The following is a 55,783-nucleotide window of genomic DNA, read 5'->3' as shown; positions in this document are numbered from 1 at the left end:
AGGCGAGCGATAAGCGCCATGCGGACCAGCAATTCAGGCGCTATCGAGGGACGCCCACGGCGACTATAATGCGGCGCGAGCGCATCGCGCAGTTCACCCAGGTCGATCAGTCCGTCTATCCTGCGTAGGATGTGATCGGCGGGGATCATCGCTCCTAGCGCCCGCCAACTTGCGCCCTTGCCGCCTCGCTGTTGCTCACCCATCATGGCCGCTGCTCCCGATGTGTCGAAGCAGGGAACCCGTTAGGAACGCGATCGGCTCACCCGGCCTTTTTCAACAGCCCCGGCCGCTTGCTCTCGGCAAGCGTGCCGTCGAGGTCGAAGGCGATCAGCCACTTCATGCCGCCTTCCCTGCCGGATCGCGGTAGGCGAGCAGCCTGAGCGCATTGATGACGACGAGCAGCGTCGATCCCTCATGAACCGCCACCGCTGGCCCAATGCCGAGGCCGAGGATGGTAGCAGGCACCAGGAAGGCGACGACACCCAGGCTGACGAAGACGTTCTGCCGGATGATTCCACGGGTATGGCGGCTAAGACCGACTGCGAATGGCAGGTGCGCCAGATCGTCGGCCATCAGCGCCACGTCGGCTGTCTCCAGCGCAACGTCCGACCCCGCCGCGCCCATCGCGATGCCGACCGTGGCGCTTGCCATCGCCGGCGCATCGTTCACGCCGTCGCCCACCATCGCGACCTTGTCTTCGCCGGCGAGCTTCTTGATCGCGGCAACCTTGTCTTCGGGCATGAGGTCGCCCCACGCTTCGTCGATCCCGACTTCGTCGGCGATCGCTTCGGCGACTTTCTGGTGATCGCCGGAGATCATTATCATCCGCGACACGCCCATCTCGTGCAGCCGACGCAACGCGGTCTTGGCAGCTTCGCGAGGCGTGTCCATCAGGCCGATCGCGCCCAGGTCGCGGTCCCCCTTGCGGACCACCATTGTCGTGCGGCCGTTCTCGCGCAGCTTCGCGATTGCGTCCTGCGCGCCCTGCCCCAGCGCCGGAATGCCCTCACTTCCGAACATCTCGGCCTTGCCGATCCACACCGTCTCGCCATCCACGCTCGCGGTGACGCCCCGACCGGTCAGGCTCTTGAGGTCGCCGGCAGTCGGCACGGCACGATCGTTCAGACGTTCGCGGCCGTCCTTGACGATCGCTTGGGCCAGGGGATGGTCGCTCAACGCTTCGACGGCGACAGCCAGCGCCAGCAACTCGCCTTCATCGGCGCCATCGACGGGCACGACATCAGTGATGCGCGGACGACCTTCGGTCAGCGTGCCCGTCTTGTCGAAAGCGATCGCTTTGAGCGACCCGAGGTTTTCGAGCGGTGCACCGCCCTTCACGAGCACGCCGCCCCGCGCTGCACGGGCAACGCCCGACAGGACCGCGCTCGGCGTTGCGATCGCGAGCGCGCACGGGCTTGCCGCCACCAGCACCGCCATCGCGCGATAGAAGCTGTCGCGGAACGGCTCGTCGACGACCACCCATGCGAACAGCAGGAGCACTGACAGGACCAGGACGGCGGGCACGAAGATCCGTTCGAACCGGTCGGTGAAGCGCTGCGTCGGCGACTTCTGCGTCTCCGCTTCGCTCACCATCTTCACGACCTTGGCAAGCGCGCTTTCATTGGAACGGCGTGTCACCTCGATCTCGATCGCGCCGCCGCCGTTGATCGTACCCGCAAAAACCCGGCTTTCCGCGTCGACTGCATCGGGCTTGGCGCGTGCCGCTGCGGCATCTGCGACCGGCACCTTGTCGACCGGGATGCTTTCACCCGTGACCGGGGCCTGGTTGATCGCGCTGGTGCCCTTGATGACGAAGCCGTCGGCAGGCAGGCGCTCGTTCGGGCGGACGATGGCAATGTCCCCGACGACCATCTGCTCGACCGGGATTTCGCTGGTCTGCCCGCCGCGTCGCACGGTCGCGGTTTCGGGCGCGAGCTTCGCCAGCGCCTCGATCGCCTTCTTGGCGCGGCCCATTGCATAATGCTCAAGCGCATGGCCGAGGCTGAACAGGAACAGCAGCAGCGCACCTTCGGCCCATGCGCCCAGCGCAGCGGCGCCGGCCGCAGCGACCAACATCAGCGTGTCGATCTCGAACTTCTTCATCCGGAGGTTGTCGATCGCCTCGCGCAGCGTGAAGAATCCGCCGAAGAAATAGGCTGCGATATAGCAGGCGGTCGGCAGCCATTCGGGCGCGCCAGCGACCAGCCTCTCGATCGCGTAGCCGATCCCCAGCAGCGCGCCACAGGCGAGCGCGAAGATCAGCTCGGTATTGGGGCCGAGAAATTCGGCGTGGCTATGGTCGTGGCCATCGCCGGGGCCGTGCTTCTCTTCGCCCGCGCCGTGGCCCCCGGGGCCGTGGTCGTGGCCGGCATGTTCATCGGCAGCGACCCGCTTGCCCACCCTCACCTTCAGCTTGCGAAGCGCAGCGCGCACCTCCTCTTCGGTGGTTTCGCGGCGATCATATTCGACCCGGACAGACCCGCTGGTGCTGGCGCTTGCCTGGACCACGCCGGGCAAGGCGCACAGCGCATCGCTGACCGTGCGCGCCCGACGTTCGTGGTTGATCCCCGTCACCTGCCAGATCGCATGGCCGTAGCGCTCGGTGATTTCGGCACCTGCGGCGCGCACCATTTCGCGCAACCGTGGCAGCGGCAGCTTGGCGGCATCGAAATGGATGCACAGCGCCGCTGGCGTGTTGCCGTCGAGACAGATCACATGCGCCCGCTCGACACCTTCGCGCTTTGACAGGGTTGATACGAGACGGTCCAGGCAGGCATCGGCCGCGTCAGGAAGGTCCGGCAACAACACTGGAATGTCGAGTTCGAGCTTGTCGTTCATGACGACCTCCTTTCGCTTTTCTTGGTTTCGGCGCGCGCGTCGCGCAGGATTTCGACACCGCCCTTGATGGCGATGATGGCGGTGGCGAAGCCGACCAGCAGGTCCGGCCAATTGGTACCCAACCACAGCACCAGCACGCCGGCGATCAGGATGCCGCCGTTGGAAATGAAGTCGTTGAAGCTGAAGGTGGTTGCGGCCCGGAGATTGACGTCCGGATCCTTGAGGCGCTGGAGCAGCCGCAGGCAGAGGTAATTCACGACGCCGGCGATCGCGGACATGACCATCATGGTAGGTCCGATGGGCTCGCTGCCCTGCACGTAGCGCCGTCCGACATCGATCAAGATGCCGCCCGCGAAGATCAGCAGCATGACGCCCGAAGCGACCGCGGCGCGTGTCTTCCATGTCTGGCCCCGGGTGAGCGCCACAAGGCTCAGCGCATACACAGCCGTATCGGACAGGTTGTCGACGCCGTTGGCGATCAGCGCGCTCGAGTCCGCGAAGAAGCCGGAAACGAAGAAGCCCGCAGCGATCGCCGCGTTCAGCAGCAGGACGATCCACAGTGTGCGGCGCTCCTGCCCGCCATTGTTGTCGTTGCCCGGGATCATCCCATCATCTCCTCAAGTGTCAGCAGGGCCAGGAAGCCGACGAAAAACATCGAGCTGATGAGCGGGGTGTCGGGTTTCTCGTGCGCCTCGACCAGCAACTCCTCCGTGACGAGGTAGAGCAGCGCCATCAGCCCGAAGCTGAGGAAGCCGGCGATCATCACCGGCGACAGCGCGGCGACCGGCACGGCAGCGAGCGCGCCGATCGGCAGCAGCAGGGCCAATGCCGAGACGATCACGATGATGCGCAAGCGCGAGCGATAGGTTTCCGCCAGCTCGTCGGTCAGCGTCAGTCCCAGAAATAACACTTCCAGAGTGAGCGCGATCGTCAGCAGGAGACCTGCCTTCTCGCCCGCCACGAAAGCGAGGCCGAGCACCAGGCCGTCGACCAGAATGTCGATGCCGATCGCGGCGAGTAGCGCCATCGGCCCCTTGAAGCGGGCCTCAAGAGCCTTGAGCCCCAGCATGGTCGCGACGCCCGCCGCCCCGCCGATCAACGTCGCGCTGGGCGATGCCTCATGCTTGACCTGCGGCAGGATTTCGGTCGCTGCCGCCGCGAACACGACGCCGGCAGCGAGATGCTGTAGGCCCGCCACGAGGCCAGGTTTCAACTTGGTGCGGCTCGCGACAATCGCGCCGAGCACGACCGCCAGCACAGGCGCAAGCGTATAGAGCAGTGCCTGCATTTCCTAGGACTCCTCCGGGGTTCGGTGGCAGACGCGGATCTTCCCGCGTCGCGTGAACGCGATCGATCCGCCCGCCACGACAGCCCGCGAATGGTCGCCGCGAAACTCGTCACCGGTTCGCTGCGCGCGCAGGATCTCGGTCCTGCCCTTCGGCAGCCAGGTGACGGCCATTTTCAAGCCGTCATCGATGAAGTCGACATCGGCGCGTGTGCCGTCGTCGCAGTACATGATGCGCTGCGCGATTAGTTTCGACGTCAGATGCTTTTCATGCGCCGGCTCGGTAGGCTGGGTCGGCGCTGGATTACACGCCCCTATAACCGCCCCGGAGACGAGAACGACGCCGAGGCGCGCGATCGCCAGACCGGCCCGATTCAGGCCGCACAAGGTTGTCACATTTGAAATCGACGTGTCAGACATCGGTCTCTTCCGACGAAGCGCCCTGTGGCGTTCGAAGGCAGGGCAGTTCATCGCGTGCCTTCCCGCTCGCAGATCCGGGTACGGCCATCGCCTTCCACGATGGTGAGCTGCGACCCCTTGAAGGTCGCGGTGGCTGTTTCGCCGACATATTGCAGGCCCTGCGCTGGCGCGGTCAGCATCATCGGCGGTCCCCCGTTGGAGCGCCGCAAATCGATCTGCAGGCCGTTGTCCTTGTAATCGACGAACAGCGGTTCCCCGTCGGAACAGCGATATCTATGCCGCCCCATTTCCCCGGTCGCCACGGCGCTGTCGGACGAATGGATCTGCTGCTCCGTTGGCGGGGCTGGCGGCTTTCTTTCCGAGCACGCCGCGAGCCCGACAACGAGGATGACGGCGGGCAGCACCCGCTTACAGTGCATCATCATCGCGCCTTCCTCCTGTAGCGGAAGGGGACGCGCTGACGATTGATAGCCCGGGCAGGCTGACCTACCCGCCAGCGGAGATAGGTTGCGAGGCGATCGTCAGATTCGACCATCAGGGATCGCAGGCGGCGCAACATCATCGCCGCGAACGGCAGGGAGAGCGCCCCGCGCAGCGTGCAGCTATGCGTTAGCCTGGTGCCGCCATCGTCCCCCGCCAGCTCGTACCGCTCTTCGAGCGTGAACAGATAGGGGATGCCGCAGGACCAAGCGAAGGCGTGCGGTTTATCGAATCGATCAATCCGTGCTGGCGTCCGAATTGGCCGGGTGATGCCCTGGATCGCAAAGGTGCATTCTGTGTCGCCGAGCCGGGACGGATCATCGAGAAATACGAGCGGACTCCACGCCCGGCGATGATCCGGATCGGTGAGTGCCGACCAGATGCGCAGTGGCCCGCCGTGAAGCATCGAGCTGGTTATGGTGCGAGGCATATCCCCATCTCCCAGAGATGGGCGGGGCGATCGCGGATCGCCCCGCCCATCCATCAGGCCAAGTTGTTCACGAAGGTCTGACCGTGGTCGTCCCCTTCATGCTCCTCATTGTAGTGCTCGGGTTTCTCGATCACTTTCTGCCCGAACCGGGCATAGAGTGTCGGCAGCACGAACAGCGTAAGAAGCGTCGCCGAGATCAGACCGCCGATGACGACCGTCGCCAAAGGCTTTTGAACCTCTGCGCCGGCGCCTTCGCCCAGCGCCATCGGCACGAAGCCGAGGCTGGCGACTAGCGCGGTCATGATGACGGGTCGCAGACGCTGCATCGCGCCAACATGCGCGGCTTCCTCGCGGCTCATCCCTGATCGGATCAGATCTTGGATCGAGCTGACCATGACGAGGCCGTTGAGGACCGCGATGCCCGAGAGGGCGATGAAGCCCACTGCCGCCGAGATCGAGAAGTCCATGCCCCGCAGGAACAGCAACAGGACGCCGCCCACCAGCGCGAAAGGCACGCCGGTGAACACGATCGCGGCGTCGCGGACCGATCCCAACGCCCCGTAGAGGAGCAGCAGGATCAAGATGAAGCAAGCCGGAATGACCAGCTTCAGCCGTTCGCTTGCCGATTGGAGGTTCTCGAACTGGCCGCCCCATTCGAGATAGGTGCCGGCAGGCAGCCGGAGTTGGCTGCCGATCGCCGCCTGCGCATCCGCCACGACGGATCCGACGTCGCGGCCACGCACGTTGGCTTGCACCACCACGCGCCGCTTGCCGTTCTCGCGGCTGATCTGGTTCGGACCATCGACCACCTTGATCTCGGCGACGCTGGACAGCGGTACATAGCCGCCGCCTGCCACCGGCACCTGCACCTGTTGGAGCAGGCCGATGTCGGCACGCTGCGCCTCCGACAGGCGGATCACCACGGGGAAGCGACGGTCGCCCTCGAAGATCTGGCCCGATGTTCGCCCGCCGATCGTCGCAGTCACGGTGTCCTGCACATCCTGAGCCGTAACGCCCAACCGCGCCATCGCGTCGCGGTTGACACGAATGTCGAGCATGGGAAGACCGGTCGTCTGCTCCACCTTCACGTCCGCTGCGCCTTGCGTTCTGCGCAGCACCGCCGCGATTTGCTCGGCCGTCCGGTTCATCTGGTTGAAGTCGTCCCCGAACACCTTCACCGCGATGTCGCCGCGCACGCCGGCGATCAGCTCGTTGAAGCGCATCTGGATGGGCTGGGTGATCTCGTAGGCATTTCCCGGAATCTTCGCGAGATTACCCTCGATCCGGCTGACCAGCTCCTCCTTGGGAAGCTCAGGATCCGGCCAATCCTTGCGCGGCTTCAGGATGACGAACATGTCGGTCGCGTTCGGCGGCATCGGGTCGGCCGCCAGCTCGGCGGTGCCCGTCTTGGAATAGACGAATTGCACCTCCGGCTGCTTCGACATCATCCGCTCGATCGGCACCTGCATCGCCTGGCTCTGCTGGACCGACGTTGCCGGAATGCGGAGCGACTGGACCAGCAAATCGCCTTCGTCGAGCTGCGGCAGGAACACCGAGCCGAGCGTAGTGAAAGCAAGCGCCGCCACCACAAGGCTTCCCACACCCGCACCGATCGTCAGCGTCGGGCGCTTCATGGCCCGGTCGAGACCGGGTTCGTAGCGCTTCTTCAGCCACGTGATGATGCGGCCGTCCTTCTCCTCGACCTTCTTCGACAGCCAGATCGCAATCATCGCCGGCACGAAGGTGAGAGAGAGGATGAAGGCGAAGGCGAGCGCGATGATGACGGTCAGCGCCATCGGTCCGAACGTTTTACCCTCCACGCCGGTCAGCGTGAGCAGCGGTACGTAGACGAGGATGATGATTGCCTGCCCGTAAACCGAGGGGCGGATCATCTCGCGAGCGGCGGCTGCCACGGTCGCAAGCCGTTCCTTGACGGTCAGCAAGCGACCTTCATGATGCTGTTGTTCGGCAAGCCGCCTCAGCGCGTTTTCAACGATGATGACGGCGCCGTCGACGATCAGACCGAAGTCCAAAGCCCCAAGGCTCATCAGATTGGCCGAGACCCCAGCGCGCAGCATACCAAAGCCTGTCAGCATCATGGTGATCGGGATGACCAACGCCGCGATCAGGGCCGCACGGAAGTTGCCGAGCAGCAGGAAGAGCACGACGATGACCAGCACTGCGCCTTCGGACAGGTTTTTCGCGACCGTCTTGATCGTCGAATTGACCAGCTCGGTGCGGTTCAGCACCGGCTGAATTACGACGTCAGGAGGCAGCGAAGCGTTGATCGTCTTCAGTTTCTCAGCGACCGCGGTCGACACGATGCGGCTGTTCTCGCCGATCCGCATGATCGCCGTGCCGACGACGACTTCGGTACCGTTCTCCGATGCCGAACCCATGCGGATCGCCTGACCCGTCTTCACAGTCGCAACTTGTTCGACCGTGATCGGCACGCCGTTACGTGTCGCGATCACGGTCCTGGCCAACTCGCTGGCATTGCGAACGAGCGCATCCGAGCGAACAGCCAGACCTTCGCCATTGCGATTGACGAAGCCACCGCCGACGCTGGTGTTATTGCGCTCCAGCGCATTTCCCAGGTCCGTCAGCGTGATGCCGAGCGAGGCCAGCTTCTGCACGTCGGGCACGACGAGGAACTGCTTGGCGTAACCGCCAATCGAGTCGACACCGGCGAGGCCCGGTGTGGTCTTCAGAAGCGGCGTCACGATCCAGTCCTGCGCGGTGCGCAGGTAGGTCGCCTTGTCCTCTTCGGTCGTCAGTCGCTCGCCCTCTGGCGTGATGTAGCTGCCATCGGGCTGTTGGCCCGGTTCACCGGGCTTGTGCTTGTCGTCCTCGCGATGATCGAGACGAACGGTGTACATGTACACCTCGCCCAGGCCTGTCGCGATCGGACCCATTTCAGGGTTCACGCCGTCGGGCAGATTCTCTTGCACGCCCCGCAGACGCTCGCCCACCTGCTGGCGGGCGAAATAGATGTCCGTCGCGTCCGAAAAGACCGCCGTGATCTGCGCGAAGCCGTTGCGGCTCAACGAGCGCGTATATTCCAGGCCGGGGGTGCCGGCGAGCGCGGTTTCGATTGGAAACGACACCTGCTTCTCGACCAGCTCGGGCGAGAGGGCAGGCGCGCGGACGTTGATCTGGACCTGATTGTTGGTGATGTCCGGCACCGCGTCGATCGGTAGCCGGTAGAGGGAAAAGGCGCCGATGGCGGCGACGATGACGGTGAGGAGCAGGACTAGCCAGCGCTTCTCGACCGCCCAGGTTACGATACGGGCGATCATGGCTTAATCCTCGTGGCTCGCTTCGCCCTTGCCGATCTCGGCCTTGAGCGTGAAACTTCCGGTGGTGGCGATCTGTTCGTTGCCGGTCAGGCCCGACCGGACGATCACCGTGTCGCCCGACGCATCGCCGAGCTGGACCGGGGTCGCCTTGAAGCCGGTGGGCGTGCGCACGAACACGACCGACTTGCCCTCGAAACTCTGGACCGCCGTCGTCGGCACGCGGACCGCCCCGCTCCCGCCGCTGCCCGTGAGCTGCACGGCTGCCGTCACAGGCTCGCCGACCCGCCATTCGCCACCGCGATTGTCGAGGGTGGCGAGCGCAGGCACGAGCCGCGTCTGCGGATCAAGCGCCGGCGACACGAAGGTCACGCGGGCGGTCGCCTGACGGCCTGCCGCCTTCACCAGCACCGTATTGCCGGGACGCACCCGGCCCGCATCCTCGGGCTTGAGATTAAGCGCGATCGACACCTGGCTCAGGTTGGCGATGCGATAGAGTTCGGCATCCGCCGCGACCGTTTGTCCCAGCGTCACGGGGCGCGCAATGATCTGGCCCGAGATCGGCGCGGCAATGCCGAGCCGGTTGAGCCCGCCGCCGCCGACACCCGCCGCCGAAACCATGCTCTGCGCCTGCGTCAGGGCGATCCGCGCCTCCGTCGCCGCTGTGCGGGCGGCGATCAGATCCTGTTCAGGGGAGACTCTCTGCGCGAACAGCCGCTGTTCGCGCGCGAGGTTCGAATTAGCGAGCTGAAGCCGCGCCCGCGCCGCCTCGACCTCGCCCTTGATCTGCGCCGCCTCGCGGCTTTCGATGACCGCAATGGTCTGGCCGCGTCCGACCGATTGGCCGAGGTTACGGGTGAGCGCGACCACGCGTCCCGCAATTGCGGCCGAGACGACCTGCGTTCCCTGTGGGTCGCCCTCGATGATCGCGGGCAGCTCGATCGTCCCGGCCCCGCCGATGATCGGCCGTCCGACCTGGACGCCCGCTGTGGCGATCTGGTCGGCACCCAATGTGACGACGCCTTCACCGGCATGACCGCCTTCAGCACCGCCCTTTTCCGTGCCCGCTGCCGTCTCATTGGCAGCTGCGCCTTCGGCAGTTGCCTCGTTTCCGCCATCCTTGCCGCCGCAGGCAGCCAAGAGCAGGGCGAGCGACGCCGCGCCCGCGAGATAAAAGCTCTTCATCACTGATTCCCCCCATTGGGCGCACGAGCGGTCAGTCGCTCCACTTGCGCGCGGGCATTCTGGTAATTGGCAAGCGCGTCGATCGCGGCGACCCGCGTTTCGGCGAGCGTGCGTTCAGCATCGAGCAATTCGAGCTGGCCGAACTTGCCCTCGCGATAGCCGATCCGCGCGATGCGGGCGGCCTCCTGTGCAGCCGCCAGCGCCGGCCCCGACGCCGCACGAGCCGTCGTTGCGGCATTGGCCGCCTGCGCCTGCGCGTCCGTGATCGCCTGTTCGATGTCGAGCGCGGTCACGCGGCGCTGCGCATCCGCCTGGGTCCGCTGCGCGGTCGCCTGCGCAATCGCGGCGCGACCATTGTTGAACACCGGGATCGGGATCGACACGCTGAACACCGCCGCCATGTCGTTGGTCGCTTCCAGGCGGCGGATCGACGGCCCGACGTTCAGGTCAGGCACGCGATTGGCGCGCGCGAGCCGCACGCCGGCTTCGGCAATGGAGAAATCCGCGTTGGCTGCCGCCAGCGCGAGTGTGCCGGTCGTGTTGACCGGTGCCAACGGCCCATAGACGTTCACACCGGGAAGGCGATCGAGCAGCGTGTCATCGAGCAGGCCGTCGATCGGCCGTCCGATCCGACGCGCCAGATTGGCGCGGGCCGCCTCGGCCAAGCGAAGCTGCCGCTCCACATTGGCGTCGGCATTGATACGCGCGACATCCGCGCGCTGTTGCTCGAGTGGCGATGCCCGCCCTGCCTGCACGCGAACGCTCGCGGCCCGCAGCGCATCGCTGGCGATCCGGGCCTGATCGCGGGCTGTCATTACCCGGCGATCGGCCGCGACCGCTTCGACATAGAGCTGCGTTACCTGAAGCCGGACATCCGCCGCGATGATCGCGGCCTGGATCTCGGCCCGGGACAATTGCGCATTGGCGACCGCGACGCGGGCGCCGCGCTTGCCGCCTAGCTCGATCGGGATCGCAAAGCCGACCGTGGTTTCCGCGCTGCGGACCCCCCGATACGGCCCGGAGCCGATGACATTCTCGACTTGGCCTTGAACCACCGGATTGGGCCGCAAGCCGGCGACTGTGCGACCTGCACGGGCCGCGTCGATTCCAGCTGTCGCCGCTTCCGCAGCAGGGGCCGAACCGCCCGCTGCACTGACCGCTTGGTCAAGCGTGTAGACCGGCGCATCCTGCGCAACAGGCGCGGACGGTCCGACCTGCGCCTGCGCCATCGTGGCGCAAGACGCTGCGGCCAGCATGGCCGCGAGGATACGATTCATGAAAATAGGACTCCTGACGATGATCGACAGGGGCGCGCCAACGCACGCCCAAATCGGACGTCAGGCTTGGGGGGGCCTCAAATGGACCATGCCGGTGCGGCCGTCGAGCGACGCAGAGGCGGAGATTGTCGGCTTGGGCACTGTGAGGACGGGGGTATATTCCATCGTCGTGCGCGCAGGCGCGCCGACGTCGTGTCCGTGACAATAATTGTGATGATGCGGGACATTCTTGTCCGAGTCCGATGGCACCTGATCGATGTCACCGGCGGTATGGACCGTGAACTCAACGCCCGCGATGCTTCCCCCCGCCAGATCGGCGGCATGGGCCATGCCGGAGAAGCTGGTCAGGACCAGCATCAGGCATGTCAGGAAAGGCAAAAAGGCTCGCACTAGCTTGCCTCTATCACGGAAGGGTTTTCATGTCATTGCACTAATTCGAACCAAGGGTCACTGAGCCGGAACCCGAGCGGGATCGGTCGCGCCCGTTCCAGGCGAACCCGACCGCAATGGCGACCGCCATCAGGAGTTGCGCCAGCACCGATTGCCAAGTGGGAAACACGCCGAGCATCGACAGCCGTGGCACGTCCGCGAGCGGTGCGATGTTGATAAGGCCGGCTTCCTGGAGCGCGGCGACGCCTTTACCCGCCAGCACGACGGTCAGGACCGCCATGAGCCAGGAGCTATAGCGGAAGAACTGCGCGATCGGCAGCTTGCGACTGTAGCGAAGCATGGCCCAAGCGATCAGGCTGAGCAGTCCAATCGCCGACCCGGCCCCCGCGAGAAGCATCCCGTTGTCACCTTGCGCCGAAAGCGCGGCATAGAACAGGATCGTCTCGAAGACCTCGCGATAAACTACGACGAACGCCAGCCCGAACAGGAACCAGCCCGACCCGCCCGAGAGCGCCCGCGACATCTTCTCGCGAATATAGCGCTGCCACTGATCGGCCTGCGCCTTGCCGTGCATCCAAATCCCGACCGAGAGCAGCACGACCGCGGCGAACAGCGAGCCAAACCCTTCCGTCAGCTCCCGGCTCGCACCGCTGATCCCGATCGCATAGGTGGCGACCGCCCAGGTGATCCCGCCCGCGATGATCGCGCTGACCCAGCCGCCATGCACGTACCGCAGCGCCTCGCCGCGCTCGGCTTTACGCAGGAACGCGATCATGGCGACAACGATGAGCAGGGCTTCGAGCCCTTCACGCAGCAGGATCGTGAACGCGCCCAGGAACGTGGACGCTTCGGTGGCGGCATCAGGCGCGAGCGCCGCTTCCGCATCGTCGAAAAGGCCGCCCAGTACTGCGACCTTCTCCGCGAGATCATCGGGCGACGCGCCCCGGTCGATCGAGGCGCGGAACTCCCCCATCGCGCCCTCGATTCGACCCATCAGCGTCGCGTCGCGCGCGGTGAGTGTTGGCTCGATCGGCTCGAACCCATCGAGATAGGCCGACAGCGCCAGCTCTTTCGCCATGCGCGCATCGCCGCGCCGCGCAGCCGCCACGCTTTCGGCGAGTTTGGCGCGGGCGACCGCGAGCGAGCCGGGAGCCTGTTGTATCACCTGTTCGGGATGACGACGCAGGAACGCGAGCACTGGGTCAGCCTTGGCGTCGCCGATCGCCGCGCCGAGCGCGGCCGGGGTGAGCGCGACCAGGGTTTTCAGGTCCGGAATGCGCCGGCGAAGGGTCGGGTCGGATTTCCAAAGCCGCTCGCCTTCGCGCGCCTGCGCATCCGTGAAGGCGAAGCTCCCGGCTCGGAATGCTAACGCCCAGCGCTGATCGTTGGGCAGATCGGCGAAGCTCTGCATCGCGGTCCCGTCGATGCCTTGCGTCACCACCTGATAGAGCGCGAACACGCTGCGCTGGCGCGCGCGCTCGGCATCGGTGAAAGCAATCGGGGGCGTAGCGAGCTTGGCGGCGTCAGGGCCACGGCCGTTGCCCGTCATCCCGTGGCAGGACGCGCAGGATTGTCGGAACAGGGCATCGCTGGAGACGAGGTTCGGAGCCTTATCGGGCGCGAGCGGCACCGGGTAGGCGCGCAACAGATCGGCCGCGAGCCCGTGCGCCAATGTTGCCACCTGTTCAGTCGGTCCCTTTTCCGCGATCACCGCCTGGAGGTTGGCAGCCCGCTGGATGAGGGCTTGACGCTCCGGCTTCGCCGGCAGGCCCTGAAGCCGTGTCGAGACCGACGCGGCGAACTCCGTCATCTCGGCATATTCCGACGTGCTCTTGATCCGACCGTTGGCGACCGCGCCGCCATAATCGACGGCCATATAGTCGAGCAGCCGCCATGCGGTTTGCACATCGCCGGGTTCGGCGATTGCCGCAGCAGGGATCAGCAGCGCCGCGAGCGCGGAGAGCAGCCGCAACGAGAGCATTGCCCGGATCAACGCGAGCAGACGCACTACCGCTCTCCCAATTCGCGCCGAGCGCCAGTGACGATTTCATAAGCGGAGTGGAGGAACAGGAGGGCGATGAGGCCGGCGACGGCGAGGTCCGGCCAGGCGCTTCCTGTCCACGCCACCAGACCGGCCGCGGCGATCACCGCCACGTTGGCGAGCGCGTCGTTGCGGCTGAACAGCCAGATCGCGCGAACATTGGCGTCCCCTTCCCGGAAACGCGCAAGCACCAAGGCGGACACGACATTGATCGCGAGCGCGACAACGCCGATTGTGCCCATCAGTTCGGCATCGGGCGCGGTTGCGTTCAGGGCGCGCCAAATCGCGAAACCGATTACGCCCACGCCAAGCGCACCGAGAAACAACCCCTGCGTCAGCGCGACCTTTGCCCTCGCCCGTGCGGACCAGGCAAGCGCGAGAAGACCGATAAGGCTGATCGACCCGTCCCCGAGAAAATCGAGGGAATCCGCTTTCAGCGCTTGGCTATCGGCGATGAACCCGCCGAACAGCTCGGCGACTCCGAAGCCGAGGTTGAGCACCACGACGGTCAGCAGCGCACGGCGATAGGCCGGATCGGTTTGCGCGCGCGCGGGCTCCCCGTGGCACCCGCAGCTTTCGGTAGAAGCATTCATGCGGCCTTCCTTACCACCTCCAGTCGCTGTAGAAGCAAGCGAAATGTGCGACACGTTCGCATAAGCAAGGATGGCATGATGAAGCCGGTGATGATTGGGCAGCTCGCCAGCGAGACCTCGACGAAGGTGACGACGATCCGCTTTTATGAGTCGATCGGGTTGCTCCGATCCGCCCCTCGCACGGCGTCGGGTCGCAGAACCTACGATGCCAGTGACATTGAGCGTTTGCACTTCATCCGCAACGGTCGCCGGCTTGGCTTCTCCGTCGACGAGATCCGTTCGTTGATGGGGCTGGCGCAGAACCCGGACCAGGATTGTGGTGCCGCCTCAGCTATCGCTGCTCAGCACCTCAAGGATGTGGAGGAGAGACTGGCGCAACTCGCGGTGTTGCGGGATGAGTTGGCAATGCTCAGCCAGAGCTGCACCAAGGCGCGCATGGCCGATTGTCGGATCATGAAGGCGATCGGCAAAGGCCACCCTCAAGCCGATCAATAATAATCGGCCAGCCTGAGCTCGCGCACATCACCCGAGGCCATCGTCAGCTTTACGAGGGTGCCAGCAGGCCGGGAGCGCACTTGCCAGAGCTCCCCACGCGTATAGTTCGCATCGATCGAATGGCCGTTCACCGCCACGATCCGGTCGCCGACCGCCCAGCCAGCCTTTTCCGCGGGACTGTTCGCCGCCACATGAACAACGGTGAGCGCCGTTGGTGAGGCTGCGAGGCCAAGGCCGCTACGGTCCTTCAGCATCGGCAGGCGACGACGAGGACCGAGTGGCCGGAGCCACACGAATCCGGCGGTCACGTCGAACACCACGTCGAATTGAGCGATCAGCGGTAGGCCGACATTGCCAACCGTGCTGGTGGAGAGCCAAGCTCTCATCCCGAGTGTGGGGACGTTCGAGACGCCAAGCCCTTCGATGTTGATGTTCTGGATCGTGAAAGCATCGTTGATACGCACACCATCGACGCCGCCGATCGCCGCGGTCGAGACGAGCTTCCCGTTCAACAGCCCTTGATCGCGGGCATAGGCCGACGAGAGCATCAGCGCGGCCGAGCTGCCAAGATCGATCATCAAGGGCACGGGAGGCAAACCCGAGACGGAAGCTCGAATGAACAGCTCCTGCTTGGCACCGCGCCCGAGCGCGACAGCGCGCCAGTCGGGACCGGCGAGAAACGTGCCTGACTTGACGACCGCCATACGCCTTTTCGCGAAATCGAGCGCGATGCAGCTACCCGTGAACATATCGGCACCGAGGAGGATATCGATCGGTCGTCCGAAGGCCGCCGACACTGAACTCAGATCACCAACGACGGCAAAGGGTAAGCGACGGGTTTCGCGGGCGAGCTGTACGTCGATGTCGCGGACCAGCAGCACCGGGGCCTTGGCGCTCAGCCCGCTAATCATGCGCCGCTCACCATCGTTCAAGCCGAGCTTCGCCGCGAGCGCCGTGCTCATGATCGACGCGCCGCTGCCACTGTCGAGCACCGCCCGCACCGGCACTCCGCGCACTTGTGCCGAAACAAGGAGGGTATCACCCGTGCCGACTTCCAGCGGCTCCCATTCGAGGTGAGCCGCACCGAAGTTCCACGAGCCCGCAGACCGGGAAGTCTGTCGCGCGAGCGTTGGAGAACCGAGCACCAAGCCGGTTCCACAGGCCACCAGCCGCGCCACTAATGAGCGTCGAGACATACCGATTGCTTCAACACGGGCCGTCAAAAAGCCACCTCCAGCCCCCCGTCCGCAGGAGAGCAAATTGCGGTTACATGCTCCAGCCACTGGAGGAGCAAGTGCTTTTGGTGCGCCCGAAAATCCTCAGAAGCGCTTGGAGAACTTTAGATGAAGGATGGTGCAGACCGCTTAGATGCCTTCCCGATAACGAACGGTTCCGGGGGACGCTGGGCCGATCGGGACCGCAAACGGTGTAAACGCTCGCGCTAAGTGGCGGCATTCTGATCGCGCTATTTGTCGGCGAGCGTCGCTACGCGGCTACCGGCTTGGTCTCGGCCGATCGCACATAGGCGTAGAGTTTTGGCTTGGAGATGCCGAGCATCGAGCAAATCTTGGCGATCGGCATCGTGTTCTCGTGGTAGAGCCTGACGGGCAGGTCGCGCTTTTCCTTGCCGAGTGCGGCCGGCCGGCCACCCTTCTTGCCGCGAGCGCGGGCTGCGGTGAGACCGGCCTGGGTCCGCTCGCGGATCAGGTTGCGCTCGAACTCCGCCAATGCCCCGAACAGGTGGAAGGTAAGCTTGCCCGACGTGGTGGTCGTGTCGATCGCCTCGTGCAGGCTCAGCAGCCCGACCTTTTCCTCGTCGAGGTAGGTCATCCATCCGATCAGATCACGGAGCGAGCGGCCGAGCCTGTCGAGGCGCCAGACCACCAGTGTGTCGCCGGCGCGAAGCAGCTCCTTCACCTTTTCCAATCCAGGGCGAGCGGCAGTCGCCCCGGAGGCCTTGTCGGTGATGACCTTCTCGCAGCCGGCAGCCTTCAGCGCATCACGCTGGAGGTCCAGGTTCTGCTCGGCGGTCGATACGCGGGCGTAACCGATTTTCATGCGTAGGGCCGGTGGCGCCCCGATCGGGCGCGGTTTGGGAAGAAAGTCGTCATCGGCAGGTCTATGTTGCCCTAGTTTTCTTTACCGGGTAGATTTACGTCGAACAGGCCGGTTTGGCAACGCGAGCGGACTCGCATGGCGATGGGCAGGCAAATCTCCGTTTTCCTTACCTGCGACACGGACCGTCGGCGGTGACGCATCCGGCGCTTGTCCCGCCGCTGGCGATCGAGCGCTACCGCGTCCTTGAACCGCACCTCGCCGATGGCATCCCGCTCGCGGACCTCGCCCGCACCGGCACGCTGAGCGAGCGGACGTTGCAGCGCTGGCTCGGGCGCTACCGTGCCGAAGGACTTGCCGGTCTCGCGCGTCTGCCGCGCAACGATCGGGGCAGGCTGCACCTGCCGGAACATCTGGTCGAACTGACCCGCACTCTCGCCACCAAGCGCCCGCGACCCCCGGTCGCCGCCATTCACCGAAAGGTGCAGGAACTCGCCATCGCGCATGGACACCGAACCCCCAGCTATGCGGCCGTCGCGCGTGTCGTCAGGGCGATACCGGCAAGCCAGATCGCCGCAGCCTCCGATCCGGCCGTCTACCGCGACCAGCACGAGCTAGTGCATCGGCGCGAAGCCGCGACCTCGAACGAGATGTGGCAGGCCGATCATACCGTTCTCGACATTCTCGTGCTCGATGATGCCGGAACCCGGTGCGTCCTTGGCTGACCGTCATCGTTGACGATCACAGCCGAGCCATCGCCGGTTACTTCCTCAGCCTCGATGCCCCCAGTGCCCTCAACACGGCGCTCGCCTTGCGGCAGGCGATCTGGCGCAAGCCCAATCCCGAATGGATCGTCAGCGGCATTCCCGAACAGCTTTACGTCGACAACGGCTCGGATTTCATCTCCGAGCATATCGAGCAGGCGTGCATCGCCCTCAAAATCCGCCTCATCCATTCGCTGCCGGGGCGTCCTCGCGGGCGCGGCAAGATCGAGCGGCTGTTCCGCACCATCAACGACATGTTCCTGCCCGACCTGCCCGGCCACCTGATCGCGGGCAAGCCGCTGTCGGCGCCAGTGCTCACGCTCGACGAGCTGCGCGCCCGCTTCGAGGCGTTCGTGTGCGGCGTCTATCATCGTCGCCCGCATGGCAGCACCGGCGAACCGCCGATCACGCGCTGGCAGAAGGGCGGGTTCCTGCCCGCAATGCCCGACAGCCTTGAACAGCTCGACATGCTGCTCGTGCACGTGCCCAAGCCCCGTAAAGTGCTGCGCGACGGCATCCGTCTGATGGGCAGGCGCTATGTCGAACCCACGCTCGCGGCCTTCGTCGGCGAGCAGGTCGAGGCGGTCTATGACCCCCGCGACCTGACCGAGATCCACGTCTACCACCAGGGCCGGTTCGTCTGCCGTGCGCTCAGCTCCGAGCACGCTGGGCACCCGTCGTTGCGCGCGATCCAGCGCGCCCGGCGCGGCGCGAAGGAGCGCGACAAGCAGGTGCCTGCCCCCACGGAGACCTTCGATGGCGACCAAGAGGATACGGCTTCCCGGCCCACCACCTACCGAGGGCTCCGGCTCTACGCCGCTGACGATTGAGTTCCTGGTCGAGCAGCCGTTCCTGGCGACCCGCGAACATGCCCGGTTCGTCGAGTTTGCCGAAGCCTGCGCGCACTACCGCTATATCGGCGTGTGTCATGGCCGGCCGGGCGTCGGAAAGACGCGATCGGCGCGCGAGTTTTCCAGCTTCCCCGACCTGGGGGAATATGCCGCGCTCCGTCCCATTGCCGCGCTCCTTGGCGAAAAGGTCGCTCGCTGCCGCGCCGTCTTCTACACCGTGTCGGTCAGCAACACGCCCAAGACGATCGACGCGGTGTTGGGCCTCAACCTCATTAAGCTGGGCTATGCCCGGCTGACGGTCGCGGGCGGCTCGCAGGACGAAATCACCCATGACGCCGCCCGCATCGCCTGCCCCCTCGTCATCGTCGACGAGGCCGACCGCCTGACCATAAAGTCGCTCGAACATCTCCGCGACATGGCCGATCGCCACGGCTTCGGGCTGATCCTGATGGGTATGCCGGGCTTGGAGAAGCGCCTCGCCCGCTATGCCCAGCTCTACTCGCGGATCGGCTTCGTCCACGAGTTCAAACCGCTTACCGAGACCGAAATGCGGCTGCTGCTCGCGACCCACGCCGGCGATTTCGGGATCAGCTTCGACCCGGCCCAACTCGACGCGATCGAAGCGCAGGCAGCCGTGATCCGCATCACGCGCGGCAACTTCCGGCTCATGGAGCGCCTGTTCGCGCAGATGCGGCGGATCATGACCCTCAACCGCGTCGAGGAGGTCACCGCTGACATCGTTCAGGCCGCGCGCGATTGCCTCGTCATCGGACCCGGCAACTGACAAATAGCGCGATCAGAACGCCGCCATTTAGCGCGAGCGTTTACACAGGATAAGATCCATACCGTTTCCGGAACCACTTTCTTGTTTCCTCTTCGAAATTGGACTGTGCTGATGAGTTTGAGCGATGGTGGCTTCGCTCATACACTACGCGCTACCAGGCCCCTGCCCGTTTCTTAGGCTTAACGTTGTAGCTCAAGACCCCGGGGGCTCAGCCTCCCTTCTCCGGTTCTTGCCGCTGCGCAAATCCCTCGATCTACCTGCCGCCGTCGTGTGGTCGCACGGCATCATCCAAAGACCTATTTAGGCCGTCATGACTAGCCAATCTTCGCCATAAGGCGCCCCGCCGCCCCCTGCTCTGCCGCGAGATTGCGATTATAAGCGAGCGGCATCCGCGGCGACTTCCACCGCAGCGCGTCCATGATGCCGGCCAAATCCTCCCCGCTGGCGAACAGGTCCTGATTGAGCCCGATCCGCGTCGAGTGCGCACTGATCCCCTTCAGCAACCGCGCCAGATCGTCCGCCGTCAAATCGGGCAGCGCGCCACGGTCGAACGCGCGGCCGATGATCGACCGAAAGATTGGTCCGATCGAGCCCGGGTGCAGCGCCACGGCGCCGATGTCATACTCGACCCGCGCCTTCACAGCGGGCTTGGACAGCGTCTTGCGCAGATCCCAGGTCTCCCGGCCCGAGATGCTGTCGATCGAACGACCCTTCACAGCCGCCCGCGCTTTGTAGCGCCGTACCTGCACCCGCCGGAACAACGGCCCCGCGTCGATCCCAGCGGCCTCTCTCCACGCCGCGACAGCCCGCACAGAGCGGGGCGACAAATAGGCTGTGGCTCCCTCGCCCTCCTGATCGCCTTTGCTTCGCGCGATGGCGAGGAGGCGCGCTTCAGGATCAAGCGCCTCGAGAATGTCATTGATGCTGATTGCGACGAGCTCCGATGCACGGAGCCCCGTGTCATAGGCCACCGACAACAGGGCTCGGTCCCGCAAGCCTGGCAGATCGCCCGCGCACGCCTCCAGCAAAGCTCGCACATTCAGTCCGCGAGGACTGTCGCGCTCCACGTCTCGCACTGGCCCCTTGAAGCGCAAGGGACGCGCCTGAGCCTGCGCGGTGCCCTTCTCGCGCCGGATCGCGCGTAGCCGCAGCTTCACGAGATCAGCCTGGGTGGGATCCTTGAGATCAAGCAGCTGATGGATCTTGGCGATCGACGCCTTGTAGCGGCCAAGCGAGGCGGGCTTGGCCCCCTGCCCTGCCCGCGCGTCGAGATAGTCGGCGACGATCTCGGGCGTGGCCGGCAGTGCAATCCGGTTGTTGCGCCGACACCACGCATCGAACGCCTCGACGTCGGACTTGAGCGCACGGATGCTGTGGGGCGATGAAGCGGCCTGATAGGCGGCGATCAGGCCCTCGTTGACGGTGATGCGCTCGCCGGCGCGCATCTGCACGATCGTCCACGCAAGGTCGGCCGGCGCCCTGACGGCCGGCAGGACAGCCTCAGGCGGCGCTACGGGGATTTCTGGCCCTTCCCGGGCGGTTTCGGTGCTCACGACGCGCCTCGCTCCTCAGCCGCGCTTGTAGCCCACCTTATAAAGAACGGTCAAATCTGCTTATGTGATAACTGCAATTATCACATGTTTCTTTAGAGCCATCCGAGCGCTTGTGGAGTTGGCGGCCTTTCACGGCGCATTGCCCATGAAGCCTTTCTACCCGTGAACCGGAGATGCCAACGCCGATCCAGAGAAAAGACATTGTTTTGCTGGATATTTCTGTGGCAGGTGCTCCGCGGCGCCATGTCCCGGGACGGGTTTGCCGATGCCGAGCCACGCTTCGAGGGATGATTCGTCGGCACGAACCGGGCTCCGCAGGAAGACCCCCCTCACCACCTGTCGGCCCAGACGATCATCCGCAACTCGCCAAACTGGCGCGCTGCCCGTGGCGACAACTTGCGAGGCAGCGCTGGTGATTGAGCGATGTGGCATGTTCGCCCCAGAACGGGTGTAGCTGGGCTTGGTCCATGGCAGGATCTGGCTGACTGACGATGGAATTATGCCTGCCGAGCCGGGAGTTTCCAGCAGAAGATCGACGGTGGCCACCCCTTTCAGGGAAACCTAACTGAACGCCCCCCCTCAACGTGCCCTCTTGCAATCCGGACCAAATCCCTCCACATTGCTCATGCGGACCGGGCCCCTCTAGCGCGGCGTTCTGGCCATAGTGGCAGTGCGCTTCGTGATGTCGGACCGCATCGGGTAATGCCGATGTCATGCGGGTCCGGGTCTCTTCCCCTCGTTTCCGACTTTGGCCTCGCGGGCTTCGGCATTCCCGATCGAACGCAACCGTTTCGACAAGGGAACTTTCAATGTCCGATCGTTACTTCCGCCTGATGGAGCGTCACCAGAAGCTGGACGATGCGCTGCGCATCGCACGCGACCCGTTGGATGTGCTGCGGCTGCGCAGCCTCAAGAACGCCGTGAAGGCGCGGCTTGCGGCACTGTTCCTGCGCCGTCCCGAAGCCGCTGGTTTTCCGGCGTCCTTGGCAACAGTCTGACACAGAGGAACGCCCCCGCGCTCCAGGCATTGCCGAGGCAATTGCGGGACGTGCGGGGGCACAAGGAGTCTGACTGATGGAGTTCCTTTTCGCAGACTGGCTGGGCACGCCTGCGTGGTTCTGGCTGGCCTTCCTCGGCCTTGTCGTGGCGCTGACCGCGTTTGACCTTGGCGTCCTCCACAAGGAGGACAAGGCCATGGGCATCGGTGAATCGCTGAAGCTGACGGCGTTCTATATCACCATCGCGCTGCTGTTCGGCGCGTGGGTCTGGGCCGAGAAGGGCGCGGACCTGGGGATGAAGTATTACACCGGCTTCTTCATCGAGAAGGCACTGTCGATCGACAATGTCTTCGTGATCAGCCTGATCTTCACGTTCTTCGCCATTCCGCCCAAGTACCAGTACCGTGCCCTGCTGTGGGGCATCGTCGCCGTGATATTCCTGCGCGGCGCGATGATCGCAGGCGGCGCCGCGCTGGTCGAACAGGCCTACTGGGTTCTGTACATCTTTGCCGCGTTCCTGGTGTTCACCGGCATCAAGATGTTTTTCGCCAACGACCATGACCCGGACATCGGCAACAATCCCGCGGTGCGCTGGATCAGCCGCCACATGCGCGTGACCAAGGAGCTGCATGACCAGCACTTCTTCGTGAAGGTGCCGGACGAGAAGACCGGCAAGATGGTCAACGCCGCTACGCCGCTGTTCCTGGCGCTGGTGGTCATCAACCTTGCCGACCTTGTGTTCGCGGTGGATTCGGTCCCGGCGATCTTTGCGATCACGACCGATACCTTCATCGTCTATACCTCGAACATCATGGCGATCCTCGGCCTGCGCGCGCTCTATTTTGCGCTGGCTGCGATGATCGACCGCTTCGCCTATCTCAAGTATGCGCTGGCCGCCGTGCTGGTGTTCATCGGCTCGAAGATCTTCGTTTCCGATTTCCTGCTTGGCGGTGACAAGTTCCCGCCGGTGCTCAGCCTTGGCGTCACTTTCGCGCTGATTGCGGGCGGCGTCGCCTATTCGCTGTGGAAGACGCGGGGGCAGCCCCTGCACGATCCGGCCGAGCCGATTGCCTCGGGCACGATCAACTGAGCATGCCCCCTCCCCTGACCGGGAGGGGGTTTTGCTTTCAGCTTACCACTGCCGGATCACTTCGAGGAAACGATCGCCATAGGCATCAAGCTTGCGCGAGCCGACACCGCCGATCTGGCCGAGTTCGGTGAGGCTGCCCGGGCGCGTAGCCGCCATCTCGCGCAGCACGGAATCGTGGAAGATGACGTAAGGGGGCACGCCATTTTCGCGCGCGAGATCGCGGCGAAGATTGCGCAGGGCATCGAACAGGGGATCGCCCACAGGGTTCAGTGCCGCCCCTGTACCGCTGCGGCGGCGACCTGAGCGGCCTTCCTTCTTCGGCACGAGGACGAGGGGCACGTCCGCTTCGCCCTTCAGGATGGCGCGGGCATCGCCGCCCAGGGCAAGGCCGCCGTGTTCCGTGGCCACCAAGGCACCTCTTGCCTGCAGGGCGCGGGCGAGCGGGCACAGCAGGGGGGCTTCATCGCCGGTTACGATGCCGAACACGGAAAGCTGGTCGTGCCCGCGCTGGGTCACGCGATCGTCGGCAACACCCGTGAGAACTTTCTCGACGTAGCCGAAGCCAAACGACTGCCCGGTGCGGTAGACGGCGGAGAGCAGCTTGCGGGCAACCTCGGTAGCATCAGTGACGCGCGGGGCTTCCAGGCAGTTGTCGCAATTGCCGCATGACGGTGGCGGGTTTTCGCCGAAGTGGCGCAGCAGCAGGGCGCGGCGACAGTGCGGGGTTTCGACCAAGGACGCGAGCGCATCGATCCGCGTGCGTTCGCCGGCGCGGCGGTGCTCTTCGACTTCGGCGAGGCGCTGGCGGGCGCGCATGAAGTCTTCTGCGCCCCACAGCATGACTGCCACGGAAGGATCGCCATCGCGCCCCGCACGGCCGGTTTCCTGGTAATAGCTTTCGATCGATTTCGGGCATGCGGCGTGGGCAACGAAGCGCACGTCGGGCTTGTCGATCCCCATGCCGAAGGCGACCGTCGCCACCATGACCATATCTTCAGAGGCGACGAAGCGCGCCTGATTGTCGGCCCTTACCTGCGGATCGAGCCCGGCGTGATAGGGCAGGACGGGGCGACCGCTGGCCTGCAGCTGCTGGCTGAGCTTTTCCACCTGCGCGCGGGTGGGGGCATAGACGATGCCGGGGCCGGGGTTTTCGGCGATGACCGTCATCAGCTGGCGCAAGGGATTGTCGCGCGCCGTGATGGCGTAGCGGATGTTGGGCCGGTCAAACCCGGCAACGATCAGGCCCTCTTCCGGGATGCCGAGCTGGGTGAGGATGTCGGCGCGGGTGTGGCGGTCAGCAGTGGCAGTCAGCGCGAGGCGCGGCACGTCCGGGAAAGCATCCATCAGCGGACGCAGGAGGCGGTAATCGGGGCGGAAGTCGTGGCCCCACTCGGAGACGCAGTGCGCCTCATCGATGGCGAACATGGCGACGCGGCCACGGGTGAGCATCTCGAGGAAGTGCGGCTGGCTGGCCCGTTCGGGGGCAACGTAGAGCAGATCGAGATCGCCCGACAGGAACCGGTCGATGGTCTGGCCCCGGTCCATGTCGACGCTGGTCAGCGTGGCGGCGCGGATGCCGTTGGCGGTGGCGCTGCGCAGCTGGTCATGCATCAGCGCGATCAGCGGCGAGACGACCACGCAGGTGCCCGGCAGCATGACGGCTGGCAGCTGATAGGTCAGCGACTTGCCCGCGCCGGTGGGCATGACGGCGAGCGTCGAGCGACCCGCCAGCACGCGCTCGACCACGTCCGCTTGCACGCCGCGAAAGGCGTTAAAGCCGAATACGGCGTGGAGACGGTCGAGGATTTCGGATTCCGGGAATGCGGTGTCGATAAGGCTCACCGCCCCGCTATGGCAGATCGGGCGCGTTCATTCCACGCCGGATGCGCCCAAGTTACTCGCCGACGATCACGTGCAGGCGGCTGATGCGGCTGGTGACGATCTTCCAGCCGTCTGCCTCCTTGCGGTAGGTTTCGTGGTAGTGGCCCATGCCGTGAAGGAAGGGCTTGCCATCGGCGTCCCAGATCTGGTCTTCCATGGCGATCACGCCGCGCGCCTCTGTTTCCGAAAGCAGCTCGATCTCGTGGCAGTGGCCGTGGTGGACGGTGCGCAAGGGGGCGACGGCGGCCTGGACGAAGGCAGCGATGGCGTCACCGCCGGAGTGCGTCCAGTTCTCCGCGTCCTCAGCGGGTTCGATGGAGAGCGAGCAGGAGGCATCGAACACCGCGTCGTCGGCAAAGACAGCACGCAGGCCAGTGTAGTCCTTGGTGTCCATGCAGCGGAAATAGCGCGCCTTGAGCTGCTTGATTTCCTCGATGGCGATCAGGCGGGTGACGGGGTCGATGACGGACATGCAGGGCCTCTCCGGTATTTTGCGACAGGAGAAGCGAGATTGCGCGCCTGCGCCACTCTTACTTGTGCGAGACTTCGGCGGCCGAAAGATCGACCAGCCATTGTGGGGGCTGGCCAGTTCGCGCCCAGTCTATGCCCCAGGCGAACGTGGCATAGAGCGCAGCGGAGGTTAGCAGGGCCATCGTGAACCAGTATCCCGGGCCATAGGCGGTGACGCGCTGCGGATCATCACGGCAATACCAGATGCGGAACACGCTGGACGGCTTCCACGAGCGCTGCACCTGCCGACCGACCATGGCATGGACGCGGGTGCCCTCGGCAGTTTCGAAAAGAACCTCGTCCTCGATCCAGCGCTTGCCCTCGCCATCGCGGATGTCGAACCCGCGCAGGGTGCCGATGGACTGTTGCATGTGGACGAAGTCGTCCAGCCGCTCGAGATCGCTGTAGCCGCCGCGCCAGACATGCGCGACGGCCACCTGCCAGCCGGTGAGCAGCGCGGTGCAGCGGTAGAGGCACCAGCACAGGCCGAGCACGAGTGCGGCAACGCCCGCCATGAGGAGATCGACGGCTTCCATGCCGCCGATGCTTATCGCTACGGCGTTAATGGACCGTTGGTGCAGGCAACGCCTTCAGCTTGGGCGTGACAAGCGGGACGGTCAGCATCGTGCTCATCAACGCCATCAGCAGCAAGGCGGTGAAGGTCTCGTTGGTGACGATGCCCTTGTCGAGCAGGACATTGACGAAGATGATCATGATCAGCGCCTTGGTCTGCAGCAGCCAGCCGATGATCGAGGCCTCCCCCTTGGCCCAGCCGAGCAGGCGTCCGGCTATGCGCACGCCGACAAGCTTGCCCGCGACCGAGGCGACGAGGAACAGGAAGGCGGCGCCAAACACGGCAAGGCCGCCGACGTCCCACTTGGTGCGCAGACCCGTCGAGAGGAAGAACACCGGCATGACGGCAAGCAACAGGAACTGGCGGAAGCCATCGAGCCGCTCGCGCGTGAACCACTGCGCATCGAGCACCGCCCCTGCGAGAAACGCGCCGACCATGAAGTGCAGGCCGGACCAGTCCGCCGCAAAGCCGACCATGGCAAGCCAGATGAGCGACACGTACCAGCGATCGTTTTCCGACAGACGGCGGAACAGGGCCCGCACGGCCCACGAGGCAACGGCGAAGGCCGCAAGGAAGATGCCCTGCCGACCGACCCGCTCCCAATCGACCAGGATCAGCGCGAGGACGCCCCAGATGGCCACGTCATCAAGGCTGGCATAGCGCAGGATGCGCTGGCCCAAGGGTTCGCGGAACAGACCAAGCTTTTCCATCAGCAGCACGAGGATGGGCAGGGCAGTGACGGCGCAGGCCATGCCGATGCCGAGGACGACTTGCGCATAGCTGCCCTTGGGCCCTATCCAGCCCGGCGTCTGCAGGAGCAATGCGGCAGCAGCCGCGCCAAACAGCAGTGGCGTGATCAGTGCGCCCGCAGCGGTGATCGCGGTTTCGCGGCGATTGGCCCAGGCATCGGTCAGGTCAAGTTCGAGCCCCGCCGCGAAGACGAACATCATCACCGCCCACCAGGCGATGCCGTTCAGCGAGCCGATGACCTGCGGATTGAAGACGAAGGCGTAGTATTCGGGAAAGGCTGCGCCGAGCACGCCAGGGCCAAGCAGGATGCCCCCGATGATCTGCACGACGACGAGCGGCGCCCAGTAGTCGGTTCGCAGCAGGCGCCAGACCAGATAGGGTACGGCGAGGATGATCGTCAGCGCGATCAGGAACACTTCCGTCGTGCCCATCGCGGGCGCAATTGCCGTCACCGTCTATCCCCCGAGTTGCCGTCGTCTATGCAAGGATGCGGCGGCTTGTCCAACTGATCTCAAGAGCCATATCCTGCATGGAGGAGTTGGCCCATGACCTTTGACCTCGGCAAGGCCCTGTTGCGCAAGGAAGAATACGAATCCGCAAGGCTAACGGAGTTCGAATTCGCCGAAATGGTGCGGGCGTTGAAGGCGCTGGCCGCTGAACTCGCCGTGCCGGTGGAACCGATGCTGGGCGTGCTTGCCGAACGCGGGCTCGGCCGAGCGCTCAGTCACCTTGCCCAACTGGCCGGGCGCGATGTCGAGGCCGACTACCTGCGCTGCCGGGCGAATGCGCGGGCAAAGCTGATCGAGGAGCGTGGCGATCCGTCTCCGGTAAGACTCGGCTGACAGGAATCTTACCGCTTAACCATTGCGCGGTTCCGGCAAGGTGCGCTGCGGTCGGTTAAGCGAGAGTTTGCCGAGGCCTGACAGCTTTTCCGCATGGCGGGTTGGTCCGCCGCGAGAGGAGAATGGCCATGGGCTTCGAGATGCGCGACAGCTTCGTTCGCCGCGAGGAATGCAAGGCGGCGTGGGAAAGCGAAGTGGAGTTCGCCGAGATGGCGCGCGTGCTCAAGGCATTGGCGGCCGAGCTGGGACAGGACACCGATGCCGCGCTGGGTGAACTCGCCGCGCATGGCCTGGGCGCGGCGCTGGGTGTTCTGTCAGGACAAGCCGAAGGTTCGGACGTGGAGGCCGACTACCTGAGGCGGCGGCAATGGCGCGGGTGGCGGCAAGCCGCTTGCAGTAACCCGTTCATCCACATAGCCGCCTCCGATGCGGACAATCGATCCGCTTGACGCACTCCAGCGACACTGACGAGGCTTTTCCCAAGCGAGCCGAGCCGGGCATTTTCGCGTGCATTGGGCGGCTGCGGGTTGCATACGAACGGCGGATCTGCCCTTGTGGCGGTTCTTGGCTGGATGCGCGACGCAGAGGAACGCGCGCGGATAGCATGCGCTATGCAGCCTCCCTCCTTCGCTATCGACCGCGCCATGCTCGATACCGCGCTCGATAGCGAAGGAGGGAGGCGCGGCGGCGTGGATATCGGGAAGCTTCAAGGCCGAGACCCGGGTGGAGATCTGTGTGGTCTCCAAGCTTTCGTGGCCGGGCATCGTGGCACCTGAAGGCCCTCCGCCAACATGAACCCCTGTCGCTCGGGCCCGATCCCTGCCGCCACCACACCTGACTTGCGGCTCCACGCTAGGGCAGTGATGCCGTCCGTTGGGCAAGGATTTTCCTAGCCTCTATGCCACAGGGGGCACCTGATAACGAAGGCATTGCGCCAGACATCATCGTGCTGCGGCCCGCGCAATTTCCGCAAGGCCCTGAGCCAGCGCCAGTTCCCCGTTCCTGTTGTCGGCAATCAGCACGCGATGCAGCTGAACGAGTCTTTGGCACAGGCGGACTAGCCGCGGACCGCGCCAGCGCTTGAGCTGCTGGGTGAGGTCAGCGCGGTCACGGAAAAACACCCGACGCGCATCGCTTTCCTGTTGCATGAAAGCATTTACGTCTCCGCGCTCCCCAAGCCGACCAGCGAGCTGGACCAGCTGCCCGGCGCGGCGTTCAAGTGCGAGGACCAGCCCGACCGGGTTGATGCCCTGTTCGCGCATGCGGGAAAGCTCGGCGGGAATGCGCCGCACCTCGCCGCCAAGAACGGCGTTGACCAACGGCATCATGCCGTCGTCCTCGCTGACGGCGCAGACTTCGTCGAGGTCGGCCGCCGTCGCTGTTCGCGGCGCCTGCGGGCTGGCATCGAGATAGAGAGCGATCTTTTCAAGCTCGCTTCGGGCCATGCGCGTATCGAGCGCAGTCGCGCGCGCGACTCGCTCCGACAGCTCGTCCGTCATGCGTACACCCATCGCATCGGCCAAACTCCGGATCGCACTGGCGACCGATTTGAGGTCTGGCGGATGGAACATGCCGACCAGCGCATCGGCGCGGCTTTCCAGCAGTTTCGCAATGCGTGACTTGTCCGTGGCCGAACTGGCGACGATCAGGACGGGCCAGCCGTCGACAGGGCTTTGCAGCAGGGTTTCGACGGCGTCGTGCGCATCGTCGCCGGTCGCCCGGACATGGATGATCCGCCTGTCGCCGAACAGCGAAACCGAGCGCGCCTCGTCGGCGAGGCGCACCGGGTCGCGCTTGAGTTCGGCTCCGCTCAGATCGACCTTCTCGGCCTCGCCCAACATGCCTGCGATCTTCGCGGCGGCATCGCTGGCACCGGATTCATCCGGCCCGCAGAAATAGAATATGCGGCAGTCATTTACCGCGCGCGCCGCACTTGCCGAAAAGTTTTTCTGGGTAACCTTCACGCCCGTCTCAGGAGCGCTTGCGCAGGCGGACCGAGACGCGTGTGACGATCTGGTCGGCAACTTCCTGCGACAGGTTTTCAAGCGCCGTCTGTTCGGCCGCGATCACCGCGTATTCGCTGTTGACCACGTCGAACCCGGCGTCCGATCCCGCGGTCGCATCAAGGACGACCTCACCGTTCTGCGTGTCAACCAGCTGGTAGCGGGCGCGCAGGGTGCGGCGTTCGCGCGTGATGGCGTCGTTGGAAAGCTGGCCAAGCCCCTCCACGCGATCGTCCAGCCGGACATCAAGGCGATAGCGGGCGCCAGTCCCTGCCGCGCCTGCGCCCAATCGGTCGACAAGCGCATTGCGGACAAGCCAGCCGGACTGCCCCTCGATCGGCGAGATCGTGACGTCGGCAAGCGCACGCGCCACCTCGCCCTTGCCGCCGCCTGCGTACATTGGCTGCAGACCGCAGCCGGTAAGTAGCGCAAGCGGCGCGAGAATTCGGACAAAGCGCTCAGGCGACAAGATTCACCAGACGGTCAGGCACGACGATCACCTTCTTCACTTCCGCCCCTTCAAGTGCACGCTGCACTTTCTCGGAAGCGAGGGCAAGGCGTTCGAGGTCTTCCTTCGGCGTCCCCTTGGCCACAGTCAGGGTATCGCGAAGCTTGCCCTTGACCTGGATGGCAACGGTCACTTCATCATCGACCAGCAATGCCGGATCGACTTCGGGCCAGGCCTCGTCGGCGATCAAGTCGGTACTGAAGCGCGCATGCGCTTCTTCGGCAAGATGCGGCATCATCGGCGCGACGAGCAGCAGGACCTTCCTGATCGCGGCGGAGCGGCTGGCCGAAGGGGCGGCCTTTTCAATCGCGCCGGTCAGTTCGTAGATCCGCGCCACGGCCTTGTTGAAGCCCAATGCCTCGATGTCGGAGGCAACCGCGTGGACGGTCTGGTGCGCTTTGCGGTCCAGCGCCTTGTCTTCACCCACTGCGGCAGCGTCGTACTGGCCGAACAGGCGCCACAAACGCTGAACGAAGCGTGCGCAACCCTCGATCCCGGCTTCCGACCACGGCAGGTCGCGCTCGGGCGGAGAATCCGACAGCATGAACCAGCGGATCGCGTCCGCACCGTACTTTGCTACGATCTCGTCCGGGTCCACGACGTTCTTCTTGGACTTGGACATCTTGATGACCCGGCCGACCTCGACCGGCGCACCGTCAGCTTTCAGAGTTGCGCCATCACTGCTGCGTTCAACTTCGGTGGGCGAGTAGAACACCGGCTGACCATTCTCGGGATTCCGGCGCTCGTATGTCTCGTGCGTGACCATGCCTTGGGTGAACAGGCTGCCGAACGGTTCCGTCACCTCGATCTTGCCGATGCGGGCAAGCGCACGGGTCCAGAAACGGGCATAGAGCAAGTGCAGGATCGCGTGCTCGATCCCGCCGATGTACTGCTCCACCGGCAGCCAGCGCTTGATTTCTTCGGGATCGAACGGGCGATCTTCCGGCTGGCTGGCAAATCGCAGGAAGTACCACGACGAATCGACGAAAGTGTCGAGCGTATCGGTCTCGCGCCGGGCGGGATGGCCGCATTGCGGGCAATCGACATGCTTCCACGTCGGATGCCGGTCAAGCGGGTTGCCGGGCACGTCGAAGCTGACGTCCTCGGGCAAGGTGACAGGCAGCTGCTTCTTGGGCACCGGCACAACGCCACACACCTCGCAATGCACGAACGGGATCGGCGTGCCCCAATAGCGCTGGCGCGAAACGCCCCAGTCGCGCAGGCGCCACACCGTCTTGCCTTCGCCCCAGCCTTCGCTCTGCGCGTGACCGATGACCGCAGCCTTGGCCTCGGCGACGTTCATGCCATTGAGGAAGTCAGAGTTGACGAGAACGCCGTCGCCGGCCTCGGCTTCACCGGCAAAAGGCTTGTCGGCATCTGCCGGATCGGAGGCAACCACGCGCAGGATCGGCAGGCCGTACTTGGTGGCGAAATCAAAGTCGCGCTGGTCGTGCCCCGGCACGGCCATGATCGCACCGGTGCCGTATTCCATCAGCACGAAGTTGGCGATGTAGACCGGCAGGTACTTGCCCGTCAGCGGGTGCTTCGCGCCGATGCCGGTGTCGAAGCCCAGCTTCTCGGCCGTTTCCAGTTCGGCGGCGGTGGTGCCGCCCTTCTTGCACAGCGCGATGAAATTGGCCGCTTCGCAGTTTACCGCCGCGACGCCCTGCGCGATCGGATGGTCCGCAGCGACGGCAACGAAGCTTGCGCCGAAGATAGTGTCGGGGCGGGTGGTGTAGACCTCCACGCTCTCGCCGTTGGAAAGGTCGAAGCGGAATTGCAGGCCCTGGCTCTTGCCGATCCAGTTCTCCTGCATCATCCGCACCTTCTCGGGCCACTTGTCGAGCGTCGAGAGGCCTTCGAGCAATACGTCGGCAAAGTCGGTGATCTTGAGGAACCACTGGTTGAGCTTGCGCTTCTCGACCAGAGCGCCCGAACGCCAGCCGCGTCCGTCGATCACCTGCTCGTTGGCCAGCACGGTCATGTCGACCGGGTCCCAGTTGACCGTCGATTCCTTGCGGTAGACGAGGCCTGCCGCATAGAGATCGAGGAAGAGCGACTGTTCGTGGCCGTAATACTCCGGCTCGCAGGTCGCGATCTCGCGGCTCCAGTCGAGCGCGAAGCCGAGTCGCTTCAGCTGCTCCTTCATGTTGGCGATGTTGTCGCGGGTCCAGCCGCCGGGGTGGACGCCCTTTTCCATCGCCGCGTTTTCCGCCGGCATGCCGAAGGCGTCCCACCCCATCGGGTGCAGCACCTCGAATCCGCGCATCCGCTTGTAGCGCGCCAGTACGTCGCCCATCGTGTAATTGCGCACGTGGCCGATGTGGATGCGGCCCGAGGGATAGGGAAACATCTCCAGCACGTAGCTGCGGGGTTTGGTGCTGGAATCGTCGGCGCGGAACGACTGGCGGCTGTCCCACACCTGCTGCCAGCGGGTGTCGGCGATTGCGGGATCGAAGCGCTCAGGAGCAGCGTTGGCGGGAGCAGTGTTCTCGGTCATGCGCGCTCCTCTAGGGAGCGCTGGCGCGACACGCAAGATTCGCCTCTCGGCAGATCAGGCCGGCCCTTTGCTCTGGACCGGCGCCTTATCCCGTGATTGCGGCGCGGCGCAGATCGCGCGCCTTGCTCAGGATGATGTCTTCGAGCTTCTGCACGGTGGCGGCCTGGACAGGGGCATCAATCCACTGGCCGTTCTGCGAGACCTGACGGCTGGCGGCAACGCGCAGCGCATCGGCGCGCAAGTCCTGGTCGACGATCGAGACAGTCACCTTGACGCGTTCGCCCGGGTTCTTGGGGTTGGCATACCAATCGGTTACGATCACGCCGCCGTTGCTGTCAGTCTGCAGCAGAGGCATGAACGAAAGCGCATCGAGCGTTGCGCGCCACAGGTAGGCGTTGACGCCGATCGTGGTCACCTGGCTGGCGGCGAGATCCGCCCGCGGGCGTTCCTTCTTGCCGCAGGCGGTGACAGCCAGGGCCATGGTCCCGATCATCAGCCCACGAAGAATCAGCTTGCGGGTGCTCTGCGCGGTCTTGACGGTCATGGTCACTACGAAACAGTCCTTGCTTGCGGGCGTGCCGTTTCCGGGCATTGCCGCAGGTTAGCGCGCATGTGAACGCGCGTGATCGAAAGAGCCTCTATCACCGGCGCGCGCCATGCGGCAAGCACGATGAACGAGGCACGAAATTGCGTGGCCAAATGGTCAAGGCCCGCGTGAACCGTGACTGAACATCACATGTCCTGCACAGCGGCAAAGCGCAGTCGCTTGCCAGGCACCTGTGGATATTGCGCCACACCTCACAAGGAAGAGTCTTTCGCCGCTACTTCTATCTGGTGTGGGACTGGAAACCTTCACGCATTAGAGGTATTGCACAGAACAGTCCGAGTGGTGCGCGGAGTCGTTATGACGGCAAGCCGCTCTCGGTCGCATAATGGGGCGGATCACAGCCCGGGTTGGGGTAGAACGGACGTATCATGGTCGGCAACGGCAACAGGACTGCAGGTAAGGGTGCGATGCGCCGCCGCCTGCGCGCGCCTGTGACGCTCGGGCTGGCGGTCGTGGTGGGTCTTGCCCTTTCGCCAACGGTCACCTCCGCCTTCTCCAGCGGTTTCGACATGGCGCCCGTCAGCCTTGCGGCGCGCGGTGGCATCGGTTCTTTCACGCCGGCCTCGGTTGATGAACGCCTTGCTTCGCAGATCACCGTGCGTGCGCTCAAGAACGGCAAGCTGTTCCGCTTCACGCCCACCGGCACCGATACCCGGCCGACTCGTTCGGTTACCGTTGCGGTCCGTGTCGATGCGCTGAATTCGTCGAACTTCGCGGTCCGCACCGCAATGGCCGATACGGCACAGCCGGGGGCTTCGCCGGTCCGCATCGCGCCGATGGCGTTCAACCTCGGCATGGCCCGTGGCTACGCGAGCTTCGCATCGCCAGCTGCCGCACCTTCGCCTTTGCATGACCTGCAGCGGATCGAGATGCCCGATCTGGCCAAGTTCAAGGCTTCCGGCCCGGCGTCGACGCCGGGCCGCTTTGCGCTCCGGATCGAAGCCGAAGGCCGCGATCAGGTTGGCCGCGCGCCGCGTACGCTTGAGGGCCAGGGCGATTACCAACTGGACCTTGGCGGCAGCTATCGCCTGACCAAGAACCTGAACGTCACCGCGGGCGTGCGTTACTCGCCCGAGCGTGATCGCCTGCGTCCGCTGACCGATGGCAAGCAGGACAATCAGGCCGTCTATGTCGGAACCCAGTTCCGCTTCTGATCTCGGTCAGCATCCGACAATATTGGCTTCATTGCTGCAGCAATTCTGCGCTGTGTTTCCTCGTTCTTTTGCAGCATTTACGTATTCGGCAACTTGTCGCATCTCCGTCATGAACCTACCCTACCCGCGAGAGGGAACAACGGAGGGTAAAGCATGTCGCGAGTTGCAGTGGTTACCGGCGGTACGCGCGGAATCGGTCAGGCGATCTGCCTGGCACTAAAGGCGCAAGGGCGCACGGTTGTCGCCAACTATGCAGGAAACGAGGAAAAGGCCCGTGCCTTTACCGCCGAAACCGGAATTCCCGCCTACCGCTTTGACGTCGGCGATCATGAAGCCACGATCAAGGGCTGCGCACAGATCGCCACCGAAGTCGGTGAGATCGACATCGTCGTCAACAATGCCGGCATCACGCGCGATGGCGTGCTCCACAAGATGAGCTTCGATGACTGGAACGAGGTCATGCGCATCAACCTCGGCGGATGCTTCAACATGGCCAAGGCCACGTTCCCCGGCATGCGCGAGCGCGGCTGGGGCCGCATCGTCAACATCGGTTCGATCAACGGCCAGGCCGGGCAGTACGGCCAGGTCAACTATGCCGCTGCGAAGTCCGGCATCCACGGTTTCACCAAGGCTCTGGCGCAGGAAGGCGCAAAGTACGGCGTGACCGTCAACGCAATCGCGCCGGGCTACATCGACACCGACATGGTTGCCGCCGTGCCGGCGCCGGTGCTGGAAAAGATCGTTGCCAAGATCCCGGTGGGCCGCCTCGGCCACGCCGAGGAAATTGCTCGTGCCGTCGCCTTCCTCACGGCGGACGAGGGCGGTTTCGTCACTGGCTCGACCATGTCGCTCAACGGCGGCCAGCACATGTACTGATGCGCAAAGGCCCCGCCTCACGCAGAGGGCGGGGCCTTTGCCTGCTTACTCGACGGTTATGGCAGTCACCTTCCAGCCGCCGTCTTCCGACGCCATTTGCAGCGTTTCGGTCACTTCCCCCGCCTTCGCGTAACGCGCCTTGAAGGTCACGTTCCAATAGCCATTGGGCGGTGCAGGCGTGAAATCGACCTTCTCGAGCCTGCGCGTGATCGGCTGGCCGACACGGCCCCGCACGCCCTCTGATGCCTGTGCCCACCATTCGACGGTGTTGAGAAGCTTGAAAGACTTGTGCGTGGCCTGCCAAGTTGCCGCCCAGTCATCACGGTCAACCAAGGCAAGGAACGCCTCGGCGGAACGCACTGCCGCCTGTTCGCTGGCAGGAGTTGGCACGACGGAGGGGGCCGAAATGTTGACCGTGGCTGTTGGCGACTGGTCGGTGCTGGAAAGCGCGGTCAGGGCTAGCAAGGCAAGGCTGATGGTCATGGTAGATCCTCCGATGATCCAGCCGAGGCGGCGCGATGTGCTGTCGGCCCGGTCTGGTTGGCCCATCGGATATGTCCCGGCGCGCTCGGTGGCTTCCCCGATTCCGTTGTCCACAAACGATTTGTGTGCAGGCCCTTCGATCTCGTGCAGCAGGCGCGCCGCCTCGCGGCTGCTGGCCGTGCCCATCTTGCGCCGCGCCTCGCGCAGGCGTTCGTGGATCGTATGCACCGACAAACCGAGGTGCCGGGCGATCGACTTCGCGTCATGCCCGCCCAGCAACAGGCGCAGGGTCTCCCTTTCCTTCTCGCTCAGTGCTTCGTAGCCGGTTGCCATCATGCATGGGGTAGGAGCGAAGCCGGTTGCCGGCCACCCCCAATAATTCGTATCCTTGGTGCATGACCAACCCGTACCACCCGCCGGTAAAGCGCTCGGTCGAGATTGCCGGACACAAGACTTCGATCAGCCTCGAGCCGATGTTCTGGGACATGCTGCGCGAAGCTGCTGCTGCCGGGGGCATGCCGATCAATGCGCTGGTCGCGCGGATCGATGCCGAACGGATCAGGGTGGAAGTGCCGCCGGGACTGGCGGGCGCGATCAGGCTGTGGCTTGTGGCGCGCCTGCGCGGTCAGCTCGCGGACGGCGTGGGCGCATCCTGAGCGGGAACCGTGGCTTCCGGCAAGGTAGGCTGGTCGCGCGCATCCAGCATCTCGGCCGCCGCATCCAGTGCCTTGGCGTCGTCGCGTGATACACCACCGGGCTTTTCGTCCTCGCCTGAACCACACGCGCTGACAACGCCGACCAGTGCGGCGATGGCGAGTGTGCGGAAGGTGTCGCGGAGCTTCGCCATGGCAAAGGTTGCGGGCGGCGCGTGAGCGCGCCGCCCGCTTCTGTCCTTACTGCTCTGGGGGCTGCGGATCTTCGCCTTCATCAGCCGCAGCCTGTGCCGCGGCTGCAACTGCCGCCGCATTGTTGGCAGTGTCGCGCACGGCGTTGGCTTCGGCATCCGCTGCTGCCGAAGCATCAACCACTGGTGCCATCGGAACGGCGGCGGCCGAAGGCTCCATCGCCGGCAGTTCGTCTGCGGGCATTTCCACCGTGTCCTCGGCAGCCGCTTCGGATGCATCGTCGGACTTGCCGCATGCCGAAAGGGCAAGGGCTGCTGAGGCGACGATCGCGAGGCTTGCGTACTTTTTCATCGAATTCCCTCTCTGGGCTGTTTCTGGGCTGTTCGCGGACGGAACTCCGCCCGGCGGGGAGCCGAACGAGGCTGTTCTATAAGTGGCCAGAGGCTAAGGCAAATGCATCCTTTGCGCAAAAATGGGTAGGCACTGGAAAACCATAACAATTGATATAACGAAATCCTTATATCAATTGACACGCATAAAGGTTTCTTTATATGAAGCACCGCATGAACCTCGAAAACGCCATTCGCGCACTCGACGACCCGACGCGCCTGCGCATCCTCCGCCTCCTTGCCAGCATGGAACTGGCGGTGGGCGAAGTCGCGCAAGTCCTGGGGCAGAGCCAGCCACGCGTCTCGCGCCATATCAGAATCCTGTGCGATTCGGGCCTGGCAGAGCGCCGCAAGGAAGGCGCCTGGGTGTTCCTGCGCAGCTCGATCTCGGAAGGCTCGGACAGCCCACTGGCCGCTGCGATCGCCCGCCTGCTCGCCGTGGCCGAGCACGAGGACACCGCCTTTTGCCGTCGCTGCGCCGAAGACCGCCAGCACCTCGACGCAATCCGCGCCTCGCGCGAATCCCATGCGCTCGACTGGTTTTCGCGCCATGCCGAAGAGTGGGACGAGTTGCGCTCGCTCCATATCGAAGACGGCCCGGTAGAAGCCGCGCTGACCGAGATGCTGCTCGATCTTGCAGGCGAGGCACAGCCATCCCAAGCCAGATTGGGCCGCATGCTCGATGTTGGCACTGGCACCGGCCGCATCGCCGAAATGCTGGCACCACATGCCAGCCACGTCGTTGCCTTCGACAAGAGCCCCGACATGCTGCGCATTGCCCGCGCCCGGCTCCAGCACTTGCGCGCCGACAGTGTCGAGCTGGTGCAAGGCGATTTCGCGCAGATCCCGTTCGCCGCGCGCAGCTTCGACACGGTGCTGTTCCACCAGGTCCTGCACTATGCCCAGGCACCAGAAGCCGTCCTGGCTGGCGCTGCCCGCGTCACGGCGCCGGGCGGTCGCATCGCCATCGTCGATTTCGCCGCGCACGATCGCGAAGACCTGCGCCAGACCCACGCCCACGCCCGCCTCGGCTTCTCCGATTCCCAGATCGAGGCGATGCTGCGCGATGCCGGCTTCGTGCCCCACGAAACCCGCGCGCTCGCGGGTCATGAACTCGTCGTCAAGCTGTGGACCGGCGTGCGTCGGGAAGACAGCGTGGCGCAACTTGAACCACGGCAAAGCCGGAAAGCCCCATGAACGCCAGCTACGATCAACCCACTTACGACAAATTGCGCGAAGCCCGCACTGCGCTCGACACCCCGCTCTTCGCCGGGCTGCCGGGCGACATCAACGTATCGTTCGAATTCTTCCCGCCGAAGACGGACGCGCTGATGGCGCAGCTGTGGGACGTGGTCGAAACGCTGGGGCCGCTGCAGCCAAAGTTCGTCTCGGTCACCTACGGCGCGGGCGGCTCCACCCGGGACCGGACGCACGGCACTGTCGCCCGCATCATCAGGGAAGCCCGCCTTCCCGCTGCCGCGCACCTGACCTGCGTCGATGCCAGCAAGTCCGAGATCCGCGAAGTCGCCGAAAGCTACTGGGAAGCCGGCGTGCGCCACATCGTGGCCCTGCGTGGCGACATGGGCGCACCCGGCGTGCCGTTCACGCCGCACCCGGATGGCTATGCCAACGCTGCAGAGCTGGTCGCGGGCCTGAAGCAGATCGCTCCGTTCGAGATTTCGGTGGCCGCCTATCCGGAATCGCACCCGGATTCGCCGAGCAGCCAAGCCGACATCGACAACCTCAAGCGCAAGCTTGATGCCGGTGCCACCCGCGCGATCAGCCAGTTCTTCTTCGAGCCCGAAACCTTCTTCCGCTTCCGCGACAAGCTGGCAGCAGCGGGCATCGACGCACCGGTGCTGCCCGGTATCCTCCCCGTCTCCAACGTCGCCCAGACGCGCAAGTTCGCCGCGGCCTGTGGCGCCGCGATCCCGGCCTGGATGGACGGACTGTTCGAAGGACTGGACACCCACCCCGCCTCGCGCCAGCTCGTCGCCGCGACCATCGCTGCCGAATTCTGCCGCCGCCTCTATGCCGGCGGCGTGCGCGATTTCCACTTCTACACCCTCAACCGCGCCGAACTGTCCTACGCGATCTGCCACCTGCTTGGCCTTCGCCCCAAGGCTCCGGCGCTGGAGAAAGCCGCGTGACCTTGCTTCCTTCCGCCGCCCGCACCGCTTTTCTTGAGCAGGCTGCCAAGCGTATCCTGATCACCGATGGCGCGTTCGGCACCGAGATCCAGAACTTCAAGCTGTCCGAAGCCGACTATGCCGGGACGCTGGGCCTGGCCAAGGACCAGAAGGGCAACAACGACATCCTCGCGCTGACCGCTCCGCAAGTGCCGGAATCGATCCACCGCGCCTATTTCGAGGCCGGGGCCGACATTGCCGAGACCAACACCTTCAGCGCCAACCGCATCAGCCAGGCCGACTATGCCGCCGAACATCTGGTGCGCGAGATCAACGTGGAATCGGCAAGGCTCGCCCGCCGCGTAGCCGATGAATTCACCGCGAAGGATGCCGAAAAGGGTATAAAGCGCCCTCGCTTTGTCGCCGGGGCCATTGGCCCGACCAACAAGACTCTCTCGCTCAGCCCCGACGTAAACGATCCCGGCTTCCGCGAGATCGACTGGGATCAGCTCGTCGACGTCTATGCCGAGCAGGTCCATGCCCTTGTCGAAGGCGGCGCGGACTTCATCCTGATCGAGACGGTGTTTGATACCCTCAACGCCAAGGCCGGCGTCATGTCGGTGCGCCAGGTCGAGAAGGAACTCGGTCGCGAGATCCCGATCATGATGTCGATGACGCTGACCGACCTTTCGGGCCGCAACCTTTCGGGCCACACGGTCGAGGCATTCTGGTACGCGATCCGCCATGCCAAGCCACTCACCATTGGCCTGAACTGCTCGTTCGGCGCCACCCAGCTCCGCCCGCACGTGAAGGCGCTTTCCGAAATCGCCGACACGCTGATCATGGTCTATCCCAACGCCGGCCTGCCGAACGAGCTCGGCGAATATGACGAGATGCCGCAGACCACGGCGGGCTTTGTCAAGGAATGGGCAACCCAAGGCCAGGTCAACGTGCTGGGCGGGTGCTGTGGTTCCACTCCGGCTCACATCGCGGCGATGGCGCAGGCGGTGCAAGCCCTGCCGCCCCGCAAGATGGCCGTGCCTGCCACCGTTACCCGCCTCGCCGGGCTTGAACCTTTTGTAATGGCTGCCTGATTTCCATGACCAATACATTTACCGGCTCGCGCTTCGTCAACGTCGGCGAGCGCACCAACGTTACCGGCTCGGCCGCGTTCAAGAAGCTGATCCTTGCCGGCGACTATGCCAAGGCCGTCGAAGTCGCGCGGCAGCAGGTCGAGAACGGCGCGCAGGTGATCGACGTCAACATGGACGAGGGCCTGCTCGACGCTGTCGAGGCGATGACCACGTTCCTCAAGCTGATCGCTGCGGAGCCCGACATCGCACGCGTGCCGGTGATGATCGACAGCTCGAAGTGGGACGTCATCGAAGCCGGTCTCAAGTGCGTTTCGGGCAAGCCGATCGTCAATTCGATCAGCATGAAGGAGGGCGAGGACGCCTTCCTCCACCACGCCCGCCTGTGCATGGATTATGGCGCCGCCGTCGTCGTCATGGCCTTCGACGAGAAGGGGCAGGCCGACACGAAGGACCGCAAGGTCGAGATCTGCGAACGCGCCTACTTGGCTCTGACCGGCATCGGTTTCCCGCCTGAAGACATCATTTTCGATCCCAACGTCTTTGCCGTCGCTACCGGCATCGAGGAGCATGACAACTACGGGCTCGACTTTATCGAAGCCACGCGCGAGATCAAGGCGCGCTGCCCGCACGTCCACATCTCAGGCGGCTTGTCCAACCTCTCGTTCAGCTTCCGCGGCAACGAGACGGTGCGCCGCGCCATGCACTCGGTGTTCCTCTACCACGCCATTCCGGCTGGCATGGACATGGCCATCGTCAACGCCGGCCAGCTCGACATCTACGACCAGATCGACCCCGTCCTGCGCGAAGCTTGCGAGGACGTGGTGCTCAACCGCGCGCCTGCCGCAGGCGGTGACCAGACCGCGACCGAGCGCCTTATCGAGCTTGCCGAAAGCTACAAGGGCAAGGACAAGGTTGCCGAAAAGGAGGCCGAGGAATGGCGCGGCTGGGACGTCGTCCGCCGCCTCGAACACGCGCTGGTCAAGGGCATCGACGCTTTCGTCGTCGAGGATACTGAAGAAGCCCGCGCTGCCATCGCTGCGCGGGGCGGTCGCCCGATCGAGGTGATCGAAGGCCCGCTGATGGAAGGCATGAACACGGTCGGCGACCTGTTCGGCTCAGGAAAAATGTTCCTGCCGCAGGTGGTGAAATCGGCCCGTGTAATGAAGAAGGCGGTTGCCCACCTTATCCCGTTCATCGAGGCGGAGAAGGAAGAGGGCGCCAAGGCGAAAGGCCGGATCATCATGGCCACCGTCAAGGGGGATGTTCACGATATCGGCAAGAACATCGTCGGCGTGGTCCTGCAGTGCAACGGCTATGAAGTGATCGACCTTGGCGTGATGGTGCCGTGGGCGACGATCCTCGACGTTGCGCAGAAGGAACAGGTCGACATGATCGGGCTGTCCGGCCTGATCACGCCATCGCTTGATGAAATGGTCACCGTGGCGGAGGAAATGCAGCGTGCCGGGATGACCATCCCGCTGCTGATCGGTGGGGCGACGACCAGCAAGGTCCACACCGCGCTGCGCATCGATCCGGCCTACGAAGGTCCGGTCGTCCACGTGCTTGACGCCAGCCGCGCCGTTGGCGTCGCTTCGCAGCTCTTGTCCGATACGCAGGCCCAAGGCTTCATCAAGGCCACTGCCGCCGATTACCAGCATGTCCGCGATGCGCGTGCAGGCAAGGGTGCCTCGAAGCTGCTCAGCCTCGAAGACGCGCGCCTGAATGCCTTCGCGCCGGACTTCTCGGAAAAGGCCCCGCCGCCCGAACAGCCCGGTCGCCACGTCTTCGAAGACTGGGATCTCAAGGATCTGGTCGAATGCTTCGACTGGACGCCCTTCTTCCGTTCATGGGAGCTTGCTGGCACCTATCCGGCCATCCTCGATGACGAAGTGGTGGGCGAATCTGCGCGCAATCTATACGCCGATGCCCGCGCGATGCTGGAAAAGATCATCGCCGAGAAGTGGCTGACGGCCAAGGGCGTCGCCCAGTTCTGGCCCTGCGCCCGGCACGGTGACGACGTCATCCTGCACCCGAACGACGACGAGCTCTCGGTGCGCCTGCCGTTCCTGCGCCAACAGTTCATCAAGAGCCGCGGCCCAAATGGACAGGGGAGGGCCAACTTCTGCCTCGCAGATTTCATCGACCCTGCTGGCGACTGGATCGGTGGTTTCGCCGTCGGAATCCACGGCATCGACGAACACCTCGCCCGCTTCAAGGCCGACAATGACGACTATTCGGACATCCTGCTGAAGGCCTTGGCCGACCGCTTTGCCGAAGCCTTTGCCGAACGCCTGCACCAGTACGTCCGCACCACGCTGTGGGCCTATGCCCCAGGCGAGCAGCTGACCAACGAAGCACTGATCCGCGAGCAGTACCGTGGCATCCGCCCGGCGCCCGGCTATCCTGCCTGTCCGGACCACACGCTCAAGCCGATCCTGTTCGATCTGCTCGATGCCACCAACACGGCAGGCATCACGCTTACCGAATCGCAGGCGATGCTGCCGACCTCGGCGGTATCGGGCTTCTACTTCTCCCACCCCGAAAGCCAGTACTTCGGTGTCGCGACCATCGGCCGCGACCAGCTCGAAGACTATGCCGGCCGACGCGGCTGGGACGTGTCCGTCATGGAGCGCTGGCTCCGGCCCAATCTGGACTGACACGCCCCTCCCCTGCATTCATGGCACAATGGCTGCTCTCGAAAGTCACCGATCGCTTGGGCACTGCCATGACCTTCCAGCGTCGCCTAAGGTCTGAGCGCGCGCCCGTAACAGGGCCTGTGACAGAACGCAGCGAGCAGGTCTTGGCTCGGGACCTTCTGCCCCGACCTTCACGCGAAAGGCACGGATTATAAAGTTGACCGGGCAAGACTGCCTGTGGTGCCATGCAGGCAAAGGGGAACGCTGCTATGCTGGATGGGGCCATTACGCCAGTCACCGTTTTCAACCAGACATGTGCCAGCGGGAGCGATGGAGACCGCGCTGGACAAGGCACTGCTGATACCGAGCAGACAGCCTACAAGCGGCTGATCAACTGCGAGCTGACTCGCCAGGTCATTCCTCTGGCCCACATGGCCGACCGGCTGGGCGTCTTGCGGACAAAGCTCCATAAGGTGCTGCGGCAAGGCGCTCATCTTGACGAAAGGCTCCGGCTGCGATTGTTCGAACAATTGCAGATTGACCACACGCGGGCAACGATTGCTGTTTCCCTGCTGAGGAGCCACCTCGCCTATTACGATCAGGCTGTCTTCCTCGCTGCAGAAGGCCTCAAAGGTCTCTATTGCGAGGCGCGTTCGGCAAAACAGGGAGCAATCCAGGTCGATCTGCAACCAGCCATCATCCATACGGCCGCGGGACGGACTTACGCTATGCTGATGGTCCATCAGGCCCGAGTCCTCGAGGCCAATCAGACCCTGTTCTGCTGATGCAGGACCCCAGCACCATGCTCGGTCTGCCCAGCACGATCTGCCCAGCGTAGCAGTCTTGTCGTTGCAGGGCGCAAAGACCGGATCCCGGACCAAGAACAGGTTGAGGACGCGTCCATGTCCCTGATTCCTGGCGCAGGCCGGGCAAGCGGCATGTCAGGGTTCTCGAATGGCACTGCAGCCTCTTCCGAGGCGCGTTGCTGGTTTCGGGCTACGCAAGGGTCGCCTGCTGGCCCCGGGATGCATGCAACGTCGTCTAGCGGCGCATCACAGGCACAGGCACCGCAAGTGACCAACCTTGTCTAAGTTCGCGGGCTTGTTGCGGGGCTTCAAAAGCGTCGCTTCATGACGTAAGACCAGCAGGAGCAGGAATGGGCACCTGCCCAGCTGCGCGCCGGGTGCTAGCCTGTAAGCTCAGATATGTCGCCTCTTTCTTGTTCCTCTTGCGTTTCTGCCATGACACATATTGGAAGGAGCCACGCTGTGCGCCGCAAAACGAAACGCTATGCCGGACAATTCGATACCGAGCTTCTCAGGCTTGCGTTTGCAGCCCTCCGCGACCAGCCTGTCGCTGTCCAGCGCGCGCTAACCAGGCAGATCGAGGATCGCACCTTGCGCCTCACGATCGAAGGCAAGGAAGAGGAAGCCGAAGCGCTCTGCACGTTCGTCTCATCCATCTTGCCCGGCAGCTTTTGCGATGCGCGCAACACGGCCAGCCCGAACCTTCGGGTGGCTGAAGCGGCGCCCTCTCAGCAAGGCCTGTCGGCACGTTCTTCCGGTAGAGACACGCCCCCTCGCAGTGCCCCGGAGCCCACTCCGGCAAGCCATGAAGGACGTTGCGATCGTCCTGGCGTCATCACGCAGCCTGCAGAAGCGGCGCAGACGCGCTGACGGCCGCGGGGTGACTGCGCAAACGGCGAACGAGCCCGTCCAGGTCCTGCGCCTCCCTGATAAGGGCCCTGGCTGCCGCGTCCGATTGCTCGGCCATGGCTGCATTATGCTGCGTCACCTCGGCAATCGCCTGAGACGCGCACTTCACAGTGCCAAGCGAATGCGTCTGCTCCCCCATGCTGGCAACGATGGTCCCGACATTCTCGGCCACCATGCCCATGCCTGCCACGATCCGCCCGAGCGCCGCGCCGGTTTGGCCTACAAGGAGCACGCACGAGCGTACCTCTTCGCCTGAATCGGCAATCACGGTCCTGATGTCGGCAGCAGCATCGCCTGCACGTTGCGCCAGCGCCCTGACCTCGCTGGCAACGACAGCAAAGCCCCTGCCCGCCTCGCCGGCGCGGGCTGCTTCCACGCCAGCATTGAGCGCGAGGAGATTCGTCTGGAAGGCAATTCCGTCGATCAGGCTCACGATCTTCTCGATTTCGCTTGAGGACTTCTCCAGGGCATGAACAGCATCGACGGCCTTGGCCACGATAGTGCCGCCCTGCACCGCGTCTGCCTGCGCCTGCGATACGTTCTGCCTGATCTCGCCAGCCAGACCTTCGCTTGTCTCCAGCATTGCAAGGACATTTCCAAGCGTTTCGAGGTTGCCCTCGACGCTGCCGGCCTGCGCCACATTTCTTCGCGCAAGGTCGCTCGATGCCGCACCGATCTGCTCTGCCGCGATGGCGACCCGGCCTGCCGAGCCGGACACTTCTTCGACAACTTTCCCTAAAGTTTCAAGGCTCACGTTGAATGTATTGCGCAAACTCTCGAACTCAGGGGCAAAGGCTTCGCAAAGCCGATGGTCAAAGTCTCCTCGCGCCAGCGCATCCAGACCGCATGAAACGCTCGTAACGACCTTGCGCACTTCTGCCTCTACCCCTCGCTGCTGCTCGGCTGCAATTCGGAAACTCTCGATAGCGCGGGTCATGTCGCCAACCTCGTCGCTGCGGTGCTCCTGGGTGCGTCCCGCTTCCAGATCGCCTTCGGCCATGGCCCGCATCGTCCGCGCCGCCGTGAGCATCGGGTCGAGCGCGCTCGACATGAGCCTGTGAAGGCCAAAGCCGACCAAGGCCATTGCGGTGAGGGCAACCAGGCCAAGCAGGCCAAGGACGGTATGCACCGTTCCCAGCGCTTCCTCTTCAGCAAGGGCACTGCGGCGGACGCTTTCCTGGGACAAGGCCTGGATTGCAGTGCGGTGTGCGTCGAAAATGGTGTCAGCCTTGCGGTAGGCAGTTTCCGCAGCTTCCATGTCGCCCCGCTCGACTGCAGGCAGCAGTTCCGTGTCGACAAGTTGCCAGAAGCGGTCCGCCTGCAGGACAGCGTCTTTCTCATGACGCTGCTTGAGATCGCCATCAAGCTCGCTGGCCGCCCAGTATCGCGAGCGGTCATGATAGACCCTTTCAAGCTCCGCAAGGCGGTGGCGGCGCAGAGCAAGCGATGCAGGATCCTGGACGATCCTGGTGACTTCCAGCATGGGTTCGATGACATACTGAGGCGGAGGCAGGATATCTGCGAGATACTCGCCGGTCAGTTTCTGCCTTGCGTGCAAGGGGCCGCCTAGACGAATCTGTGCCATGCCGAACGCTGCAAATGTTGAAAGAGCCAGAAGAGCACAGATGACAAACCTGCCACCCTTGCGCACTTTTTGTCTGATCATGTTCGGGACCCTCGTGCCTGGTGTCGTCGCCTGCGCCTGATAGACTGCAAAGGGCCATGAAAATGATTGCTGTCCCTTCCCGGCAAACACGGGTGGGGTGGCCTGCCTCCATTAAGGCCCGAGGATTGCTGGCCCAAAAAACTTGACGCCTGTACAGAGAGTTACAATGCCAGACTTTGTCGAAAAGATTAACGCCGTCTAGGTAAGCGGGACCATTGCCGCAGACACTGCAAGAATTGAAGCCGGGATGGTGGCTGCAGGCACGCTTTCAGACGCGCCCGGCAATTGAACGGATCCTGCCTGCACCACTGTGCCGCAGCCACGCGCGACATCATCGAGCTTCGCAGGACGGCCCGCATAAACAGCGGCAACCTCCAAGGCGCATACTGGCAAGCGCGCCTGGAAGGCCCGGCTCCGGTAGAATGCAAGGGGCACATGACCCGGACTTGTGCGTATTGGCGAACAGGCCATCGCGCACTATCGTCCTCCCCAGCGCCTGCACTTCAAAGAAAGCTGTCACGCCCTGATACGAGTTTGTCTCGCAAAGGGCAGACAAATTCTTAAAGTTTGGGCGTTAGGGTCCAAAAAACGGAAGTCCGCTTCGCGCATTGACGGGTCGGCGCCAGCCGATTGGAGCAGGACGGGAGACGCAGGATGCAGCAATCGGTTCACACATTGTGGCACAATGTCCACGGCACCGGGGCCCAAAGTCAGTCGGACGCGCTCCCGGGATGGGTGCGCCTGACCCTGCCACTCGGCACCTCCATGGTGCTCTGGTACGGCATCTGGTTGATCGTACGAACCCAACTCTGATCGCCCGGTTTCACCCGATCTTGCGCACGCCCCTGAACCGGCGACGGGGCGATCGACACCTTGGCTGTCCACGCAGCGCGCAGTCCTCGCGCCGCCTGCCCTCTCGCTTGTTTGTGCTCGGTTCGAGCCGCTGCGTCAGTTGCCCGCAGCCGAGGTTGCCCTGATCGGCACATAACGCGCCAGTTCACTCGCTTTGAGACTGAGCCCACGGCCCGAAGGCACCGTCATGGTCTGCCGATAGAAGCTTTGTGCATCCTGGTCCGTCATGCCCATGTCCCGGTAGTACCGCGTATAGGTGTCGGACATCGAAGACGAAAAGGCCTGCGAATCCCGGTCCTCGTTGCCCGCAGTCTGCCATGCATGAATGACGAAGTGTGCACTGTCGGCGGCACTGCGTTCGACGCCTGCCAGAAACAGCTCGATTGCACCTGATCGTACCGAGCCATGAGCAGGAACCGTCGTGCGGATGCCGTTGCGTCTTATGATCCGGCCGAGGCGAAGATTGGCACTGTCATCGACTGTTCCCGGACAATCCCGCAGCTCGAGAATGCGGATCTGCGGGTACTGCCGCAGCAGTGCAAGAAACGCAGCGGGCGACCGTGAATCCGTGAGACCGGCTAGCACGACCCTCGTGGTCGATACCACCGTGAACGGACCGAAATCGAAGACCTGCTTGCCGGCAGTAGCGCGCAAGGAGACAGGATCCTGCGCAGCCAGGCTGCCAGCAGGAACGCACAGGCCGGCCCCCAAAAGCAGGACTGGAATCAGGGATTTGCAGGCGCGCGAGGACATCGGCAAATATTTGCCGCATGGCAGATTGCCGCTACTGTAAGAAGTTTGGTTAAGCGTCCCTCAATGCGACGAAACGAACAGCAATCGCGCCAGGTCAGCTCTGGGCAACCTGTCCGGGACTAAAACCCGAAGCCTCCATGGCAAGGCACTTCTCGATCAGCCTCACCGCTGCATCGTTGAGCACAATCCAGGTCCTGCGCGCATCGTTGCGATCGGGCGAACGCAGGACAAGCCTGCGCGAGCTGAGCAAGGCAAGCCAACGGATGACGGTCGCTGTGGGAATGCCTGTCGCATAGACAATGTCGGTTACGCACATGCGAGAACCATCGCAGCGCGACAGGTAGAGCGCCACCAGGATCGCCCAGCAATACTCGCTCGATAAATCTGCGCCCAATAGCTCTTTCCGGAGCAGGCTGCTTCTGAGGTGATCATTTGCAAGCTTGCGCAATTGCCGAATTCCCGATGAAGCGGGGGAACCACGGACAGCTGAGCCCCAATCCTCGGAAAAATCGTCGAAGTACTGGTTGAGGATCGCCAAAGCTTCGCGGACTTCTGTCAGACGCTTCTGTTTCATGCTGCCCTCTCCAAGCTCGCCGAGGACTACCAAAGGCTTCGGCACCGTCGCATTGAAGACCTCTAATCAGACAAGACTACCGCAACTCGATTACGCAGGCCCCCAGAGAAACGCCGGATCTGGAGCGTTCCTCGCATTGGCTCGCAGTCACTGTCGATTGACTCCGGGTTGGTGGTATCGCAGCCACTGCGTCCCTGGCAGGCGATTGCCGGATCGTGGCCGGGGAGGGTTTCATCGTGCAAGACAGACACCGTCTGCCGCTGCCACCCGCGGCGATCAGGCGATTCCTGCAGCCTCGATCTCGACACGGATTGCTTGCGCGGACGTCTTGGCGCCCAGCTTGGTCATCATTTTCATGCGATGAATTTCGACCGTGCGCGGGCTGATATCGAGCTCTCGCGCGATCTCCTTGTTCGACAGACCCGTTGTCACAAGCCGCAGCACTTCGGCCTCGCGTCTCGACAGGCTCTTGACCGCCCGCCGCGCGAGTGCCTGGCGCAGGCGGACCGCAAGACAAGCCTGGCCTTCTTCGTAGCCTTTGCGCAACTTCTTCAGCAGTTCGGCACGGGATACATCGCCTACGAGATAGTCCACCACCCCGGCCTTGATCCCTGCAACGATGTCATCGCAGCCCAGCTTGGGAGCAAATGCGATGACCGGAAGCCAGATCCCCTGGCTGTTCATCTTCTCCATCATTCGGCAGGCGAACCCGGTCCCATCTTCGCTCAGCAGGACCAGGCCCTGTTCGGGCATCATGGCCACGAGTTCGTCGGCATCCTCGTAGACCTCGGCATGGTGACCGAGCGAAAAGATCAGATGCGCCTTGGCCGCGCGCTCCAGCTGGTTGCTGGCAACGACATGAATATACATGCGCTCCGATGATTGAGCGTGACAATCCGTCGCCGGGTCCCGGGACACTGGCTGGGCGAACATGTCCATGAGCAGCGCACGATCGGCAGGCATGCTCGGAATTGCGTTCACTGGCATCAAAAGGCTCATTGGATCCCCCTCACGAAGTGGCCCGCAACTTGCGGTCCGACCTAAGGGAATGTGCAGGTTGAAGGTTAACGCCGGGCGCGGAGAGTGGGTAGGTTAGGATCCTAAGGACTTTTAACTATATGACACCACGGCCTTGCTTGCGATCTGCCGCAATCAAGCTAGAATCCGCAAGGACGACATCTACCCGGCACCGGGCAGGCAAGTGTAGCAGCTCTTAAAGATTAACGAATGAAAACCGTCGCTTAACCATGGTTATTGAGCCTGTCGTGGTTGCAGGTCGCCTGCCTGCCACTTCCGAGGGTCACTGGTGAGGCAGAATCGGAGGCAAATTCCCTTGCTTGCTGAACCTGCATTGCCCCAGAGACCTCGCCTGATGGCCCGGCCAGGTGCAGGCATCGCTTCCTGCCTTGGCACCATGATTGCAGTGCGTGCGTGTCCCAACACCTTGAGGTTGCTTGCCGGGGCCCTGGCCCTGGCTTGCGCGCCCTCCGCCTCGGCCGCCGGTTTCCCGATCGTTGGCGAGCTGACCATCGTCGAAGTCGCGCCGTTGCGCTTTGGCAGCATGGTCCTGCAGTCCAGCGGCCGGCGGACTGTGACGCCAGCTGGTGCTGTCATCGACGAGGCAGTCATCGCCCCGTCAGGTTCGAGCTCTGCTCCGGCCGAATATGTCGTTCGCTACGATCGCGGCAACAATGGCCGCCAGCCTCTCGACATCGAATTCCTTGTCGTCCTGCCCGGCGTCCTGCGCGTGGAGACAGGGACGCTTTCGGCCGTTCTGCAATCACTGACCACAGACGTCCGCGCTGGGCACAATGGCTCGGGGCAATTCATCCTGCGCATCAGCGGGTGCATGACCAGGATATGTTCTGCAAATTTCCGCCTGGGCGGAACGCTTGCCATAACCCGGCACAGCGGTGGCGGGACCATCGTGGTCCCGGTGCCGGTTACCGCTACGGTCCTCAGCCTGTCACGCACCGACGACTGACACAGGGTCGGCGATCGCCTTCTCTTCCTGGAGAAACCACCTCGCCGTCCCCTCCAGCGCGATGGCCGTCAGACGACCGTGCAGGTAAGCGCCGGTATCGATACCGATGCGACGCGGCCCGGACATGACGTCCGGGGCTACCGTATGGCCGTGAACGACTACGAAACCCGGATCGAAGTCTGCGTCGAGGAAGTCCTTGCGGATCCACCGCAGGTCCCGTTCCGACTGTTCGGCCAGCGGCACCCCCGGCCTTATGCCGGCATGCACGAAGACATAGTCGCCAATGGTCAGGACATTGTCCATCGACCGGAGCAGCTGCAGGTGACGATCGGGCACAAGGCCCGGCAATTGCTCGCGCAGTTCCTCGATGGTCAGCCGGGCATAGGCTTCGGCATCTTCCATGTAGCTCAGGATCGTTTCGCGGCCTCCATGCTGGAGGAACTGGCGCAGGACCCGGTCGGACCCGAAACTTGCCAGGAACATCTCTTCGTGATTGCCGGCGATCAGCCGGACGTTCCGACGGGTCTGCAGATAAGCAACCATGTCGAGCACGCGTGCACTGTCCGGGCCGCGATCGACAAGATCGCCCAGGAACACCACGGTCGTGTCAGCCGGTTCGCGGGCGTCGTCATCGGCCTCGATGCGCACCAGAAGACGGGCCAGGAGATCGGCACAGCCGTGGACATCGCCAATGGCGTAGACGCGTTGGCCTTCAGGAATGCGAGCGCCTAAACTTGGGATGCGCGTATTCCCCTGCCGGGGTCGCAAAAACTTTGTGAAACGTTCAAGAACTGACACACTGGCGGCTATGGTCGGTTTGAATTGCGCGCGCAATGACATCCGTCACATTTGGCGCACGACTCGTCTACTTCAACCGCGCTTGAGGGGCTACCTGCCGGGGCACCCCGCTGGATTTGCAGTACCGCAGCGCATCCCTGCACTTGCAGAGCACATCAAGACGCCGTGTCCCCGCAGGTCCCGCAGACCGTGAGCGCGCCCACCAAGGTCCAGAAACTGCCTCACACCTGCGCACAAGCGATTTGCATCAGTGGTCGCTTCCCTGCGCGCCAATGACCCCTTGCTGCCAGTCCACGATGTCGGTTGCCGCGAGACACACAGACCTGCTTTCGGCATGAGCGAAGCCTTTGACCGCGATGCCATCGAAGCTCCAGTTGAGGAGGCCGATCCATCGCAAGCTGCCGTCAGTCAAGCGTGTGGCAAAATAGGCATGGCTCCCCGCCCCGCCGCACGGCGGCAGGACCCGATCGCTCAGTCCATCGTTCTCGATCCACCGCAGGAGCCGCAGGACCGATTGCTTGGCACATTCGATATCGCCGACGAGACGGTCAAGTCCGACATAGGTGCAATCCTTGTAAGACCGGCTCTTCTCAAGACGTCGAGCAAGGACGACTATGCTCTGTAGCGTCTGCTCGAGGCGCGCGGTGCATTGTGGAACCGTGATCTCCTGCCGGTAACACGCCATGAGATGCCGTTCGGCCTCGCCGATGAAAACCCGCGCCTCGCGAGAAAGCGGCGAGGATCCTGCGTCAGCCGAGCCACCACCGGGCTTGCACCCGGGTATGCTCTCATGCGCGCTGAAAGGTCGCACAATCGCATGAAATATTGAGCGTAACTTTCCCTGTACCATGGTGAAAGGACCATGACCCAAGTTGAACAGTGCCTTCATAGAACGGATTTTATATCAATAGGATACGCGAGTGTGCGCGGGTGTTACCACTACATTTTGCGGCTGATGTGTGGGACGCGCGAACGCGCGGCGGAGCTTACGTTGCGGTCTGCTCAGCAATGTTGGCTGGGAGTGCGATGCCGACAGCCTTGAAGACGTTGCCCACGTCACCTGTGACGTGCGTGCGTGTGGTAATGGCCTTGCCATCCTTTTCGATGGTGGCCTGCTGGAGACGATCGAGATCGTTGAGAAGCGGCTGCCATTCGGGCTGGAAGCCCTTGTCCTGGCATAGCCGGGTCAGTTCCTTGGCGAGCGTCAGGGCAAGGAACGAGACGAAGACATGGCCGCGGATCGCGGCATCGGACTGATGGAAGATCGGCCGGGTATCGAAGCTGGCCTTGGCCACGCGGAACAGGGCTTCGACCTGTAGCAAGTCTCGATAGCGGATGACGGCCTGAAGCGGGGTGATCCGGGCATTGGTGCGCAGGACACTGATGCCGTCGAAGCGGGCCTCGTCGGCGAGTTTGCCCAGATCGATTTCGAAGCTCTTGCCGCTGGCTTTGAGATAACGCCGATAGGCCGAGTTACCGACCAGCGCCTTGTCGCCCTTCTTGAGCTGGGCCTGGAGCCCGTCGATGATGGCCTGACGGTCCGCCTTGTCCTTCTTGGCTTCGGCCTCGTTCAGCGTGACGATGTAACGCTGGGTGTCCTTGCCGCTGCCGACACGGACCTCCTTGACCCACAGCTGGGTCTCGCCTGCCTGCCGCTCGAGCACGAGCGGAACCATCGGAGCAGTGTCGTTCAACACGACATCGCGGATGACGCTGCTTGATCGCTCGCGGGCGCCGAGGATGTATTCCATGCCCAGCTCTTCGAGTGCGGCAATAGTGTCGGCGCTGATCATGCCGCGATCGGCCACGACGCAGGACCGGGTAATCCCGAAGCGCGTACGCAGGCGCGTGACGATGGGCAGGAGGACTTTCACATCGGCCGTATTGCCCGGCACCATCTCGGTGCAGATCGGCCGCCCCTGGGCATCGATCACCACGGCCAGGATCATCTGCGCAAGCTCGGGCCGGTGATCCTTGGAATGACCACGCCGCCCCAGCGTGTCACCGCCTGCGCCGTAGAACGATAGTGAGGTGGTATCCATGAACACGAGGCTCAGATCCGTGAACAGGTCCCGGCGCCTGTCGAACAGCTTCTCCTCGATCACGTCCTTCACGCATCGGGGTGCCAACGCGCCTTCAGCCTTCTCCTCGATCTCCTCGCCCAGCCAGGCCATGGCACGGTAGAAGTGATGGAGCGCCAGATCCTCAACTCCGTCGATGGCATAGCTCTTCATCCAGTCGGTGCACGCCCGGTCCGAGCCTGACACGAACAGCCGGTGCAACATGGCAACGAAAACCGCGCGTTCGACATCAAAGCCAAATCCACGCCCTGCCGCCACCTCGGCCAGCACGGCATCGACACCAAGCCGCTGCCACAACCGGCCAAACAGCAAGGGGCCGCCGATGCGGTGGGCGGTTATCTTGCCATCATCGATGTCGGAAAGGATGATGCTGCGTTCGGCGTGCCGGGCAATCGAAGCTGCCAGCCTGTCCAGTTCGCCACTGGCGGCAAGAGCATCCTTGCGGCCCAGCGCCTTGATGGTGCGCTGACGAACGACCTTACCCTCGCGCACGCTTTCGACGAGATAGAGGTAGCGGTGGCCCCGGGCGACTCGTTCGACAACAAACATGCATGTGTTGTTATCGCCGACCTGCACAATACTCCACAGAAACACCACGTTCAGCGCAAATGTTGTTACTACACCCAATCTCCGCGCCAAATCCACATCACGCAAATTCAATCACTTACGAAGCAATGTTCGACACCTGTTCCAACGTCACTGTCCAACTTGGGCATGAAACTGCAAAAGACAATCCGCCCCGTGCCGCACGATCTGCACAAATCTCGATGAAAAACCGTTGATCGCCAGCATCTTGCTCACCCCCACTCCTGTTACCAATGCCGAGTGAGAAACTTGCTTATTCCCAAAATATTTAAGGCTCATAAATCGAAATCAGGTCGGCTACAGAAATACGCTAGCACTCCATTAAGTGCCTTCTTAACCCGGTTGGGAAGCATTGCGGCTGATGCCGTGCTCCTCGGCGCCAAGGCCATGGCCCACCTTACAGTCGACGCAGCAAGGCAGGTCCACATGCAGGAGTGACCACGCGATGACGGCTACTCACCTCCCAGTTCGTTTCCGCCCGGGCGTCGGCGCTGCTCGCCACGATCTGCACCAGTTCACGCTCTGTCAGAGCGGCCTTGAAGCAGGCGCCAAACTTGTGCCTGTCCACCCAACGGATCTCCCCTTCGACAGGAGCCATGCCTTTGATCTGCAGATGGACCGTCTCACCGACCATCATTGCAAAATCCGGGCACGAAGCCCCGAAGCCCTTGGGCGAGATATTGCGCAGGGTAATGGCCAGGTCTTTTCGGCGCGAACAATCCATGGTGAGGCGGACAAGCCGGCGCATGCGCTGCGACCGACCAGTGCGCTTGTCCTCAACAGGATCGATAATCGACATCTGGCGCCAATCCTCCCAAGCAGCGTGCGCATGACCATGCCGGGCACCTTGCACGGGATGTGCAAGGGCTGATGTGCAAAATGCCTATGCCAGGTTATAGTCAGGTTAACCTTGCTGCGCTGCCGACACCTTAATCACGGATACCCCATATTAAGGTCTTCCCCGCGGGAGCTACTCCACGCGGGCCCTGAACTGTACGGACAGGCTGGCGTTTGCATCGAGGGCACCGCCCGGCGTGATACGGATGGCATCTACCAGCGGGTCATACCCGCTTGTCGGCGAATAGGTGAAGGCTGTTTCACCGCTGCGGCGGTAGCTGATCGCACCGGCCGAAACCGTCATGCCGCCTGCATCGATCACTTTCACCGGCAGGCTCGTCGAGCCATCGAAGGCGATGTTCCTGAAAGCGACGCCGCTGGGAAGAGCATCAGTCAGCACGATCGTTCCCGGATCGACCGGACTGCCGCCGGAATTGGTCAGGGTCAGGGTATAGACCACGTCGTTGCCAGGCAAGTTGAAGGCGCCGAGGCTTCCTGCGACCGGCTCGGACGTCTTGGCAAGGCTGAGCGATGGCATCGGACAGAACGTGAAGCCTGCTATGCCGATCGCCTGCTGTCCGGTCGAGTTCTCGCCCGAGGTATAGGGATAATTGCCGTACTTGAACGTTATGCTCGTCACCGGCTGCGCAAAGCTTGCAGTCAGGGTCCCGGTCTCTGAATTGTTGTCCGAAGACTGCCTTCCTGCAGCCTGGCTTGCGCTCACGCTGACCGGGCTGGTGGCTGGCCCGACGACCAGCGAAGAGCTCGTACTGGTGCGCGCCTGGCCAGTCTGATTGCCCGTATTCCACGGCGTCGACAAAACAGGCGTGTGGCTCGTCGTACCATCGCTGCCAGTGACCTGCACCCAGTCGCGGAACTGGTTGGAGGTGAAGTCCACATCGTAGGCCTTGAGTGAAAAGTCGCGCACCGGCTGGGCGAAGGTAACTGTCATCGTGATCAGGCGTGTCGTCCCGGCCATCGAAGCTGTGCGACCGGAGAAGGTCCCGCCGAAGACCAGCGTGCGATCGCTGGTTGCGCTCCCGGTCACCAGCGTCGAGATCGCTGGCATGGCAATGGAATTGACCTGGGTACTGCTGAGGCCGTTTTGCGAGACCTGGACGCTGAACGACTGGCTCGCGCCTGCGCCATTGGTCGCGCTGTACGTGTAGCTGGCGCCATAGGACAAGGTCGCGGCGGGTCGCGAGGCATAGGTAAAGACATACTGGTTGGCAGCATCGCAGCCAGCATGGGCGGCCTGTGCGCAAAGGCAGGCAGCAATCGTCCAGAGCACGGCAACCGGACGGATCATCGCCCTCCTCCGAGACCTGCAAG

55 protein-coding genes (2 of these 55 only partly in view) are annotated in these 55,783 nt (G+C 63.8%); 18 read left to right on the top strand and 37 right to left on the bottom strand.

All coding sequences use genetic code 11. The features are described from left to right. From AC3WLM_RS20280 to AC3WLM_RS20220, 13 genes are all read right to left on the bottom strand, one after another. On the bottom strand, positions 1 to 206 hold the 5' portion of the coding sequence (locus tag AC3WLM_RS20280; RefSeq protein ID WP_492478627.1) for a transposase. 1,219 nt of this gene lie to the left of the window's left edge; the window shows 206 of its 1,425 coding nt (coding positions 1-206); it begins with the start codon at positions 204 to 206; its stop codon lies off the left edge, out of view. Positions 207 to 336: 130 nt separating this feature from the next. Beyond that, the gene (locus AC3WLM_RS20275; protein ID WP_004212886.1) at positions 337 to 2,838 is read right to left on the bottom strand and encodes a heavy metal translocating P-type ATPase; all 2,502 of its coding nucleotides are present in this window, start codon (positions 2,836 to 2,838) and stop codon (positions 337 to 339) included. Then, positions 2,835 to 3,443: a cation efflux transmembrane domain-containing protein gene (locus AC3WLM_RS20270; RefSeq protein WP_004212885.1), complete on the bottom strand. Its 609-nt coding sequence runs from the start codon at positions 3,441 to 3,443 to the stop codon at positions 2,835 to 2,837. The genes AC3WLM_RS20275 and AC3WLM_RS20270 overlap by 4 nt, the downstream gene beginning before the upstream one ends. Beyond that, complete coding sequence (locus AC3WLM_RS20265) at positions 3,440 to 4,126, bottom strand: ZIP family metal transporter (protein ID WP_004212882.1); 687 nt, start codon at positions 4,124 to 4,126, stop codon at positions 3,440 to 3,442. Before AC3WLM_RS20265 ends, AC3WLM_RS20270 begins: the two co-directional genes overlap by 4 nt. Before the next feature lie 3 nt (positions 4,127 to 4,129). Then, complete coding sequence (locus AC3WLM_RS20260; protein WP_004212881.1) at positions 4,130 to 4,543, bottom strand: hypothetical protein; 414 nt, start codon at positions 4,541 to 4,543, stop codon at positions 4,130 to 4,132. A gap of 47 nt (positions 4,544 to 4,590) precedes the next feature. Then, positions 4,591 to 4,968: a hypothetical protein gene (locus AC3WLM_RS20255; protein WP_004212880.1), complete on the bottom strand. Its 378-nt coding sequence runs from the start codon at positions 4,966 to 4,968 to the stop codon at positions 4,591 to 4,593. After that, complete coding sequence (locus AC3WLM_RS20250) at positions 4,965 to 5,453, bottom strand: SRPBCC domain-containing protein (protein ID WP_004212879.1); 489 nt, start codon at positions 5,451 to 5,453, stop codon at positions 4,965 to 4,967. The genes AC3WLM_RS20255 and AC3WLM_RS20250 overlap by 4 nt, the downstream gene beginning before the upstream one ends. Positions 5,454 to 5,506: 53 nt before the next feature. Continuing rightward, a complete protein-coding gene (locus tag AC3WLM_RS20245) occupies positions 5,507 to 8,752 on the bottom strand; it encodes an efflux RND transporter permease subunit (RefSeq protein WP_492478626.1) in 3,246 nt (1,081 codons plus the stop codon). Between the two features lie 3 nt (positions 8,753 to 8,755). Further along, on the bottom strand, positions 8,756 to 9,934 hold the full coding sequence (locus AC3WLM_RS20240) for an efflux RND transporter periplasmic adaptor subunit (RefSeq protein ID WP_004212877.1): 1,179 nt from the start codon (positions 9,932 to 9,934) through the stop codon (positions 8,756 to 8,758). After that, positions 9,934 to 11,211: a TolC family protein gene (locus AC3WLM_RS20235; RefSeq protein ID WP_004212875.1), complete on the bottom strand. Its 1,278-nt coding sequence runs from the start codon at positions 11,209 to 11,211 to the stop codon at positions 9,934 to 9,936. Before AC3WLM_RS20235 ends, AC3WLM_RS20240 begins: the two co-directional genes overlap by 1 nt. Positions 11,212 to 11,271: 60 nt before the next feature. Continuing rightward, the gene (locus AC3WLM_RS20230; protein ID WP_007406840.1) at positions 11,272 to 11,568 is read right to left on the bottom strand and encodes a hypothetical protein; all 297 of its coding nucleotides are present in this window, start codon (positions 11,566 to 11,568) and stop codon (positions 11,272 to 11,274) included. 73 nt (positions 11,569 to 11,641) lie between these two features. Next, a complete protein-coding gene (locus tag AC3WLM_RS20225) occupies positions 11,642 to 13,609 on the bottom strand; it encodes a cytochrome c/FTR1 family iron permease (protein WP_004212871.1) in 1,968 nt (655 codons plus the stop codon). Further along, positions 13,609 to 14,235: a cation efflux transmembrane domain-containing protein gene (locus tag AC3WLM_RS20220; protein WP_004212870.1), complete on the bottom strand. Its 627-nt coding sequence runs from the start codon at positions 14,233 to 14,235 to the stop codon at positions 13,609 to 13,611. Before AC3WLM_RS20220 ends, AC3WLM_RS20225 begins: the two co-directional genes overlap by 1 nt. A 78-nt stretch (positions 14,236 to 14,313) precedes the next feature. Between AC3WLM_RS20220 and AC3WLM_RS20215 the strand changes: the two genes are divergently transcribed. Next, positions 14,314 to 14,730, top strand: a complete 417-nt coding sequence (locus tag AC3WLM_RS20215; protein WP_004212867.1) for a MerR family transcriptional regulator — start codon at positions 14,314 to 14,316, stop codon at positions 14,728 to 14,730. Here the strand turns inward: AC3WLM_RS20215 and AC3WLM_RS20210 are convergent. Both AC3WLM_RS20210 and AC3WLM_RS20205 read right to left on the bottom strand, forming a co-directional pair. Beyond that, entirely contained in the window at positions 14,724 to 15,926 is a 1,203-nt protein-coding gene (locus AC3WLM_RS20210) for an aspartyl protease family protein (RefSeq protein ID WP_013039112.1), read from the bottom strand. The two genes, AC3WLM_RS20215 and AC3WLM_RS20210, sit on opposite strands and share 7 nt — an antisense overlap. A gap of 289 nt (positions 15,927 to 16,215) precedes the next feature. Further along, a complete protein-coding gene (locus AC3WLM_RS20205; RefSeq protein WP_021224432.1) occupies positions 16,216 to 16,788 on the bottom strand; it encodes a recombinase family protein in 573 nt (190 codons plus the stop codon). A 191-nt stretch (positions 16,789 to 16,979) separates the two neighbouring features. Between AC3WLM_RS20205 and AC3WLM_RS20200 the strand changes: the two genes are divergently transcribed. From AC3WLM_RS20200 to AC3WLM_RS20190, 3 genes are read left to right on the top strand one after another with little or no spacing between them, the layout of a single operon-like run. Continuing rightward, positions 16,980 to 17,510 carry a helix-turn-helix domain-containing protein gene (locus tag AC3WLM_RS20200; protein ID WP_226018256.1) on the top strand — a complete coding sequence of 177 codons (531 nt, stop codon included), beginning with the start codon at positions 16,980 to 16,982 and terminating at the stop codon, positions 17,508 to 17,510. Beyond that, positions 17,495 to 18,379 carry a TnsB C-terminal domain-containing protein gene (locus AC3WLM_RS20195; RefSeq protein ID WP_226018257.1) on the top strand — a complete coding sequence of 295 codons (885 nt, stop codon included), beginning with the start codon at positions 17,495 to 17,497 and terminating at the stop codon, positions 18,377 to 18,379. The genes AC3WLM_RS20200 and AC3WLM_RS20195 overlap by 16 nt, the downstream gene beginning before the upstream one ends. Further along, positions 18,306 to 19,184: an AAA family ATPase gene (locus AC3WLM_RS20190; RefSeq protein ID WP_009824028.1), complete on the top strand. Its 879-nt coding sequence runs from the start codon at positions 18,306 to 18,308 to the stop codon at positions 19,182 to 19,184. The genes AC3WLM_RS20195 and AC3WLM_RS20190 overlap by 74 nt, the downstream gene beginning before the upstream one ends. A 314-nt stretch (positions 19,185 to 19,498) precedes the next feature. On the opposite strand, the gene AC3WLM_RS20185 is transcribed toward AC3WLM_RS20190, so the two are convergent. Then, positions 19,499 to 20,737 (bottom strand): site-specific integrase, encoded by a 1,239-nt coding sequence (locus tag AC3WLM_RS20185; protein ID WP_039335349.1) that lies wholly within the window; start codon positions 20,735 to 20,737, stop codon positions 19,499 to 19,501. A gap of 809 nt (positions 20,738 to 21,546) precedes the next feature. Here AC3WLM_RS20185 and AC3WLM_RS20180 point away from each other — a divergent pair. Further along, the gene (locus tag AC3WLM_RS20180) at positions 21,547 to 21,735 is read left to right on the top strand and encodes a hypothetical protein (RefSeq protein WP_039335347.1); all 189 of its coding nucleotides are present in this window, start codon (positions 21,547 to 21,549) and stop codon (positions 21,733 to 21,735) included. 76 nt (positions 21,736 to 21,811) lie between these two features. Beyond that, entirely contained in the window at positions 21,812 to 22,825 is a 1,014-nt protein-coding gene (locus tag AC3WLM_RS20175) for a TerC family protein (protein ID WP_039335345.1), read from the top strand. Between the two features lie 42 nt (positions 22,826 to 22,867). On the opposite strand, the gene recQ is transcribed toward AC3WLM_RS20175, so the two are convergent. Genes recQ through AC3WLM_RS20155 form a run of 4 tightly spaced genes read right to left on the bottom strand, consistent with a single transcriptional unit; the run spans position 22,868 to position 26,971 of the window. Beyond that, positions 22,868 to 24,667: a DNA helicase RecQ gene (recQ, locus tag AC3WLM_RS20170; protein WP_492478625.1), complete on the bottom strand. Its 1,800-nt coding sequence runs from the start codon at positions 24,665 to 24,667 to the stop codon at positions 22,868 to 22,870. 52 nt (positions 24,668 to 24,719) lie between these two features. Beyond that, positions 24,720 to 25,178 (bottom strand): nuclear transport factor 2 family protein, encoded by a 459-nt coding sequence (locus AC3WLM_RS20165; RefSeq protein WP_492478624.1) that lies wholly within the window; start codon positions 25,176 to 25,178, stop codon positions 24,720 to 24,722. 58 nt (positions 25,179 to 25,236) lie between these two features. Continuing rightward, positions 25,237 to 25,752 (bottom strand): hypothetical protein, encoded by a 516-nt coding sequence (locus tag AC3WLM_RS20160; protein WP_492478623.1) that lies wholly within the window; start codon positions 25,750 to 25,752, stop codon positions 25,237 to 25,239. 25 nt (positions 25,753 to 25,777) lie between these two features. Further along, the gene (locus tag AC3WLM_RS20155; RefSeq protein WP_492478659.1) at positions 25,778 to 26,971 is read right to left on the bottom strand and encodes a cation:proton antiporter; all 1,194 of its coding nucleotides are present in this window, start codon (positions 26,969 to 26,971) and stop codon (positions 25,778 to 25,780) included. 114 nt (positions 26,972 to 27,085) lie between these two features. Here AC3WLM_RS20155 and AC3WLM_RS20150 point away from each other — a divergent pair, with 114 nt between their 5' ends. Both AC3WLM_RS20150 and AC3WLM_RS20145 read left to right on the top strand, forming a co-directional pair. Then, entirely contained in the window at positions 27,086 to 27,382 is a 297-nt protein-coding gene (locus AC3WLM_RS20150; protein WP_492478622.1) for a hypothetical protein, read from the top strand. Positions 27,383 to 27,510: 128 nt separating this feature from the next. Further along, positions 27,511 to 27,831, top strand: coding sequence for a hypothetical protein (locus tag AC3WLM_RS20145; protein WP_492478621.1), 321 nt, complete (start codon positions 27,511 to 27,513; stop codon positions 27,829 to 27,831). A 492-nt stretch (positions 27,832 to 28,323) separates the two neighbouring features. Here the strand turns inward: AC3WLM_RS20145 and holA are convergent, their stop codons facing one another. The 4 genes from holA to AC3WLM_RS20125 all read right to left on the bottom strand — a co-directional run bounded on the left by holA (position 28,324) and on the right by AC3WLM_RS20125 (position 32,886). Next, complete coding sequence (gene holA / locus AC3WLM_RS20140) at positions 28,324 to 29,346, bottom strand: DNA polymerase III subunit delta (RefSeq protein WP_492478620.1); 1,023 nt, start codon at positions 29,344 to 29,346, stop codon at positions 28,324 to 28,326. A gap of 7 nt (positions 29,347 to 29,353) precedes the next feature. Continuing rightward, positions 29,354 to 29,785 carry an LPS assembly lipoprotein LptE gene (gene lptE / locus AC3WLM_RS20135; RefSeq protein ID WP_174544606.1) on the bottom strand — a complete coding sequence of 144 codons (432 nt, stop codon included), beginning with the start codon at positions 29,783 to 29,785 and terminating at the stop codon, positions 29,354 to 29,356. A gap of 58 nt (positions 29,786 to 29,843) precedes the next feature. Further along, the gene (gene leuS, locus AC3WLM_RS20130) at positions 29,844 to 32,393 is read right to left on the bottom strand and encodes a leucine--tRNA ligase (RefSeq protein ID WP_492478619.1); all 2,550 of its coding nucleotides are present in this window, start codon (positions 32,391 to 32,393) and stop codon (positions 29,844 to 29,846) included. Between the two features lie 85 nt (positions 32,394 to 32,478). Continuing rightward, complete coding sequence (locus AC3WLM_RS20125) at positions 32,479 to 32,886, bottom strand: DUF3576 domain-containing protein (RefSeq protein ID WP_370584389.1); 408 nt, start codon at positions 32,884 to 32,886, stop codon at positions 32,479 to 32,481. A 521-nt stretch (positions 32,887 to 33,407) separates the two neighbouring features. On the opposite strand from AC3WLM_RS20125, the gene AC3WLM_RS20120 reads away from it, so the two are divergent. Both AC3WLM_RS20120 and phbB read left to right on the top strand, forming a co-directional pair. Further along, positions 33,408 to 34,154 carry a hypothetical protein gene (locus tag AC3WLM_RS20120; protein WP_492478618.1) on the top strand — a complete coding sequence of 249 codons (747 nt, stop codon included), beginning with the start codon at positions 33,408 to 33,410 and terminating at the stop codon, positions 34,152 to 34,154. Between the two features lie 153 nt (positions 34,155 to 34,307). Beyond that, a complete protein-coding gene (gene phbB / locus AC3WLM_RS20115) occupies positions 34,308 to 35,030 on the top strand; it encodes an acetoacetyl-CoA reductase (protein WP_492478617.1) in 723 nt (240 codons plus the stop codon). A gap of 45 nt (positions 35,031 to 35,075) precedes the next feature. Here the strand turns inward: phbB and AC3WLM_RS20110 are convergent, their stop codons facing one another. After that, positions 35,076 to 35,846: a DUF4019 domain-containing protein gene (locus AC3WLM_RS20110; protein WP_492478616.1), complete on the bottom strand. Its 771-nt coding sequence runs from the start codon at positions 35,844 to 35,846 to the stop codon at positions 35,076 to 35,078. A 62-nt stretch (positions 35,847 to 35,908) separates the two neighbouring features. On the opposite strand from AC3WLM_RS20110, the gene AC3WLM_RS20105 reads away from it, so the two are divergent. Beyond that, complete coding sequence (locus tag AC3WLM_RS20105; protein WP_492478615.1) at positions 35,909 to 36,169, top strand: ribbon-helix-helix domain-containing protein; 261 nt, start codon at positions 35,909 to 35,911, stop codon at positions 36,167 to 36,169. Here AC3WLM_RS20105 and AC3WLM_RS20100 read toward each other — a convergent pair. Both AC3WLM_RS20100 and AC3WLM_RS20095 read right to left on the bottom strand, forming a co-directional pair. Next, positions 36,139 to 36,360 (bottom strand): hypothetical protein, encoded by a 222-nt coding sequence (locus tag AC3WLM_RS20100; RefSeq protein ID WP_492478614.1) that lies wholly within the window; start codon positions 36,358 to 36,360, stop codon positions 36,139 to 36,141. The genes AC3WLM_RS20105 and AC3WLM_RS20100 overlap by 31 nt on opposite strands. A 46-nt stretch (positions 36,361 to 36,406) precedes the next feature. Continuing rightward, positions 36,407 to 36,709: a hypothetical protein gene (locus AC3WLM_RS20095; RefSeq protein WP_492478613.1), complete on the bottom strand. Its 303-nt coding sequence runs from the start codon at positions 36,707 to 36,709 to the stop codon at positions 36,407 to 36,409. A 212-nt stretch (positions 36,710 to 36,921) separates the two neighbouring features. On the opposite strand from AC3WLM_RS20095, the gene AC3WLM_RS20090 reads away from it, so the two are divergent. From AC3WLM_RS20090 to AC3WLM_RS20065, 6 genes are all read left to right on the top strand, one after another. Continuing rightward, positions 36,922 to 37,944, top strand: coding sequence for an ArsR/SmtB family transcription factor (locus tag AC3WLM_RS20090; RefSeq protein WP_492478612.1), 1,023 nt, complete (start codon positions 36,922 to 36,924; stop codon positions 37,942 to 37,944). Then, positions 37,941 to 38,897, top strand: coding sequence for a methylenetetrahydrofolate reductase [NAD(P)H] (metF, locus tag AC3WLM_RS20085; RefSeq protein WP_492478611.1), 957 nt, complete (start codon positions 37,941 to 37,943; stop codon positions 38,895 to 38,897). Before AC3WLM_RS20090 ends, metF begins: the two co-directional genes overlap by 4 nt. After that, positions 38,894 to 39,970 (top strand): homocysteine S-methyltransferase family protein, encoded by a 1,077-nt coding sequence (locus AC3WLM_RS20080; RefSeq protein ID WP_492478610.1) that lies wholly within the window; start codon positions 38,894 to 38,896, stop codon positions 39,968 to 39,970. Before metF ends, AC3WLM_RS20080 begins: the two co-directional genes overlap by 4 nt. A gap of 5 nt (positions 39,971 to 39,975) precedes the next feature. Beyond that, positions 39,976 to 42,627 carry a methionine synthase gene (metH, locus tag AC3WLM_RS20075; RefSeq protein ID WP_492478609.1) on the top strand — a complete coding sequence of 884 codons (2,652 nt, stop codon included), beginning with the start codon at positions 39,976 to 39,978 and terminating at the stop codon, positions 42,625 to 42,627. Between the two features lie 410 nt (positions 42,628 to 43,037). After that, a complete protein-coding gene (locus AC3WLM_RS20070) occupies positions 43,038 to 43,391 on the top strand; it encodes a hypothetical protein (protein WP_492478608.1) in 354 nt (117 codons plus the stop codon). A 483-nt stretch (positions 43,392 to 43,874) separates the two neighbouring features. Beyond that, entirely contained in the window at positions 43,875 to 44,282 is a 408-nt protein-coding gene (locus AC3WLM_RS20065) for a hypothetical protein (protein WP_492478607.1), read from the top strand. Here AC3WLM_RS20065 and AC3WLM_RS20060 read toward each other — a convergent pair. From AC3WLM_RS20060 to AC3WLM_RS20045, 4 genes are all read right to left on the bottom strand, one after another. After that, positions 44,248 to 45,906: a methyl-accepting chemotaxis protein gene (locus AC3WLM_RS20060; RefSeq protein ID WP_492478606.1), complete on the bottom strand. Its 1,659-nt coding sequence runs from the start codon at positions 45,904 to 45,906 to the stop codon at positions 44,248 to 44,250. The two genes, AC3WLM_RS20065 and AC3WLM_RS20060, sit on opposite strands and share 35 nt — an antisense overlap. Positions 45,907 to 46,935: 1,029 nt before the next feature. After that, entirely contained in the window at positions 46,936 to 47,493 is a 558-nt protein-coding gene (locus tag AC3WLM_RS20055) for a hypothetical protein (protein WP_492478605.1), read from the bottom strand. 193 nt (positions 47,494 to 47,686) lie between these two features. After that, the gene (locus AC3WLM_RS20050; RefSeq protein ID WP_492478604.1) at positions 47,687 to 48,166 is read right to left on the bottom strand and encodes a hypothetical protein; all 480 of its coding nucleotides are present in this window, start codon (positions 48,164 to 48,166) and stop codon (positions 47,687 to 47,689) included. 276 nt (positions 48,167 to 48,442) lie between these two features. Further along, positions 48,443 to 49,129, bottom strand: a complete 687-nt coding sequence (locus AC3WLM_RS20045) for a response regulator transcription factor (RefSeq protein ID WP_492478603.1) — start codon at positions 49,127 to 49,129, stop codon at positions 48,443 to 48,445. Positions 49,130 to 49,538: 409 nt separating this feature from the next. Between AC3WLM_RS20045 and AC3WLM_RS20040 the strand changes: the two genes are divergently transcribed. Continuing rightward, positions 49,539 to 50,150 (top strand): DUF4402 domain-containing protein, encoded by a 612-nt coding sequence (locus AC3WLM_RS20040; protein WP_492478602.1) that lies wholly within the window; start codon positions 49,539 to 49,541, stop codon positions 50,148 to 50,150. Here the strand turns inward: AC3WLM_RS20040 and AC3WLM_RS20035 are convergent. From AC3WLM_RS20035 to AC3WLM_RS20010, 6 genes are all read right to left on the bottom strand, one after another. Continuing rightward, positions 50,133 to 50,918 carry a metallophosphoesterase family protein gene (locus tag AC3WLM_RS20035; protein WP_492478601.1) on the bottom strand — a complete coding sequence of 262 codons (786 nt, stop codon included), beginning with the start codon at positions 50,916 to 50,918 and terminating at the stop codon, positions 50,133 to 50,135. The genes AC3WLM_RS20040 and AC3WLM_RS20035 overlap by 18 nt on opposite strands. 277 nt (positions 50,919 to 51,195) lie before the next feature. After that, positions 51,196 to 51,837 (bottom strand): hypothetical protein, encoded by a 642-nt coding sequence (locus tag AC3WLM_RS20030; RefSeq protein ID WP_492478600.1) that lies wholly within the window; start codon positions 51,835 to 51,837, stop codon positions 51,196 to 51,198. 97 nt (positions 51,838 to 51,934) lie between these two features. After that, entirely contained in the window at positions 51,935 to 53,578 is a 1,644-nt protein-coding gene (locus AC3WLM_RS20025) for an IS1634 family transposase (protein WP_492476953.1), read from the bottom strand. 433 nt (positions 53,579 to 54,011) lie between these two features. Continuing rightward, complete coding sequence (locus AC3WLM_RS20020; protein WP_492478599.1) at positions 54,012 to 54,413, bottom strand: PilZ domain-containing protein; 402 nt, start codon at positions 54,411 to 54,413, stop codon at positions 54,012 to 54,014. A gap of 171 nt (positions 54,414 to 54,584) precedes the next feature. Next, a complete protein-coding gene (locus AC3WLM_RS20015) occupies positions 54,585 to 55,760 on the bottom strand; it encodes a hypothetical protein (RefSeq protein ID WP_492478598.1) in 1,176 nt (391 codons plus the stop codon). Beyond that, positions 55,757 to 55,783, bottom strand: partial view of a hypothetical protein gene (locus AC3WLM_RS20010; RefSeq protein WP_492478597.1) — the 3' portion only. It continues 5,055 nt past the right edge of the window; only the last 27 of its 5,082 coding nucleotides appear in the window; its start codon lies beyond the right edge, outside the window; it ends in the stop codon at positions 55,757 to 55,759. The genes AC3WLM_RS20015 and AC3WLM_RS20010 overlap by 4 nt, the downstream gene beginning before the upstream one ends.

It is taken from the genome of Novosphingobium sp. FW305-C-30-35 (assembly GCF_058783135.1).
This window is presented reverse-complemented; position numbering and strand designations above follow the sequence as displayed.

What these genes read in the sequence shown, in the direction of transcription:
- AC3WLM_RS20275 (WP_004212886.1), bottom strand. Translation starts at nt 2,838, where the DNA reads ATGAACGACAAGCTCGAACTCGACATTCCAGTGTTGTTGCCGGACCTT.
- AC3WLM_RS20270 (WP_004212885.1), bottom strand. Translation starts at nt 3,443, where the DNA reads ATGATCCCGGGCAACGACAACAATGGCGGGCAGGAGCGCCGCACACTG.
- AC3WLM_RS20265 (WP_004212882.1), bottom strand. Translation starts at nt 4,126, where the DNA reads ATGCAGGCACTGCTCTATACGCTTGCGCCTGTGCTGGCGGTCGTGCTC.
- AC3WLM_RS20260 (WP_004212881.1), bottom strand. Translation starts at nt 4,543, where the DNA reads ATGTCTGACACGTCGATTTCAAATGTGACAACCTTGTGCGGCCTGAAT.
- AC3WLM_RS20255 (WP_004212880.1), bottom strand. Translation starts at nt 4,968, where the DNA reads ATGATGATGCACTGTAAGCGGGTGCTGCCCGCCGTCATCCTCGTTGTC.
- AC3WLM_RS20250 (WP_004212879.1), bottom strand. Translation starts at nt 5,453, where the DNA reads ATGCCTCGCACCATAACCAGCTCGATGCTTCACGGCGGGCCACTGCGC.
- AC3WLM_RS20245 (WP_492478626.1), bottom strand. Translation starts at nt 8,752, where the DNA reads ATGATCGCCCGTATCGTAACCTGGGCGGTCGAGAAGCGCTGGCTAGTC.
- AC3WLM_RS20240 (WP_004212877.1), bottom strand. Translation starts at nt 9,934, where the DNA reads ATGAAGAGCTTTTATCTCGCGGGCGCGGCGTCGCTCGCCCTGCTCTTG.
- AC3WLM_RS20235 (WP_004212875.1), bottom strand. Translation starts at nt 11,211, where the DNA reads ATGAATCGTATCCTCGCGGCCATGCTGGCCGCAGCGTCTTGCGCCACG.
- AC3WLM_RS20230 (WP_007406840.1), bottom strand. Translation starts at nt 11,568, where the DNA reads ATGCTGGTCCTGACCAGCTTCTCCGGCATGGCCCATGCCGCCGATCTG.
- AC3WLM_RS20220 (WP_004212870.1), bottom strand. Translation starts at nt 14,235, where the DNA reads ATGAATGCTTCTACCGAAAGCTGCGGGTGCCACGGGGAGCCCGCGCGC.
- AC3WLM_RS20215 (WP_004212867.1), top strand. Translation starts at nt 14,314, where the DNA reads ATGAAGCCGGTGATGATTGGGCAGCTCGCCAGCGAGACCTCGACGAAG.
- AC3WLM_RS20210 (WP_013039112.1), bottom strand. Translation starts at nt 15,926, where the DNA reads ATGTCTCGACGCTCATTAGTGGCGCGGCTGGTGGCCTGTGGAACCGGC.
- AC3WLM_RS20205 (WP_021224432.1), bottom strand. Translation starts at nt 16,788, where the DNA reads ATGAAAATCGGTTACGCCCGCGTATCGACCGCCGAGCAGAACCTGGAC.
- AC3WLM_RS20190 (WP_009824028.1), top strand. Translation starts at nt 18,306, where the DNA reads ATGGCGACCAAGAGGATACGGCTTCCCGGCCCACCACCTACCGAGGGC.
- AC3WLM_RS20180 (WP_039335347.1), top strand. Translation starts at nt 21,547, where the DNA reads ATGTCCGATCGTTACTTCCGCCTGATGGAGCGTCACCAGAAGCTGGAC.
- AC3WLM_RS20175 (WP_039335345.1), top strand. Translation starts at nt 21,812, where the DNA reads ATGGAGTTCCTTTTCGCAGACTGGCTGGGCACGCCTGCGTGGTTCTGG.
- AC3WLM_RS20165 (WP_492478624.1), bottom strand. Translation starts at nt 25,178, where the DNA reads ATGTCCGTCATCGACCCCGTCACCCGCCTGATCGCCATCGAGGAAATC.
- AC3WLM_RS20160 (WP_492478623.1), bottom strand. Translation starts at nt 25,752, where the DNA reads ATGGAAGCCGTCGATCTCCTCATGGCGGGCGTTGCCGCACTCGTGCTC.
- AC3WLM_RS20155 (WP_492478659.1), bottom strand. Translation starts at nt 26,971, where the DNA reads ATGGGCACGACGGAAGTGTTCCTGATCGCGCTGACGATCATCCTCGCC.
- AC3WLM_RS20150 (WP_492478622.1), top strand. Translation starts at nt 27,086, where the DNA reads ATGACCTTTGACCTCGGCAAGGCCCTGTTGCGCAAGGAAGAATACGAA.
- AC3WLM_RS20145 (WP_492478621.1), top strand. Translation starts at nt 27,511, where the DNA reads ATGGGCTTCGAGATGCGCGACAGCTTCGTTCGCCGCGAGGAATGCAAG.
- lptE (WP_174544606.1), bottom strand. Translation starts at nt 29,785, where the DNA reads ATGTACGCAGGCGGCGGCAAGGGCGAGGTGGCGCGTGCGCTTGCCGAC.
- leuS (WP_492478619.1), bottom strand. Translation starts at nt 32,393, where the DNA reads ATGACCGAGAACACTGCTCCCGCCAACGCTGCTCCTGAGCGCTTCGAT.
- AC3WLM_RS20125 (WP_370584389.1), bottom strand. Translation starts at nt 32,886, where the DNA reads ATGATCGGGACCATGGCCCTGGCTGTCACCGCCTGCGGCAAGAAGGAA.
- AC3WLM_RS20120 (WP_492478618.1), top strand. Translation starts at nt 33,408, where the DNA reads ATGCGCCGCCGCCTGCGCGCGCCTGTGACGCTCGGGCTGGCGGTCGTG.
- phbB (WP_492478617.1), top strand. Translation starts at nt 34,308, where the DNA reads ATGTCGCGAGTTGCAGTGGTTACCGGCGGTACGCGCGGAATCGGTCAG.
- AC3WLM_RS20110 (WP_492478616.1), bottom strand. Translation starts at nt 35,846, where the DNA reads ATGGCAACCGGCTACGAAGCACTGAGCGAGAAGGAAAGGGAGACCCTG.
- AC3WLM_RS20105 (WP_492478615.1), top strand. Translation starts at nt 35,909, where the DNA reads ATGACCAACCCGTACCACCCGCCGGTAAAGCGCTCGGTCGAGATTGCC.
- AC3WLM_RS20100 (WP_492478614.1), bottom strand. Translation starts at nt 36,360, where the DNA reads ATGGCGAAGCTCCGCGACACCTTCCGCACACTCGCCATCGCCGCACTG.
- AC3WLM_RS20095 (WP_492478613.1), bottom strand. Translation starts at nt 36,709, where the DNA reads ATGAAAAAGTACGCAAGCCTCGCGATCGTCGCCTCAGCAGCCCTTGCC.
- AC3WLM_RS20090 (WP_492478612.1), top strand. Translation starts at nt 36,922, where the DNA reads ATGAACCTCGAAAACGCCATTCGCGCACTCGACGACCCGACGCGCCTG.
- metF (WP_492478611.1), top strand. Translation starts at nt 37,941, where the DNA reads ATGAACGCCAGCTACGATCAACCCACTTACGACAAATTGCGCGAAGCC.
- metH (WP_492478609.1), top strand. Translation starts at nt 39,976, where the DNA reads ATGACCAATACATTTACCGGCTCGCGCTTCGTCAACGTCGGCGAGCGC.
- AC3WLM_RS20070 (WP_492478608.1), top strand. Translation starts at nt 43,038, where the DNA reads ATGGCCGACCGGCTGGGCGTCTTGCGGACAAAGCTCCATAAGGTGCTG.
- AC3WLM_RS20060 (WP_492478606.1), bottom strand. Translation starts at nt 45,906, where the DNA reads ATGGCACAGATTCGTCTAGGCGGCCCCTTGCACGCAAGGCAGAAACTG.
- AC3WLM_RS20050 (WP_492478604.1), bottom strand. Translation starts at nt 48,166, where the DNA reads ATGAAACAGAAGCGTCTGACAGAAGTCCGCGAAGCTTTGGCGATCCTC.
- AC3WLM_RS20045 (WP_492478603.1), bottom strand. Translation starts at nt 49,129, where the DNA reads ATGCCTGCCGATCGTGCGCTGCTCATGGACATGTTCGCCCAGCCAGTG.
- AC3WLM_RS20040 (WP_492478602.1), top strand. Translation starts at nt 49,539, where the DNA reads ATGGCCCGGCCAGGTGCAGGCATCGCTTCCTGCCTTGGCACCATGATT.
- AC3WLM_RS20030 (WP_492478600.1), bottom strand. Translation starts at nt 51,837, where the DNA reads ATGAAGGCACTGTTCAACTTGGGTCATGGTCCTTTCACCATGGTACAG.
- AC3WLM_RS20025 (WP_492476953.1), bottom strand. Translation starts at nt 53,578, where the DNA reads ATGTTTGTTGTCGAACGAGTCGCCCGGGGCCACCGCTACCTCTATCTC.
- AC3WLM_RS20020 (WP_492478599.1), bottom strand. Translation starts at nt 54,413, where the DNA reads ATGTCGATTATCGATCCTGTTGAGGACAAGCGCACTGGTCGGTCGCAG.
- AC3WLM_RS20015 (WP_492478598.1), bottom strand. Translation starts at nt 55,760, where the DNA reads ATGATCCGTCCGGTTGCCGTGCTCTGGACGATTGCTGCCTGCCTTTGC.